General features: G+C 68.2%; 55 protein-coding genes (1 of these 55 cut by a window edge). 29 read left to right on the plus strand and 26 right to left on the minus strand.

The genetic code is table 11. The features are described 5' to 3' along the window. The 4 genes in view from ASD05_RS03925 to ASD05_RS03940 are tightly spaced (at most 20 nt apart) and all read left to right on the plus strand, a layout consistent with a single transcriptional unit that may run on beyond the window. On the plus strand, positions 1–211 hold the 3' portion of the coding sequence (locus ASD05_RS03925) for a (2Fe-2S)-binding protein (protein ID WP_056587971.1). 95 nt of this gene lie to the left of the window's left edge; 211 of the gene's 306 nt are visible here — the last part of the coding sequence; the start codon falls outside the window, past its left edge; it ends in the stop codon at positions 209–211. Beyond that, a complete protein-coding gene (locus ASD05_RS03930; RefSeq protein WP_056587974.1) occupies positions 208–1,611 on the plus strand; it encodes an FAD-dependent oxidoreductase in 1,404 nt (467 codons plus the stop codon). Before ASD05_RS03925 ends, ASD05_RS03930 begins: the two co-directional genes overlap by 4 nt. Beyond that, entirely contained in the window at positions 1,608–2,762 is a 1,155-nt protein-coding gene (locus tag ASD05_RS03935; RefSeq protein WP_056587979.1) for an NAD(P)/FAD-dependent oxidoreductase, read from the plus strand. The genes ASD05_RS03930 and ASD05_RS03935 overlap by 4 nt, the downstream gene beginning before the upstream one ends. Before the next feature lie 20 nt (positions 2,763–2,782). Next, the gene (locus tag ASD05_RS03940; RefSeq protein WP_007833498.1) at positions 2,783–3,826 is read left to right on the plus strand and encodes an ABC transporter substrate-binding protein; all 1,044 of its coding nucleotides are present in this window, start codon (positions 2,783–2,785) and stop codon (positions 3,824–3,826) included. A 42-nt stretch (positions 3,827–3,868) separates the two neighbouring features. Here the strand turns inward: ASD05_RS03940 and ASD05_RS03945 are convergent, their stop codons facing one another. After that, the gene (locus ASD05_RS03945) at positions 3,869–4,699 is read right to left on the minus strand and encodes an alpha/beta fold hydrolase (RefSeq protein WP_056587983.1); all 831 of its coding nucleotides are present in this window, start codon (positions 4,697–4,699) and stop codon (positions 3,869–3,871) included. Positions 4,700–5,137: 438 nt separating this feature from the next. Here ASD05_RS03945 and ASD05_RS03950 point away from each other — a divergent pair, with 438 nt between their 5' ends. Further along, positions 5,138–6,013, plus strand: a complete 876-nt coding sequence (locus tag ASD05_RS03950) for an AraC family transcriptional regulator (protein WP_082571947.1) — start codon at positions 5,138–5,140, stop codon at positions 6,011–6,013. Between the two features lie 21 nt (positions 6,014–6,034). Next, positions 6,035–6,436 carry a cupin domain-containing protein gene (locus ASD05_RS03955; protein ID WP_056587986.1) on the plus strand — a complete coding sequence of 134 codons (402 nt, stop codon included), beginning with the start codon at positions 6,035–6,037 and terminating at the stop codon, positions 6,434–6,436. A gap of 7 nt (positions 6,437–6,443) precedes the next feature. On the opposite strand, the gene ASD05_RS03960 is transcribed toward ASD05_RS03955, so the two are convergent. Continuing rightward, positions 6,444–8,075 carry a GMC family oxidoreductase gene (locus ASD05_RS03960; RefSeq protein ID WP_056587989.1) on the minus strand — a complete coding sequence of 544 codons (1,632 nt, stop codon included), beginning with the start codon at positions 8,073–8,075 and terminating at the stop codon, positions 6,444–6,446. A 65-nt stretch (positions 8,076–8,140) separates the two neighbouring features. Beyond that, positions 8,141–9,649: a CoA-acylating methylmalonate-semialdehyde dehydrogenase gene (locus ASD05_RS03965; protein ID WP_056587992.1), complete on the minus strand. Its 1,509-nt coding sequence runs from the start codon at positions 9,647–9,649 to the stop codon at positions 8,141–8,143. A gap of 117 nt (positions 9,650–9,766) precedes the next feature. On the opposite strand from ASD05_RS03965, the gene ASD05_RS03970 reads away from it, so the two are divergent. The 6 genes from ASD05_RS03970 to ASD05_RS03995 all read left to right on the plus strand — a co-directional run bounded on the left by ASD05_RS03970 (position 9,767) and on the right by ASD05_RS03995 (position 14,821). Next, positions 9,767–10,714, plus strand: a complete 948-nt coding sequence (locus ASD05_RS03970) for a LysR family transcriptional regulator (protein ID WP_056588409.1) — start codon at positions 9,767–9,769, stop codon at positions 10,712–10,714. 169 nt (positions 10,715–10,883) lie between these two features. After that, positions 10,884–12,050: an MlaE family ABC transporter permease gene (locus ASD05_RS03975; RefSeq protein ID WP_056587995.1), complete on the plus strand. Its 1,167-nt coding sequence runs from the start codon at positions 10,884–10,886 to the stop codon at positions 12,048–12,050. A 4-nt stretch (positions 12,051–12,054) separates the two neighbouring features. Further along, entirely contained in the window at positions 12,055–12,894 is an 840-nt protein-coding gene (locus ASD05_RS03980) for an ABC transporter ATP-binding protein (protein WP_007833475.1), read from the plus strand. A 14-nt stretch (positions 12,895–12,908) separates the two neighbouring features. Next, positions 12,909–13,868: an MlaD family protein gene (locus ASD05_RS03985; protein WP_056587997.1), complete on the plus strand. Its 960-nt coding sequence runs from the start codon at positions 12,909–12,911 to the stop codon at positions 13,866–13,868. A gap of 20 nt (positions 13,869–13,888) precedes the next feature. Continuing rightward, positions 13,889–14,572, plus strand: coding sequence for an ABC-type transport auxiliary lipoprotein family protein (locus tag ASD05_RS03990; RefSeq protein ID WP_056588000.1), 684 nt, complete (start codon positions 13,889–13,891; stop codon positions 14,570–14,572). Positions 14,573–14,599: 27 nt separating this feature from the next. Next, positions 14,600–14,821: a hypothetical protein gene (locus tag ASD05_RS03995; RefSeq protein ID WP_007833468.1), complete on the plus strand. Its 222-nt coding sequence runs from the start codon at positions 14,600–14,602 to the stop codon at positions 14,819–14,821. Between the two features lie 4 nt (positions 14,822–14,825). On the opposite strand, the gene ASD05_RS04000 is transcribed toward ASD05_RS03995, so the two are convergent. Further along, positions 14,826–15,671: an IclR family transcriptional regulator gene (locus tag ASD05_RS04000; RefSeq protein ID WP_056588003.1), complete on the minus strand. Its 846-nt coding sequence runs from the start codon at positions 15,669–15,671 to the stop codon at positions 14,826–14,828. Between the two features lie 144 nt (positions 15,672–15,815). On the opposite strand from ASD05_RS04000, the gene ASD05_RS04005 reads away from it, so the two are divergent. From ASD05_RS04005 to fahA, 6 genes are all read left to right on the plus strand, one after another. After that, positions 15,816–16,775: an MBL fold metallo-hydrolase gene (locus ASD05_RS04005; RefSeq protein WP_056588007.1), complete on the plus strand. Its 960-nt coding sequence runs from the start codon at positions 15,816–15,818 to the stop codon at positions 16,773–16,775. A gap of 141 nt (positions 16,776–16,916) precedes the next feature. Continuing rightward, positions 16,917–18,554, plus strand: a complete 1,638-nt coding sequence (locus ASD05_RS04010; protein WP_056588010.1) for an FAD-dependent oxidoreductase — start codon at positions 16,917–16,919, stop codon at positions 18,552–18,554. A gap of 8 nt (positions 18,555–18,562) precedes the next feature. Continuing rightward, positions 18,563–18,760: a DUF2783 domain-containing protein gene (locus ASD05_RS04015; RefSeq protein WP_056588412.1), complete on the plus strand. Its 198-nt coding sequence runs from the start codon at positions 18,563–18,565 to the stop codon at positions 18,758–18,760. 47 nt (positions 18,761–18,807) lie between these two features. Beyond that, positions 18,808–20,118, plus strand: coding sequence for a homogentisate 1,2-dioxygenase (hmgA, locus tag ASD05_RS04020; RefSeq protein ID WP_056588014.1), 1,311 nt, complete (start codon positions 18,808–18,810; stop codon positions 20,116–20,118). Further along, a complete protein-coding gene (locus ASD05_RS04025) occupies positions 20,115–21,089 on the plus strand; it encodes a Bug family tripartite tricarboxylate transporter substrate binding protein (protein WP_056588017.1) in 975 nt (324 codons plus the stop codon). The genes hmgA and ASD05_RS04025 overlap by 4 nt, the downstream gene beginning before the upstream one ends. A 37-nt stretch (positions 21,090–21,126) precedes the next feature. Beyond that, positions 21,127–22,392 carry a fumarylacetoacetase gene (fahA, locus tag ASD05_RS04030; protein WP_056588021.1) on the plus strand — a complete coding sequence of 422 codons (1,266 nt, stop codon included), beginning with the start codon at positions 21,127–21,129 and terminating at the stop codon, positions 22,390–22,392. Between the two features lie 138 nt (positions 22,393–22,530). Here fahA and mrdA read toward each other — a convergent pair whose 3' ends face one another. The 4 genes from mrdA to ASD05_RS04050 all read right to left on the minus strand — a co-directional run bounded on the left by mrdA (position 22,531) and on the right by ASD05_RS04050 (position 27,285). Next, positions 22,531–24,501 (minus strand): penicillin-binding protein 2, encoded by a 1,971-nt coding sequence (gene mrdA, locus ASD05_RS04035; protein WP_056588025.1) that lies wholly within the window; start codon positions 24,499–24,501, stop codon positions 22,531–22,533. 176 nt (positions 24,502–24,677) lie between these two features. After that, positions 24,678–25,199 carry a rod shape-determining protein MreD gene (gene mreD, locus ASD05_RS04040; protein WP_056588027.1) on the minus strand — a complete coding sequence of 174 codons (522 nt, stop codon included), beginning with the start codon at positions 25,197–25,199 and terminating at the stop codon, positions 24,678–24,680. Then, positions 25,196–26,155, minus strand: coding sequence for a rod shape-determining protein MreC (gene mreC / locus ASD05_RS04045; protein ID WP_056588030.1), 960 nt, complete (start codon positions 26,153–26,155; stop codon positions 25,196–25,198). Before mreC ends, mreD begins: the two co-directional genes overlap by 4 nt. An 86-nt stretch (positions 26,156–26,241) precedes the next feature. Continuing rightward, a complete protein-coding gene (locus ASD05_RS04050; protein ID WP_007833435.1) occupies positions 26,242–27,285 on the minus strand; it encodes a rod shape-determining protein in 1,044 nt (347 codons plus the stop codon). Positions 27,286–27,500: 215 nt separating this feature from the next. Here ASD05_RS04050 and gatC point away from each other — a divergent pair, with 215 nt between their 5' ends. From gatC to gatB, 3 genes are read left to right on the plus strand one after another with little or no spacing between them, the layout of a single operon-like run. After that, a complete protein-coding gene (gene gatC / locus ASD05_RS04055; protein WP_056588033.1) occupies positions 27,501–27,800 on the plus strand; it encodes an Asp-tRNA(Asn)/Glu-tRNA(Gln) amidotransferase subunit GatC in 300 nt (99 codons plus the stop codon). After that, entirely contained in the window at positions 27,800–29,311 is a 1,512-nt protein-coding gene (gatA, locus tag ASD05_RS04060) for an Asp-tRNA(Asn)/Glu-tRNA(Gln) amidotransferase subunit GatA (protein WP_056588036.1), read from the plus strand. The genes gatC and gatA overlap by 1 nt, the downstream gene beginning before the upstream one ends. Before the next feature lies 1 nt (position 29,312). Continuing rightward, on the plus strand, positions 29,313–30,803 hold the full coding sequence (gene gatB / locus ASD05_RS04065; protein WP_056588039.1) for an Asp-tRNA(Asn)/Glu-tRNA(Gln) amidotransferase subunit GatB: 1,491 nt from the start codon (positions 29,313–29,315) through the stop codon (positions 30,801–30,803). A 40-nt stretch (positions 30,804–30,843) separates the two neighbouring features. Here gatB and ASD05_RS04070 read toward each other — a convergent pair whose 3' ends face one another. Then, on the minus strand, positions 30,844–31,536 hold the full coding sequence (locus ASD05_RS04070) for a DUF4124 domain-containing protein (protein ID WP_056588042.1): 693 nt from the start codon (positions 31,534–31,536) through the stop codon (positions 30,844–30,846). Between the two features lie 14 nt (positions 31,537–31,550). Then, positions 31,551–32,234, minus strand: coding sequence for an orotate phosphoribosyltransferase (gene pyrE / locus ASD05_RS04075; protein WP_007838033.1), 684 nt, complete (start codon positions 32,232–32,234; stop codon positions 31,551–31,553). A gap of 12 nt (positions 32,235–32,246) precedes the next feature. Here pyrE and ASD05_RS04080 point away from each other — a divergent pair, with 12 nt between their 5' ends. Further along, the gene (locus ASD05_RS04080; protein WP_056588046.1) at positions 32,247–33,050 is read left to right on the plus strand and encodes an exodeoxyribonuclease III; all 804 of its coding nucleotides are present in this window, start codon (positions 32,247–32,249) and stop codon (positions 33,048–33,050) included. On the opposite strand, the gene ASD05_RS04085 is transcribed toward ASD05_RS04080, so the two are convergent. From ASD05_RS04085 to ASD05_RS04145, 13 genes are all read right to left on the minus strand, one after another. Further along, positions 33,051–33,794, minus strand: coding sequence for a GntR family transcriptional regulator (locus tag ASD05_RS04085; protein WP_200955383.1), 744 nt, complete (start codon positions 33,792–33,794; stop codon positions 33,051–33,053). It abuts the gene before it with no gap. Between the two features lie 29 nt (positions 33,795–33,823). After that, positions 33,824–34,498: a cysteine hydrolase family protein gene (locus ASD05_RS04090; protein ID WP_056588049.1), complete on the minus strand. Its 675-nt coding sequence runs from the start codon at positions 34,496–34,498 to the stop codon at positions 33,824–33,826. Between the two features lie 20 nt (positions 34,499–34,518). Continuing rightward, entirely contained in the window at positions 34,519–36,090 is a 1,572-nt protein-coding gene (locus ASD05_RS04095; RefSeq protein WP_056588051.1) for an ABC transporter ATP-binding protein, read from the minus strand. Positions 36,091–36,190: 100 nt separating this feature from the next. Next, positions 36,191–36,877, minus strand: a complete 687-nt coding sequence (locus ASD05_RS04100) for a cysteine hydrolase family protein (RefSeq protein ID WP_056588055.1) — start codon at positions 36,875–36,877, stop codon at positions 36,191–36,193. A gap of 5 nt (positions 36,878–36,882) precedes the next feature. After that, the gene (locus tag ASD05_RS04105) at positions 36,883–37,806 is read right to left on the minus strand and encodes an ABC transporter permease (protein ID WP_056588058.1); all 924 of its coding nucleotides are present in this window, start codon (positions 37,804–37,806) and stop codon (positions 36,883–36,885) included. Beyond that, positions 37,803–38,864, minus strand: a complete 1,062-nt coding sequence (locus ASD05_RS04110; protein ID WP_056588062.1) for an ABC transporter permease — start codon at positions 38,862–38,864, stop codon at positions 37,803–37,805. The genes ASD05_RS04105 and ASD05_RS04110 overlap by 4 nt, the downstream gene beginning before the upstream one ends. Positions 38,865–38,882: 18 nt before the next feature. Beyond that, the gene (locus ASD05_RS04115; protein ID WP_056588065.1) at positions 38,883–40,007 is read right to left on the minus strand and encodes a BMP family ABC transporter substrate-binding protein; all 1,125 of its coding nucleotides are present in this window, start codon (positions 40,005–40,007) and stop codon (positions 38,883–38,885) included. Positions 40,008–40,060: 53 nt separating this feature from the next. Beyond that, positions 40,061–40,441, minus strand: a complete 381-nt coding sequence (gene hpxZ / locus ASD05_RS04120) for an oxalurate catabolism protein HpxZ (protein ID WP_056588067.1) — start codon at positions 40,439–40,441, stop codon at positions 40,061–40,063. After that, entirely contained in the window at positions 40,438–41,271 is an 834-nt protein-coding gene (locus ASD05_RS04125) for an ABC transporter ATP-binding protein (protein WP_056588069.1), read from the minus strand. Before ASD05_RS04125 ends, hpxZ begins: the two co-directional genes overlap by 4 nt. Continuing rightward, positions 41,268–42,095: an ABC transporter permease gene (locus ASD05_RS04130; RefSeq protein ID WP_056588073.1), complete on the minus strand. Its 828-nt coding sequence runs from the start codon at positions 42,093–42,095 to the stop codon at positions 41,268–41,270. Before ASD05_RS04130 ends, ASD05_RS04125 begins: the two co-directional genes overlap by 4 nt. A 5-nt stretch (positions 42,096–42,100) precedes the next feature. Further along, positions 42,101–43,102 (minus strand): ABC transporter substrate-binding protein, encoded by a 1,002-nt coding sequence (locus ASD05_RS04135; protein WP_056588076.1) that lies wholly within the window; start codon positions 43,100–43,102, stop codon positions 42,101–42,103. 22 nt (positions 43,103–43,124) lie between these two features. Beyond that, a complete protein-coding gene (gene atzF, locus ASD05_RS04140) occupies positions 43,125–44,849 on the minus strand; it encodes an allophanate hydrolase (RefSeq protein ID WP_056588079.1) in 1,725 nt (574 codons plus the stop codon). Between the two features lie 209 nt (positions 44,850–45,058). Further along, entirely contained in the window at positions 45,059–45,922 is an 864-nt protein-coding gene (locus ASD05_RS04145; protein WP_056588082.1) for a M48 family metallopeptidase, read from the minus strand. A gap of 77 nt (positions 45,923–45,999) precedes the next feature. On the opposite strand from ASD05_RS04145, the gene ASD05_RS04150 reads away from it, so the two are divergent. The 6 genes from ASD05_RS04150 to ASD05_RS04175 all read left to right on the plus strand — a co-directional run bounded on the left by ASD05_RS04150 (position 46,000) and on the right by ASD05_RS04175 (position 53,038). Beyond that, positions 46,000–47,361: an AmpG family muropeptide MFS transporter gene (locus ASD05_RS04150; protein WP_235507844.1), complete on the plus strand. Its 1,362-nt coding sequence runs from the start codon at positions 46,000–46,002 to the stop codon at positions 47,359–47,361. A gap of 136 nt (positions 47,362–47,497) precedes the next feature. Beyond that, a complete protein-coding gene (locus ASD05_RS04155) occupies positions 47,498–48,706 on the plus strand; it encodes a beta-ketoacyl-[acyl-carrier-protein] synthase family protein (RefSeq protein WP_200955384.1) in 1,209 nt (402 codons plus the stop codon). Beyond that, positions 48,703–49,560: a beta-ketoacyl synthase chain length factor gene (locus ASD05_RS04160; protein ID WP_056588087.1), complete on the plus strand. Its 858-nt coding sequence runs from the start codon at positions 48,703–48,705 to the stop codon at positions 49,558–49,560. The genes ASD05_RS04155 and ASD05_RS04160 overlap by 4 nt, the downstream gene beginning before the upstream one ends. Positions 49,561–49,677: 117 nt before the next feature. Next, positions 49,678–50,400 carry a response regulator transcription factor gene (locus ASD05_RS04165; protein WP_007838761.1) on the plus strand — a complete coding sequence of 241 codons (723 nt, stop codon included), beginning with the start codon at positions 49,678–49,680 and terminating at the stop codon, positions 50,398–50,400. A gap of 15 nt (positions 50,401–50,415) precedes the next feature. Beyond that, complete coding sequence (locus ASD05_RS04170; RefSeq protein ID WP_056588090.1) at positions 50,416–51,615, plus strand: ATP-binding protein; 1,200 nt, start codon at positions 50,416–50,418, stop codon at positions 51,613–51,615. Positions 51,616–51,766: 151 nt separating this feature from the next. Further along, positions 51,767–53,038 carry an O-antigen ligase family protein gene (locus tag ASD05_RS04175; RefSeq protein WP_056588093.1) on the plus strand — a complete coding sequence of 424 codons (1,272 nt, stop codon included), beginning with the start codon at positions 51,767–51,769 and terminating at the stop codon, positions 53,036–53,038. Positions 53,039–53,083: 45 nt separating this feature from the next. Here ASD05_RS04175 and ASD05_RS04180 read toward each other — a convergent pair whose 3' ends face one another. Together ASD05_RS04180 and ASD05_RS04185 are read right to left on the minus strand one after the other, a co-directional pair. Beyond that, positions 53,084–53,293, minus strand: a complete 210-nt coding sequence (locus ASD05_RS04180) for a zinc-finger domain-containing protein (protein ID WP_056588095.1) — start codon at positions 53,291–53,293, stop codon at positions 53,084–53,086. Between the two features lie 8 nt (positions 53,294–53,301). Beyond that, on the minus strand, positions 53,302–54,252 hold the full coding sequence (locus tag ASD05_RS04185; RefSeq protein WP_056588099.1) for a branched-chain amino acid transaminase: 951 nt from the start codon (positions 54,250–54,252) through the stop codon (positions 53,302–53,304). Positions 54,253–54,382: 130 nt separating this feature from the next. Here ASD05_RS04185 and ASD05_RS04190 point away from each other — a divergent pair, with 130 nt between their 5' ends. Continuing rightward, the gene (locus ASD05_RS04190; RefSeq protein WP_056588102.1) at positions 54,383–55,387 is read left to right on the plus strand and encodes a recombination-associated protein RdgC; all 1,005 of its coding nucleotides are present in this window, start codon (positions 54,383–54,385) and stop codon (positions 55,385–55,387) included. 22 nt (positions 55,388–55,409) lie between these two features. Here the strand turns inward: ASD05_RS04190 and ASD05_RS04195 are convergent, their stop codons facing one another. Beyond that, positions 55,410–55,838, minus strand: coding sequence for a hypothetical protein (locus tag ASD05_RS04195; protein WP_056588105.1), 429 nt, complete (start codon positions 55,836–55,838; stop codon positions 55,410–55,412). Positions 55,839–55,876 lie beyond the last annotated feature (38 nt).

Here is a 55,876-nt window from a genome sequence, read left to right on the forward strand (position 1 = left end):
GCTGGCCGGCGACACCGTGCTGACCGCCGTGCTCACGCAATCCGACCAGCTGCGGCGCAACGAATTCAGCGGCCTGCCGCGTGCGGGCTTCTGCATGATGGGCGCCTGCCAGGACTGTTGGATTGCCACGGACGAAGGCGAGCGGCTGCGCGCCTGCTCGACCTTCATCGCGCCGGGCATGGCGCTGGTCACCGGGAAGAACGGCGCATGACGAAGGCAGACGCAATCCGCCCCGCGATCGTCGGCGCCGGCCCGGCCGGTGTGCGCGCCGCGCAGACGCTGGTGGCGCATGGCCTGCGGCCCGTGGTGATCGACGAGGCGCCGCGCGCCGGCGGGCAGATCTACCGCCGCCCGCCCGCCGGCCTGGCGCAGCGCACGGCGCGAACGCTCTATGGTTTCGAATCGAAGCGCGCCGATGCCGTGCACGCGGCCTTCGACGCGTTGCAGGGCCGCATCGAGCATCTGGGCGACAGCCTGGTGTGGAACGCCCAGGACCATCGGCTCGACGTGATGCACAACCCCACGTGCAGCAACCGCCGCGTGCCGTACAGCCACCTGATCGCGGCGACGGGCGCCACCGACCGCGTGCTGCCGGTACCGGGCTGGACGCTGCCCGGTGTCTACACGCTGGGCGGCGCGCAAGTGGCGCTCAAGTTCCAGGGCTGCGCCATCGGGCAGCGCGTGGTGTTCATGGGCACGGGGCCGCTGCTGTACCTCGTGGCTTATCAATATGCGAAGGCCGGCGTGAAGGTGGCCGCGGTGCTCGACACCGCGCGCCTCGCCGACCAGCTCGCGGCCACACCCGCGATGCTGACCCAGCCCGCGGTGTTCGCGAAGGGCGTGTACTACGTCGGCTGGCTGCGCGCACACGGCGTGGCCTTGCACAGCGGCGTGCGTCCGTTGCGCGTGCTCGGCGACGAACAGCAAAGCCGCGTGACCGGCGTGGCATGGCAGGACGGTGCTGAAGAACGCACGCTGGCCTGCGATGCCATCGGCTTCGGCTACGCGCTGCGCTCCGAAACACAGCTGGCCGACCTGCTCGGCTGCCGCTTCGACTACGCGCCGCTGCACCGCGCGCACCTGCCGGTGCGCGATGCGGCGGGGCGCTCCAGCGTCGAGGGCGTGTACCTCGCGGGCGACGGCGCCGGCATCATGGGCGCGGACGCGGCCGAGTGGGCGGGCGAACGGGCGGCGCTGGCGCTGCTGGCGGACAACGGCGTGGCGGTCAATACGGCACGCGCAGCCGAACTCGAACGCAGGCTGCACAAGCTCGCTGGGTTCCGCCAGGGCCTCGAACGCGCCTTCCCGGTACCGCAGGACTGGGCCGCGCATGCGTCCGACGAGCTCGTGATCTGCCGCTGCGAGAACGTCACGGCCGGCACCTTGCGCCAGACCGTCGCCACGGCCGGTGCCGACGAGCTGAACCGGCTCAAGGCCTTGTCGCGCGTCGGCATGGGCCGCTGCCAGGGCCGCATGTGCGGCGTGGCCGCGGCCGAGATCCTCGCGCATGCGACGCAGCAGCCGCTGCAGCAGGTCGGCCGCCTGCGCGGGCAGGCGCCGATCAAGCCGATTCCGATCCGGCTCGTGCCAGCGGAAGGGAGCGGCGCATGAGCTCGATCAAGAAGTTGCAGACCGACGTCGCCATCATCGGTGGCGGCATCGTTGGCTCCTCCGCCGCGCTGGCCTTGCGCCGCATGGGCGCCAGCGTGGTGCTTCTCGAGCGCGACCTTTGCGGCTCGCGCTCCAGCGGCGTGAACTTCGGCGGCGTGCGCCGGCAGGGCCGCTCACTGGGCCAGTTGCCGCTGACACAGCGCGCGCACCGCATCTGGGGGCGGCTGCCCGAACTGCTGGGCACCGACGGCGAATACGTCCGCTCGGGTCATTTCAAGATCGCGCGCAGCGAAGCCGACATGGCCTCGCTGGAGCGCTACCGCGCAATGAGCAGCGACTTCGACCTGGGCCTGGAACTGATCTCCGCCACACGCCTGCGAGAGCAATGCCCCTGGCTCGGTACCCGCGCCGTGGGCGGCTCGCTGTGCGCGGAAGACGGGCAGGCCAATCCGCGCCTCGTCTCGCCGGCCTTCGCGCTGGCGGCGCAGCGCGCGGGTGCGCTGGTCTTCGAGCGGCACAAGGTCGACGAGGTCGCGCACGACGGCGCCATGTTCATGGTGCGCAGCGGCAATGCACTCGAAGTGCAGGCGCCGGTGCTGCTCAACTGCGCGGGCGCGTGGGCTGGCGCCATCGCCAGCCAGTTCGGCGAGACGCCGCCGATGTATGCGCGCAGCCCCGTGATGGCGGTGACAGAGCCGGTGCCGCACTTCATGCGATGGAGCCTTGGCGTGGAAGGCGGCGGCATCTACTGCAGGCAGGTGGAGCGCGGCAATCTCGTCATGGGTGGCGGCACGGGAATCACGCTGGACGACGAGCGCGCGCGCGCCGAGAGCGACGCCATCGCCACGCTCGCAATGCAGGCCGTGGAACTGCTGCCCATGCTGCGCCACGCACACATCATCCGCACCTGGGGCGGCACCGAGGGCTACCTGCCCGACCGCGAACCGGTGCTCGGCCCCAGCCTCACCACGCCTGGCCTGTTCCACGGCTTCGGCTTCGCGGGTGCGGGCTTCCAGATCGGCCCGGCCGCAGGCGAAGTGCTGGCCGACCTCGCACGCGACGGGCGCACCGACACGCCCATCGACGCCTTCGCCATCGAGCGCTTCGACGAAGAACCCGTTTCCCCATCCCTCGCCGCTTCCCCCACCTGAACTGATTGGAGAGCATCACCATGTCCCGCACCGCCAAGTCCCCCCTCCTCCTCGCCGCGCTGCTCGCAGCCGCGGGCATCGCCAGCGCGCAGACCAAGACCATCTACATCGGCATGAACGGCGGCACCATGGAGAAGGCGTACACGCAGTACGTGTTCCCCGCCTTCGAGAAGGCCTACGGCGCGAAGGTGGTGGTGGTGCCCGGTACCTCCTCCGACATCCTCGCGAAGGCGCAGGCCAACAAGGACAAGCCGCAGATGCACGTGATGTTCCTCGACGACGGCATCATGGTGCGCGCCATCGGCATGGGCCTGTGCCAGAAGCAGAAGCCCAGCCAGTCGCTCAGCGAGATCTACCCGGCCGCGCGCTTCAAGGACGACATGGCCAGCGGCGTGAGCCTGGGCATGACCGGCCTGGCCTACAACGCCAAGATGTTCAAGGAAAAGGGCTGGGCGCCGCCCACCTCGTGGATGGACCTGGCCGACCCGAAGTACAAGGGCAAGGTGGTGTTCCAGTCGATGTCGTCCTCGTCCTTCGGGCTGCACGGCTTCCTGATGTTCAACCGCATCCAGGGCGGCAACGACAAGAACGTGGAGCCCGGCTTCAAGGCCTGGCCCACCACCATCGGGCCGAACGTGCTGGAGTACATCCCCAGCTCGGCCAAGCTCTCGGAGATGGTGCAGACCGGCGAAGCGGCGATCTTCCCGCTCACGCCCACGGCCGTGGCCGCGCTCAAGACCAAGGGCATTCCGGTCGAGTACGCACCGCCCAAGGAAGGCGCCGTGGTGCTCATGGTCGGCCAGTGCGTGATCGCCAACAACAGCGAGCCTGAGCTGTCGCAGAAGCTCGCCGAGTTTTTGCTGAGCCCCGTGGCTCAGGCCAACGTGCTGCAGTACGGCGCGCAGATCCCGACCAACCCCAAGGCCCCGGCCGTGGGCGAAGGCGCGGCGCAGGTGGCGGACATCAACAAGTGGATGAAGACCGCCGTCACCATCGACTGGGAAAGCATCAACGCCAACCGGCCGGCGTGGAACGCGCGCTGGAACAAGACCATCGAGCGTTGATGCGACACGCCGCGGTGTTCACACACCGCGGCGCGCCCGGCCTCAGCTCTTCACGAACGCCAGCAGGTCGGGGTTGATCACGTCCGCATGCGTGGACAGCATGCCGTGGGGGTAGCCCTCGTAGCTCTTCAGCGTGCCACGCTTGAGCAGCTTGGCCGCCAGCGGCCCCGAATTCGCATAGGGCACGACCTGGTCGTCGGTGCCGTGCATCACGAGCACCGGCACGTCGATCTTCTTCAGGTCTTCGGTGAAGTCGGTCTCGGAGAAGGCCTTGATGCACTCGTAGTGCGCATTGGCCGCGCCCATCATGCCCTGCAGCCACCAGCGATCGATGAGGCCCTGCGAAACCTTCGCGCCCGGCCGGTTGAAACCGTAGAACGGGCCGGTGGGCAGGTCGATGAAAAACTGCGTGCGGTTGGCCACGAGCGCGGCCCTGATGCCGTCGAACACCTCCATCGGCAAGCCGCCGGGGTTGGCCGCTGTCTTGAGCATGATGGGCGGCACGGCGCTCACCAGCACGGCCTTGGCCACGCGGCCCGGTTTGGCGCGCGCCACATAGCGCGCCACCTCACCACCGCCCGTCGAATGGCCGATGTGCACGGCGTCCTTCAGGTCCAGCGCGTCGGTCAGTGCCGCCACGTCCGATGCGTAGGTGTCCATCTCGTGCCCGCCCGCGGTTTGCGAGGAGCGGCCGTGGCCGCGGCGGTCGTGCGCGATCACGCGGTAGCCCTTGCCGAGGAAGAACAGCATCTGCGTGTCCCAGTCGTCGGCGCTCAGGGGCCAGCCGTGATGAAAGACGATGGGCTGCGCGTTGCGCGGTCCCCAGTCCTTGTAGAAGATGTTCGTACCGTCCTTGGTGGTGAAAAAGCTCATGGAAGATCCTTTCGAGTGAGCGGAAACCGGAGGCGCCGCGTGTTTTTGCGCGGCGGCCGCTGTTGAAGTACCGAAGGCGGACGCGGATACGATGCCGGCCGCGCCCGCCAGAATACGTCGCCGCGAGGCGCCTGTCGTGCCTGTTGTGTCTGTCGCAGGGGTCGTGTTGATGTCGGGCATGCTTCTTTCCTGGCTGGGTTGTTCTCCGGCGAACGCGGAAATGCTTCGCCGGGCAGCAGACTGTCGGGGAAACGGCGCGGCACATCTTGAACAAAATGCCGGTGCCTTTCACGTTTTCACCTGCGCTCGACGCGCGATGCGGGCTGGTCTAGAGTTGCCGCTCTTCCACCCCGCAGCCGCAACCCCCATGACGCGCCATCCCGCTGCCCCGTTCCGCCGGACGGGCTCGCCCGCCTACCGTGGCGGCCGGTTCGCGCCATGAGCCTGTCGCCGGCGGACTGGTTGCTGCGCGGCGCCGGCAACGGCGGCCTAGAGCGCATAGAGGCGTTCTTCCAGGGCAATGCGTACGCCCCGCATCGCCACGACACGTACGCCATCGGCTGCACCATGGCCGGCGTGCAGTCGTTCACCTACCGCGCTTCGCTGCGTCACAGTCTGGCCGGCAACACGGTCGTGTTGCATCCCGACGAAGTGCACGACGGCCACGCCGGTACGGCCGAAGGCTTCCGGTACCGGGCGCTGTATGTGGAGCCGGCACGGCTGCAGGAGGCGCTGGGCGGCGTGGCGTTGCCCTTCGTCGCGGGCGGCGTGTCCACCGACCCTCGCCTCGCCCACGCGGCCCGGGCGCTGCTGGACCACCTGGATTCCCCGCTGGAAGCGCTCGAGGAAGACGATGCGGTGCTTTCGCTGGCCCTCGCCTTGCAGGCCGCCTCCGGATCGCCGGCACGCGAGGCGGCAGGCGACTTTCGCGCAGCGCGGATCGCGCGCGAATTCATCCACGACGAACCCGATCGCGTCGTCACGCTGGACGCGCTCGCCGCGGCGGCGGGGCGCGACCGCTGGAGCCTCTCGCGCGACTTTCGCGCCTTCTTCGGCACGAGCCCCTACCGCTACGTCACGCTGCGCCGGCTCGACCGCGCTCGCCGCCACATGCTGGCGGGCCGGCCGCTGGCCGAATGCGCCGCCCTGGCGGGGTTTGCCGATCAGAGCCACATGACGCGCCAGTTCGCGGACGCCTTCGGCGTGACACCGTCCCGGTGGCTGCGCATCTTCAGGGCTGGGCACGCGCTTTCGAACGACGCACGATCGTTCAAGACGCCCGGTGGAGGGCCTCCTAGAGTGCGGTTCGATTGAATCTTCCGGACCACCAGCGCCATGACACCGCCCCCCACTCTTGCGACCGCTCCTACCCGCACCTACCCCTGCGTCAACCTCGCCGACAAGCTGTCGCTGCTGCACGAACACTGGTCGCAGCGCGTCGTCGCCGAGATGAACGACTACCAGTTCAAGATCGCCAAGCTGCTGGGCGACTTCGTGTGGCACAGCCATGCCGACACCGACGAGTGCTTCCTCGTCGTGGCGGGGGAACTGCGAATCGATTTCCGCGACGGCGCCGTCACGCTGCGCGCCGGCGAGATGTTCGTGGTGCCCAAGGGCGTCGAACACAAACCGTTCGCCCGGAGCGAAACGCACGTTCTGCTGGTGGAGCCGCGCGGCGTGGTCAACACCGGCGGCGAAGAAAGCGACCGCACCCGCCCGAACGACGTCTGGATCTGACGCGAACTCAGCGGTTGTTGTCTTCGACGATCCAGCCCGCCGCCTTCTCGGCCATCATCAATGTCGGGCTGTTGGTGTTGCCGCTGGTGATGGTCGGCATCGCGCCGGCATCGACCACGCGCAGGCCCTGCACGCCGCGCACGCGCAACCGCGAATCGAGCACGGCCATCGGGTCGCCCTCGGCGCCCATCTTCGTGGTGCCCACCGGATGGAAGATGGTGGTGGCGATGTCGCCGGCCAGCCGTGCGAGGTCTTCGTCGCTCTGGTACTGCACGCCGGGCTTCCATTCCTTCGGGTTGTACTTGGCCAGTGCGGGCTGCTCGGCGATGCGGCGCGTCACGCGCAGCGAGTCGGCAGCCACCTTGCGGTCTTCGTCGGTGCTCAGGTAGTTGGGCGCGATGGCCGGCGCATCCTCGAAGCGCTTGCTCTTGATGCGCACCGAGCCCCGGCTCGTGGGGTTGAGGTTGCACACGCTCGCGGTGAAGGCCGGAAAGCTGTGCAGCGGATCGCCGAAGGCGTCGAGCGACAGCGGCTGCACGTGGTACTGCAGGTTGGGCCATTCGTGCTCGGGCGAACTGCGCGTGAAGGCGCCCAGCTGCGACGGCGCCATGCTCATCGGGCCGCTGCGCTTGAGCAGGTATTCGAGGCCGATCTTCGCCTTGCCGACCATCGAGGAGGCCATCACGTTGAGCGTCGGCGCGCCATCGATCTTGTAGACCGCGCGGATCTGCAGGTGGTCCTGCAAGTTGGCGCCGACGCCGGGCGCGTCGAGCACCACGTCGATGCCATGCTGGCGCAGCAGCTCGGCCGGGCCGACGCCCGAGAGCTGCAGGATCTGCGGCGAGCCGATGGAGCCTGCGCTCAACACGACCTCGCGCGATGCGGTCGCGGTGGTCATCTCGCTGCCGTTCCACACTTCCGCACCCGTGCAGCGGCGCGTGCCGTCGGGCAGGGTTTCGAACAGCAGGCGCGAGACCTGCGCGCCGGTCCACAGTTCGAAGTTGGGCCGGCCGTAGCAGGTGGGCCGCAAGAAGGCCTTGGCGGTGTTCCAGCGCCAGCCGTTCTTCTGGTTGACCTGGAAGTAGCCCACGCCCTCGTTGCTGCCGCGGTTGAAATCGGTGGAGTGCGGCACGCCGGCCTGCACCGCGGCCTCGGCGAAGGCATCGAGGATGTCCCAGCGCAGGCGCTGCTTCTCCACCCGCCATTCGCCGCCCGCGCCGTGCATCTCGTCGGCGCCGAGGTAGAAGTCCTCGTGCTTCTTGAAGGCCGGCAGCACGTTTTGCCAGCGCCAGCCGTCGTCGCCGGTGAGGTCGGCCCAATGCTCGTAGTCGCGCGACTGGCCGCGCATGTAGATCATGCCGTTGATGCTGGAGCAGCCGCCCAGCGTCTTGCCGCGCGGGTAGCGCAGCACGCGGCCGTTGAGGCCGGCGTCGGGCTCGGTGCTGTAGAGCCAGTCGGTGCGCGGGTTGCCGATGCAGTAGAGGTAGCCGACCGGAATGTGGATCCAGTGGTAGTCGTCCTTGCGGCCGGCCTCGATGAGCAGCACGCGCTTGCTCTTGTCGGCACTGAGCCGGTTTGCCATGAGCGAGCCGGCGGTGCCGGCGCCGATGATGATGTAGTCGAATTGGGTCTCGCTCATGGCGCTTTGCTTGTCTCTCTTTTTTGTTCGACGAAATCGCGGCGCGCCTCGCGCCGCGCCTCATGCTACTTCGCCGTCGGCATCACGAACTCGGCGCCCTTGCCGATGCTCTCGGGCCAGCGCTGCATGATCGACTTCTGCTTGGTGTAGAAGCGCACGCCCTCCTCGCCGTAGGCATGCATGTCGCCGAACAGCGAGCGCTTCCAGCCGCCGAAGCCGTGCCAGGCCATGGGCACCGGGATCGGCACGTTGATGCCGACCATGCCCACCTGGATGCGGCGGCCGAACTCGCGCGCCACATTGCCGTCGCGGGTGAAGCAGCTCACGCCGTTGCCGAACTCGTGCGCGTTGATCAGGTCGACCGCGTCCTTGAAGTTGGCCACGCGCACGCAGCCGAGCACCGGGCCGAAGATCTCTTCCTTGTAGATGCGCATCTCGGGGGTGACGTGGTCGAACAGCGTGCCGCCCATCCAGAAGCCGTCGCCGCAGCCTGCGCCGGCCTTGTTGCCGTCGAACTCGCGGCCGTCGACCAGCAGCTTCGCGCCTTCCTTCTCGCCCAGGGCGATGTAGCCCGTGATGCGCTCGTGTGCGGCGCGCGTGACGATCGGGCCCATCTCGGCCGCGAGGTTCTCGCCATCGAGCACCTTCAGCGTCTTCGTGCGCTCGATCAGCTTGGGCAGCAGCTTGTCGGCCACGTCGCCCACCAGCACCGCCACCGAGATCGCCATGCAGCGCTCGCCGGCCGAGCCGTAGCCTGCGCCGATCAGCGCGTCGACGGCCTGGTCGATATCTGCGTCGGGCATGACCACCATGTGGTTCTTCGCGCCGCCCAGGGCCTGCACGCGCTTGCCGTGGCGGGCGCCGGTTTCGTAGATGTAGTTGGCGATGGGTGTGGAGCCGACGAAGCTGATGGCCTTGACGTCGGGGTGCTCGAGCAGCGCGTCGACGGCCGCCTTGTCGCCCTGCACCACGTTGAACACGCCGTCGGGCAGGCCGGCTTCCTTCAGCAACTCGGCCATGCGCAGCGATGCGCTCGGGTCGGTCGGGCTGGGCTTGAGCACGAAGGTATTGCCCGCGGCAATGGCCACCGGGAACATCCACATCGGCACCATCACCGGGAAGTTGAAGGGCGTGATGCCGGCGACCACGCCCAGCGGCTGGCGCAGCGTCCAGTTGTCGATGCCGGTGCTCACCTGGTCGGTGAAGTCGCCCTTGAGCAGCTGCGGGATGCCGCAGGCGAACTCGACGATGTCGATGCCGCGCGAGACCTCGCCCTGCGCGTCGGTGAAGACCTTGCCGTGCTCGGCGGTGATGAGGTGGGCCAGCTCGTCCTTGTGCTCGTTGAGCAGTTGCAGGAACTTGAACATGACGCGCGCGCGGCGGATCGGCGGCGTGTCGGCCCAGGCCGGAAAGGCGGCCTGCGCGGCGGCCACGGCGGCCGAGACCTGTGCCGTGTCGGCCAGGCCGACCTTGCCGGTGACGGCGCCGGTGGCGGGGTTGGTCACGTCCTGGGTGCGGCCGGAGGTGTTGGCGGCGGGCTTGCCGCCGATGAAATGATCGATGGAGGTGGGCATGGAGAGGGCTTTCGCTGGCGCAGAAGGAAGAGGAGTGCGGCCAGTTTAGGCAGCACCTCGGCGCGCGCCTAGACGCGAAGCTTGAACTTATTGTTCATCCTGCTGAACAATGGATACATGAAACCCCAAAATATCGAAGCGCTCTGGACGCACCTGCACTGGCTGACGGTGCTCGCGCAGCAGGGCAGCTTCACGGCGGCGGCGCTTCGCCTGGGCGTGAGCAAGGCCGCCATGAGCCAGCGCATCGCCGAGCTGGAGCGGGCCGCCGGTGCGCCATTGGTGCAGCGCACCACGCGCAGCGTGCGGCTCACCGAGGCCGGCCAGCGGCTGGTGGAAGACATGCGCGGCCCGTTCGAGCAGATCGCCCACAGCTTCGCGGGCGTGCGCGACCTCGCGGGCGTGCCGCGCGGGCTGGTGCGGGTGACGGCGCCGGTGGCCTTCGCGCGCCAGCAACTGGTGCCGCGGCTGGCCGACTTCCTGCGCGCGCAGCCCGAGGTGCGCATCGAGCTCGACCTGTCGGACCGGCTCAGCTCGCTCGCGATGGAAGGCTTCGATCTCGCCATCCGCCACACGGCCGCGCCGCCGGACACGCACGTGGCCTGGACGCTGTGCGAAACCCGCTCGGTGCTGGTGGCCAGCCGCGCCTACCTGCGCCGCCGCGGCACCCCGCGCGAGCCCCAGGCGCTGGCCGGCCACGACTGCCTGCACTACCCGCGCGCGCAGGAAACGCCGACCTGGCATTTCGAGGCCCGCACGCCGCAGAAGGGCAAGGCCGCGGCGCCGCGCATCACGGTGCCGGTCTCGGGCCCGCTGGTCGCCAACAACAGCGAGGCGCTGCGCGACGCGGCTCTCGGCGGCCTGGGCATCGCGCTGGTGCCGGACTTCAGCGCCCAATCGGCGCTGCAGTCCGGCAAGCTGCAGGAGGTGCTGCCGCAATGGCGTTCGGTGGGCGCGTTCGGCGAGCGGCTGTATGCCATCCGGCCCTATGCCACGCACGTGCCGCAGGCGGTGACGGCCTTCGTGGCGTGGCTGCGCGAGGCGCTGGCGGCGGGCTTCGCGGCATGAGCGGGCCGCAACCGGGCCGCAGGGCGGCGCGAATCGTGAAAAAGGAAACCGAAAAACGGCGTCGCGCCCTACGCAAACGAGGGGTCTGCGACACATGGCGCACGGATGCACCCGGTTACGATGCGCGCATCCGGCCCTGCACCTGTTAACTTTCCCGCTCATCCGCCTTATGTCCCCTGCCACATCGCCTGCCGACGCTCCCGCCGCCGACAGCGCGCGGCCCCGCGTCGGGCAGCGGGAGCAGGACGGCCGCCAATGGACGGTGGCCAGCGGCTGCTGGACCACGCTGGCAATGTCGTCCAAGCCGGCTTGGCAGGCGCTGGCGAAAAACCTGGCAGCCGCCCCGCCCGCCGACGACCGCGCCTGGGACCTGCGCCCCATCGAACAGCTCGACCACATCGGCGCGCAGCTGCTGTGGGAGCACTGGCGCCACCAATGGCCCGCGACGCTCGAAATGTCGCCGCAGCACAAGGCGGTGCTCGACCAGGTGGCGCAGTACACCGTGCCAACCCCGGCCGAACCCGGGCCTTCGCTGAACGACCGCGTCCGCGCGTTCACGCACCTCGGGCCGCGCGCGATGTTCGTCATGCGCGACCTGACGGTACTCATCGGCCAGCTCGCGCTCGACATCGGCAAGCTGATCCGCGCGCCGCACCGCGGGCCGTGGCGCGATTTCTCGGGGCACCTCTATCAGTTCGGCGCCACGGCGCTGCACATCACGGCGCTGGTCGGGCTGCTGATCGGCGTGGTGCTGGCCTACCTGATCTCGCAGCAGCTGCGCCAGTACGGCGCAGAGACGTTCGTGGTGAACATCCTCGGGCTGTCGCTGGTGCGCGAGCTCGGGCCGGTGCTGGCGGCCGTGCTGATCGCCGGGCGCTCGGGTTCGGCCATCACGGCGCAGATCGGCGTGATGCGCGTGACGGAAGAGCTCGACGCGATGCGCGTGATGGGCATTCCGCACGGCTTTCGCCTCGTGATGCCGCGCGTGCTGGCGCTGGCCATCGCCATGCCGCTGATCAGCCTGTGGACCTCGATGGCCGCGCTGGCAGGCGGCATGCTGGCGGCCGACGCGGCGCTGGACATTTCACCGGCCTACTTTCTCTCGGCGCTGCCGCGCGCGGTGCCGATCTCGAACCTCTGGCTGGCCACGGCCAAGTCGGCGGTGTTCGGCATCCTGATCGCGCTGATCGGCTGCTACTTCGGCATGAAGGTGAAGCCCAACACCGAAAGCCTCGGGCGCGGCACCACTTCGTCGGTGGTCACCTCGATCACCGCGGTGATCCTGGTCGATGCATTGTTCGCCGTGCTCTTCAAGGGCATCGGCTTCAGGGCATGACGCCATGAGCATGCCCGTGCGCCCCGACACCGACACCACCGTGGTGGACATCCGCGGCCTGTGGACGGCGTTCCAGAGCGCCGATGGCGAGCAGGTGGTGCACCGCGACCTGCAGCTGCACATCGACCGCGGCGAGGTGCTCTCGCTGGTCGGCGGCTCGGGCACGGGCAAGACGGTGCTGCTGCGCCAGATCCTCGGGCTCGAAAAACCCACGCGCGGCCACGTCGAGGTACTGGGCCAGGAGCCCGGCGAGCTCAGCGCCTCGGGCGCGGCCAACGTGGGCATGCTGTTCCAGCACGGCGCGCTGTTCTCGGCCTTCAGCGTGCTGGAGAACATCGCCTTTCCGCTGCGCGAGCTGAAGCTGCTGCCTGACGAGCTGATCCGCCACGCGGCGCTGGTGAAGCTGCAGATGGTGGGCCTGGGTCCGCAGCATGCGAACAAGAGCCCGGCCGACCTGTCGGGCGGCATGATCAAGCGCGTGGCGCTGGCGCGCGCGCTCATCATGGACCCGCCGCTGCTGCTGCTCGACGAGCCCACGGCCGGCCTCGACCCCGAGGCGTCGGACAGCTTCTGCGACCTGCTGCGCGGCCTGCACCGCGAACTGGGCCTCACGGTGGTGATGGTCACGCACGACCTGGACACGCTGTTCGACCTGAGCACCCGCATCGCGGTGCTGGCCGACCAGAAGGTGATCGTCACCGGCACGGCGCGCGAGGTCATCGCGTATCCGCACCCCTTCATCCACGAATACTTTCTCGGCGGGCGCGGCCAGCGCGCCCTGGAAGCGCTGCACGACAAGCCCGCCGACGCACCATCGCAGCCCGCCAGCGCGGGCGAACGCTGAAAGGCAGACACACCATGGAAAACAAGGCCCACGCCCTCGCCGCCGGCGCCTTCGTGCTCGGCCTGATCGCCGCGCTCGTCGCGCTGGTGATCTGGTTCACGCGCGACAACACCGTGCGCAACATCTACGAACTCTCCACGCGCGACGCCGTGAGCGGCCTGCAGCCGCAGGCGACGGTGCGCTACCGCGGCATCGCCGTGGGCAAGGTGGTGTCGATCGACTTCGACCCCAAGGTCAAGGGCAATGTGCGCGTGCGCATCTCGGTCGACGAGCGGGTGCCGCTCACCACCTCCAGCTTCGCCACGCTGAGCTACCAGGGCGTGACCGGCCTGGCCTTCATCGCGCTGGACGACAAGGGCGAGTCGAACGTGGCGCTGAAGCCGGACGACGACAACCCGCCGCGCATTCCGCTCAAGCCTTCGATACTGGCGCAGCTGCAGGACCGCGGCGAAGCCATCATCAACCAGGTCGAGGAAGTGACGAAGCGCGCCAACACGCTGCTGAGCGACCCCAACCAGAAGCGTGCGGCCGACGCGCTGGAGAGCATCGCGGCCGCCTCGGCCAGCGCCAACACGCTGCTCAAGACGCTGGACAACACGGTGAAAACCGGCCTGAACCCTGCGCTGACCAAACTGCCGGACACGATGGCCTCGGTGAAGAAGGCGGCCGGGGACGTCTCGCGCGTGGCCAACAACTTCAACACCACCGTAGGCCGGCTGAACGCACCCGAAGGCCCCGTCGAACGGCTGAGCGAGGGCACCAAGGCGCTGGCGCAGGCGGTCGATTCGTTCAACGCGGCCACGCTGCCGCGCGTGAACCGCGTAGCCGACGACACCTCGCACGCCGTGCGCCGGCTGGGCCGCGCGGCGGACAACATCAACGACAACCCGCAATCGCTGCTGTTCGGCAACGGCGGCGCGGCCGCGGGTCCGGGCGAACCGGGCTTCAGCGCGCCGGCCGCGACGCGGCCCTGATTGAGGGAGGACCATCGACCATGAACGCCATTCGCTCCTTGATGAACCCGGCTGCCGCCGTCCTGGGCTGCGTGCTGCTGGCCGCCGGCTGCGGCGCGCTGCCCGACAAGCCCACGCGCGCCACGCTCTACGACTTCGGCCCCGGCCTGGCGGCGCCTGCCGCGGCCGCGCCCTCTGCCGCCGCCCCCCTCCCCACGCTGGCGCTGGCCGAGTTCGACAGCAACACGCGCCTGGATGGCACGCAAATCCTCTACCGGCTGGGCTACGCCGACGCCAACGAGCTGCGCCCCTACGGCCAGTCGCGCTGGAGCCTGCCGCCGGCGCAACTGCTGCGCCAGCGGCTGAGCGACACGCTGGCCGAACGCCGCACCGTGCTCGGCCCGGCAGAAAGCGCAACCATCTCGCGCAGCAAGGGCGAGGTGCCCGACATGCTGCGCATCTCGCTCGACGAATTCAGCCAGTACTTCGACTCGGCGAGCGCCAGCGTGGGCCTGGTGCGCCTGCGCGCCACGCTGGTCCGCAGCACCGCCGGCGGCGATCGCGTGCTGGGCCAGCGCGTGTTCACCGTGCGCCGCCCCGCGCCCAGCGCCGACGCGCCCGGCGGCGTGAAGGCACTGATTGCAGCCAGCGATGCCGCGGTGGCCGAGGTGGTGCAGTGGGTGGGGCAGCTGCAGCAGCAATCGCCGCAGACGCCCCGGCAATGACAACCTGATGGACGAAGGATCGATCCCATGAACGCGACACGCATCGTCGGCATCCTGCTGATCGTGGGCGGCATTGCCGTCCTGGGCCTCGGCAGCTTCAGCTTCACCAAGGAAACCCATCAGGCCAAGCTGGGCCCGCTGGAGCTCTCGATGAAGGAGAAGCAGACCGTCAACCTCCCGGCCTGGGCCGGCGTGGCCGCCATCGTGGTGGGCGGCGCGCTGGTGCTGCTGGGCGGCAGGAAGGGCTGAACCTTCAGCCCGGGGCGGCCGGCGCGGGGGTGGCGCCCAGCCGCTGCGACACCGTGCCCGCGCAAGCCTTGAGCGCACGGGCAATCTCGCCGTCCCACGCGGTATCGAAGATGCCCGCCGGGCCGATGGCGGTCAGGGCCAGCACGATGGCACCGGTGTGGTCGAAGACGGGCGCGGCCATGGCGCTGACACCCTGGATGACCTCGCCGTCGGAGCGGCTGATGCCATGCGTGCGCACTTCCTGCAGCTGGCGCTCGAAGTCGCTCCACGAAGGCAGGGGCTGCACCGGTGGCATGCCGGCGGGCGGGTTCGGCTCTGCCCCCTTGCGCTGGCCCCGGCGCTGGCGCTCTTCCTCGAGCAGCTGGCGCACCGCGTCGGCGGCGAGGTAGGCGGCGAACACCCGGCCCGAAGCCGTGTTGGTCAGCGAGAACACCGTGCCGTGCCGCATGTTCACGTGCACCGGCGACGGCGACTCGGCCGTGCGCACGATGGTCGCGCCGCGCGCGCCCCACACGGCCAGCGCCACGGTGTGGCCGGTCTGCTGCGCGAGTTGGCCGATCAGCGGGGTGGCGATGTGCACCGGGTCGGCCTGCTGCAGGCTGATGAGCCCCAGTTGCAAGGCGAGCGGGCCAAGCAGATAGTGGCCGCTGGCGCGGTCCTGCTCGATCAGGCCCAGGCGCCCGAAGCTGACCATGTACGGATGCGCCTTGGCGGCCGTCATGTCGGCCTCGCGCGCAAGGTCCTTCAGCGCCATGGGCCGGCCGTGATGCACCAGCGCGCGCAGCAGCTGGCCGCCGACCTCGATGCTCTGGATGCCGCGCTGGGCGCGGTCGTTGTCACTGGCTGCCATGGCCGGCCTCGCCTTCTGGTCGTTCGTTCATGAAGAAGGGATTAGACATTAACTGATCGCCGGCTTACACTGCGGAAATTCGTTAACCGCGAATTCGTTCGACTTAAACGAATTCAAGATCCACCCCACCGACGGAGACAACCGATGAGCCAAGCCAAGAAATTCGCCAGCCAGGCCGACATGGAAGAGAAGAAGGTCACCTTCAGCCAGATCTCGGAACATGCCTGGGCCTACACAGCCGAGGGCGACCCCAACACCGGCATCGTCATCGGCGACGACTGCGTGTTGGTGGCCGACACCCAGGCCACGCCCGCCATGGCCGCCGACGTGGTGCGCCGCATCCGCGAAGTGACCGACAAGCCCATCAAGTACGTGGTGCTCACGCACTATCACGCAGTGCGCGTGCTGGGCGCGGCGGGCTACGGTGCCGAACACATCCTGGCCAGCCAGGACACGCGCGACCTGATCGTGGAGCGCGGCGAGGAAGACAAGGCCAGCGAGATCGGCCGCTTCCCGCGCCTGTTCCAGAACGTCGAGACGGTGCCACCGGGCCTGACCTGGCCCACCATGACCTTCACCGGCAAGATGACGCTGTGGCTCGGCAAGCTCGAAGTGCAGCTGATCCAGCTGGGCCGCGGCCACACCAAGGGCGACACGGTCGTCTGGCTGCCGCAGGAGCGCACGCTGCTGTCGGGCGACCTGGTCGAGTTCGGCGCCACGCCGTACGCGGGCGACGCCTATTTCAAGGACTGGCCGCAAACGCTGGACAACATCGCCGCACTCAAGCCCGCCGCGCTGGTGCCGGGCCGCGGCGCCGCGCTGACCACGCCGGCCGAAGTGGCCGAGGGCCTGACGGGCACGCGCAACTTCATCTCCGACGTGTACGCCAGCGTGCAAGAGGGCGTGAAGGCCGGGCGCGACCTGAACACGGTCTACAAGGACACGTACGCAAAGCTCAAGCCCAAGTACAGCCAGTGGGTGATCTTCGACCACTGCATGCCGTTCGACGTGAGCCGGGCGTACGACGAAGCCTCGGGCCATGCGGACCCGCGCGTGTGGACGGCACAGCGCGACATCGACATGTGGAAGGCCCTCGAAGGCTGATCGGTCTTGCTCCCTCCCCCGCTGGGGGAGGGCTGGGGTGGGGGCAGGCAGAGCGCCCAAAGTGAACGCCGTTTGCCCCCATCCCGACCTTCCACCAAAGGGGGAAGGAGCAAGACAAGACCAAGGACACGGAGACAACACGTGATCGACTATCAAAGTCTGCGCTTCGACTACCGCCGCCACGCCGACCAGGACGCTGCCACGCCCGCCCATCACCCCGTGGTGATCGTCGGCGCCGGCCCCGTCGGCCTCACGCTCGCCATCGACCTCGCGCTGCGGCAAGTGCCCGTGGTGCTGCTGGACAACGACAACACCCTGTCCAGCGGCTCGCGCGCCATCTGCTTCGCCAAGCGCACGCTCGAAGTGTTCGATCGCCTCGGCTGCGGCGACCGCATGGTCGACAAGGGCGTGTCGTGGAATGTCGGCAAGGTGTTCTTCCACGACGAGCAGGTCTACCGCTTCGACCTGCTGCCCGAGCCCGGCCACGAGCGCCCGGCCTTCATCAACCTGCAGCAGTACTACGTCGAGGGCTACCTCGTCGAACGCGCAGCCACGCTGCCGCTGATCGACCTGCGCTGGAACAACAAGGTCACCGGCATCGCGCAGCGCGGCGACGGCGCGGTGCTCACCGTGGAAACGCCCGAAGGCAGCTACCAACTGCAGGCCGGCTATGTCGCCGCCTGCGACGGCTCGCGCTCCAACCTGCGCCAGATGCTGGGCCTGGAGGCCAAGGGCCGCGTCTTCCGCGACCGCTTCCTGATCGCCGACATCACGATGGATGCGCACCTCCCGACCGAGCGCCGCTTCTGGTTCGACCCGTCGTTCCATCCGGGCCAGAGCGTGCTGCTGCACAAGCAGGCCGACGGCATGTGGCGCATCGACTTTCAGCTCGGCTGGGACGCCGACCCGGTGGAAGAACGCAAGCCCGAGAACATCACCCCGCGCGTGCGCGCGCTGCTCGACAGCATCGGCTTCGAGGGCGTGCAGTTCCAGATCGGCTGGGCCAGCGTCTACACCTTCGCCTGCCAGCGCATGGAGCGCTTCCGCCACGGCCGCGTGCTGTTCGCGGGCGACTCGGCGCACGGCGTGTCGCCCTTCGGCGCGCGCGGCGCCAACTCGGGCGTGCAGGATGCGGACAACCTTGGCTGGAAGCTCGCGGCCGTGGTGCAGGGCCAGGCGCCCGACGCGCTGCTCGACAGCTACGCCAGCGAGCGCGAGTTCGCGGCCGACGAGAACATCCGCAACTCCACCCGCGCCACCGACTTCATCACGCCCAAGAGCGAGGTGAGCCGCCTGTTCCGCGACGCGGTGCTGGAGCTGACGAAGCGCCACGCTTTCGCGCGCACGCTGGTCAACAGCGGCCGGCTGTCGGTGGCCACAGTGCTGCGCGATTCGCCGCTCAACACGCCGGACGCCGACGCCTTCTCGGGCGCGATGGTGCCGGGCGCCGCCGCGGCTGACGCACCCGTGGTGCACTCGGACGGCAGCACCGGCTGGCTGCTGCGCGAATGCCACGTCTCGCAGTTCACCGCGCTGGTTTTCGGCGAGGGCGAGGCGGCCGAGCGCAGTCTCGCCGAGCTGAAGGCCAGCGATTTGCCACTGCACGTGGTGCGCGTCGAGGACGGCGCCAAGGGCAGCGAGCTCGCCATGCAGCGTTACGACGCCCGGCCCGGCACCGTGTACCTGCTGCGGCCCGACCAGCATGTGTGCGCGCGCTGGCGCCAGCCCGCGGCGGCGGACATCCGCGCGGCCATCGACCGCGCACTCGCGAAGGCGTGAAGAACACCATGCAGCAACAACACCTGATCACCGCGCCGAACCTCGACGCCCCCGACGACTTCTACGAAGCGCTCATCGAGGCGCACCAGGGACTCTCCACCGAGGAGAGCCACGCCTTCAACGCGCGCCTCGTGCTCGTGCTGGCCAACCACGTCGGCTCGCTAGCCGTGCTGCGCGAAGCCTTCGAGGCGGCCCGCGCGGGCTGAGCACCACCGCATTCCAACCTCATCGCGACTCCCGAAAGAGCAAGCACATGACCCAAGCAACCCCGTCCTCCGAACGGCGCTACCAGAGCGGCTTCGGCAACGAATACGCCTCCGAGGCCGTACCCGGCGCGCTGCCGCAGGGCCGCAACAACCCGCAGCGGGGCCCCTTCGACCTCTACACCGAACTGATCTCCGGCACCGCCTTCACCGCGCCGCGCCATGAGAACCGCCGCAGCTGGCTGTACCGCCGCCAGCCCTCGGTGGTGTCGGGCCGCTACCAGCCGTATGCGCAGGCGCACTGGACCACCGGCGCCGACCGCGGGATCGCGCTGCCGCCCGAACCGCTGCGCTGGCACCCGCAGCCGCTGGACGGCGCGGCCGAAGCCGACTTCATCGACGGCATGCACACCATCGCGGCCAATGGCGATGCGGAGTCGCAGGTCGGCATCGGCTCGCTGATGTACCTCGCGGGCCGCTCGATGGAGCGCCGCGCCTTCGTCAACGCCGACGGCGAGATGCTGCTCGTGCCGCAGCAGGGCCGCCTCGTCATCACCACCGAACTCGGCGTGCTCGACGTGAAGCCCGGCGAAATCGCGCTGCTGCCGCGCGGCATGGCCTTCAAGGTGGCGCTGCCCGACGGTCTCTCGCGCGGCTACGTGTGCGAGAACTATGGCGCGCACTTCCGGCTGCCGGAGCTTGGGCCGATCGGCTCGAACGGCCTGGCCAACGCGCGTGACTTCCAGGCGCCGGTGGCCGCCTTCGAATCGGAAGAAGGCGCCTACGAGATCGTCAAGAAATTCGGCGGCCGCTTCTGGCAGGCGCCGATGAAGCAGTCGCCCTTCAACGTGGTGGCCTGGCACGGCAACCTGTCGCCGGTGAAGTACGACACGGCGCACTTCATGGTGATCGGCTCGATCAGCTTCGACCATCCCGATCCGTCGATCTTCACCGTGCTGACCTCGCCCAGCGACACGCCGGGCACGGCCAACTGCGACTTCGTGATCTTCCCGCCGCGCTGGATGGTCATGGAGAACACCTTCCGTCCGCCATGGTTCCACCGCAACCTGATGAGCGAGTTCATGGGCCTGGTGCTGGGCGAATACGACGCCAAGCCGGGCGGCTTCAAGCCCGGCGGCGCGAGCCTGCACAACTGCATGGTGCCGCACGGGCCGGACGAGGAAGCCTTCGACAAGGCCACGCACGCCGACCTGAAGCCGCACAAGCTGGACAACACGCTGGCCTTCATGTTCGAGAGCCGCTACCGCTTCATTCCGACGAACTTCGCGCTGAAGAGCCCGGCGCTCGATACCGACTACGCAGACTGCTGGGCAGGCCTGCAGGACCAGTTCAAGGCATGAAGACGATGTTCACCCTCACGCGCCGCGCTGCGGCCGTGGCATTGCTGGCCGCGCCCCTGTTCGCCCAGGCGGCCGACTATCCGTCGAAGCCCATCCGCTTCATCGTGCCCTACACCCCCGGCGGCACCACCGACCTGGTGGCACGCACCGTGGGCCAGAAGGTGTCGGAAAAACTGGGCCAGCCCGTGCTGATCGACAACCGCGGCGGCGCGGGCGGCAACATCGGCATGGACGCGGTGGCCAAGGCCGCGCCCGACGGCTACACCATCGGCTTCGGCGCGATCTCGACCAATGCGCTGAACCCGCACATCTACAAGTCGATGGCCTTCGATCCGCGCAAGGATTTCACCGCCATCAGCCTCTTGGGCACCTCGACCATCGTGCTCGAAGTGCCGGCGGCCTCGGCCGTGAAGTCGGTGCCCGAGCTGATCGCGGCCGCGAAGAAGACCCCCGGCCTGCCCTACGCCACCGCGGGCGCCGGCACCTCGATGAACCTGGCCGGCGTGATGTTCGCGCAGATGACCGGCACCGAACTCGTGCATGTGGCCTACAAGGGCAGCGGCCCGGCCATCACCGACATGCTGGGCAACAACATCGGCGTGATGTTCGACAACCTGCCGGCCTCGCTGCCGCACATCCAGGCCGGCAAGCTGCGCGCGCTGGCGGTGGCGGGGCCGACGCGCTCACCTTCGCTGCCCGACGTGCCGACGATGGCCGAGGCGGGCCTGAAGGGCTATGCGCTGGAGCCATGGTTCGGCGTGTACGGGCCGGCGAAGCTGCCGGCGCCCGTGGTGAAGGCGCTGAATGAAGCCTTTGTCGAAGCGCTCGCGATGCCGGATGTGAAGGCCAAGCTGGCACAGGCCGGCTTCTCGCCGCGCGGCTCGACGCCGCAGGAGCTGACGACGCTGACCGACACCGAATACAAGCGCCTGGGTGACGTGGCCAAGAAGGCCGGCATGACCGCAGACTGATCAGACAGACAAACAGACATCGAGCAGAAAGACATCCATGACCGCACTGAACGCCACCCATGACCCGAAGCTGCGCAGCTGGGTCGCATCGGCCAACGAGGCCGGCTGCGACTTCCCGATCCAGAACCTGCCCTTCGGGCGCTTCCGCGCCGCCGGCAGCAATGAAGCCTTCCGCATCGGCGTCGCCATCGGCGACCAGGTGCTGGACCTGCGCGCGGCAGGCCTCGTCGACACCGACGACATGAACACCCTGATGAACGCCGGCACCAAGGAGCGCCAGGCACTGCGCGCCGCCATCTCGGCCGGCCTCGCCGAAGGCAGCGACAGGCAGGCGGCCTGGTCGAAGGCGCTGCTGCCGCAGGCCAGGGCTGAGATGACCGTGCCCTGCCGCATCGGCGACTACACCGACTTCTACACGGGCATCCATCACGCGACCACCATCGGCAAGCTGTTCCGCCCCGACCAGCCGCTGATGCCCAACTACAAATGGGTGCCCATCGGGTATCACGGCCGCGCATCGTCCATCGGCGTGAGCGGCCAGGTCTTCAAGCGCCCGCAGGGCCAGACCAAGGCGCCCGATGCCGAGTCGCCGAGCTTCGGCCCGTCGAAGCGGCTGGACTACGAGCTGGAACTGGGTTTTTTCATCGGTCGCGGCAATGCGCAGGGCGAGCCCATCGCCATCGCCGATGCCGAGGAGCATCTGTTCGGCGTGACGCTGCTCAACGACTGGTCGGCGCGCGACCTGCAGGCCTGGGAATACCAGCCGCTCGGCCCCTTCCTCTCGAAGAACTTCGCGAGCACGCTGTCGCCCTGGATCGTGACGATGGAGGCGCTGGCACCATTCCGCGCGAAATTCGAGCGCCCCGCCGGAGACCCGCAGCCGCTGCCGTACCTCGACTCGGCGTCGAACCGCGAGAGCGGCGCGCTGGACATCACGCTCGAAGTGCTGCTGCAGACCGCGAAGATGCGCGCCGAGGGCGTGGCGCCCGTGCGCCTCACGCGCGGCAACACCACCGAAGCCGCCTACTGGACGGCCGCGCAGCTGGTTGCGCACCACACGGTGAACGGCTGCAACCTGCAGCCGGGCGACATGCTGGGATCGGGCACGCTGTCGGGCCCCAAGGCCGACGAGGCGGGCTCGCTGATCGAGCTGACGCTGGGCGGCAAGCAGCCGATCACGCTGCCGAACGGCGAGAAGCGCACGTTCCTGGAGGACGGGGATACGCTGGTGATGCGTGGCTGGTGCGAACGTGACGGTGCGGTGCGCATCGGCCTGGGTGAAGTCACTGGCACGATAGCCTGAGGCTCCCGCGTTGTCCCCTCTCCCTCTGGGAGAGGGCCAGGGTGAGGGCAGCCGGCCTTGCAACATCGCGCGGACTTCATTGCCGCTCACCCTCACCCCAACCCTCTCCCCTGGGGGAGGGGGAGAGGGAGCAAGAGATCAGGGCGCGGCTGCAGGAGCCGCCGCAGCGGCAGGCCACGCCACTTCGCTCGCCACGCGCGGCTTGCCCATCGGCGCGGCGGCCTTGCCGATCTTGATCGCGGCCATGTCGGCTTCGCTCGGGTATTGGTCCATCAACCAGTAGTCGAACACGCGGCGCGCAATGGGCGCCGCGGCGCCAGCGCCCCAGCCTGCGTTTTCCACGATCACCGCGACCGCGATCTTCGGATCGTTCACCGGCGCGAAGGCCATGAACAGCGCATGGTCGCGCTGATGCTCTTCGAGTGCGCGCGCGTTGTACTTGGTGTTCTGCGCCTGCGTCACCGCCTGCGCCGTACCTGTCTTGCCGGCTGCCTGGTAGCCCGCGCCCGCGAACACGCTGCGCGCAGTGCCGCTGGTGACCACGCTGGTCAGGCCCTCGCGGACCACCGTCACGTTGGCTGCGGCGAAGCCGAGGTTTTCCGCCGGCGGCTGCGGCAGCGGCACCACCTGTCCGCTCACCGTGTTGCGCGTGGCCAGCACGAGGTGCGGCTTGTGCTTCATGCCCCCGTCGGCCACGATGGACGTGGCCTGCGCGAGCTGCAGCATCGTGAAGGCGTTGTAACCCTGGCCGATGCCCAGCGAGATGGTCTCTCCCGCGTACCATTTTTTCTGCTCGGGCCGCTTGTAGGTATTGCGCTTCCACTCGGTGCTCGGCAGCACGCCGCGCACTTCGCCGCCCAGGTCGATGCCGGTGATCTGGCCGAAGCCCAGCGGCTTCATGAAGTCGTGGATCAGGTCCACGCCCATTTCGTTGGCCAGCGAGTAGTAATAGATGTTGCTCGACAGCTGGATCGAGCGGCGCATGTCGACGCCCCCGATGTTGCCTTCGGGGCTGCCGAAGCGGTGGCCGCCGAAGTTGAAATAGCCCGGGTCGTTGATCACCACGCTGGGCCCGCGCTTGCCGGTCTGCAGTGCGGCGAGCGCCATGAAGGGCTTGTAGGTCGAGCCGGGCGGGTAGGTGCCGCGCAGCGCGCGGTTCAGCAGCGGTTTGTCGATGGACTCGGTCAGCGCCGCCCAGCTTTCGTTGTCGATGCCTTCGACGAACAGGTTCGGATCGAAGGTGGGCTTGCTCACGAAGGCCAGCACCTCGCCGGTCTTGGGGTCGATGGCCACCAGCGCGCCACGGCGGTCGCCGAACATGTCTTCCACCAGCTTCTGCAGCTTGATGTCGAGCGACAGCATCACCGTGTTGCCCGGCGTGGCGGGGTGGCTCGCGAGCCGGCGCACGGCGCGGCCTCCGGCCGAAGTTTCCATCTGCTCGACGCCGGTCAGGCCATGCAGCGTCTTCTCGTAGCTCTGCTCGATGCCGAGCTTGCCGATGTAGTCGGTGCCCTTGTAGTTGGCCTGGTCTTCCTCGTCCCAGTCTTCCATCGCGGTCTTCTCGCGCTGGTTGATGCGGCCGATGTAGCCGAGCACGTGCGAGGCCAGCTCGCCCTGCGGGTAGTTGCGGAACAGGCGCGCCTTGATCTCCACGCCCGGAAAACGGTAGCGCTGCGCCGCGAAGCGCGCGACTTCTTCGTCGCTCAGGCGGGTGCGAATCGGAATGGAGTCGAAGCTGCGCGAATCCTCGCGCAGGCGCTTGAAGCGGCGGCGGTCGCGCGGCGAGACTTCGAGCACCTGGGTCAGGCTGTCGATGGTTTCCTCGACGTCGCCCACCTTCGAGGGCGTGATCTCCAGCGTGTAGGCCGAGTAGTTGGAGGCCAGCACGATGCCGTTGCGGTCGAGGATCAGGCCCCGGTTGGGCACCACCGGCACGATGGCCGTGCGATTGCTCTCGGCCTGCTCGGCCAGGTCTTCGTGGCGCACGACCTGCAGGTACACCAGCCGCGCGCACAGCAGGCCGAAGGCAAACAGCACAGCAAGACCGATGACGATCACGCGGCGCTTGAAGCGCGCAAGGTCGGCGGCTACGTTGCGGATTTCGGTCATGGCGGAGGGAGCTTAGGCGCGCGCAGGTGCGATGGCAAATGCGCCTCCCGAGCCGAACGGAAGCGGCGCGGACTCATCGCGAAACACGGCGGAACGGGCTTTGCCCGGCCGCTGGTGTTGCCCCCGGCGAGGGGGTTGGCGAAGCGACACGAAGTGCGCGAAGCCTGGGGGAGCGCTCATAGCGGACGGTTCTCGTCGGGTTCCGGGGTGCGGCGTTGCGGCGCCAGCAGCAAGGCGGTGACCAGTGGCCAGAGCGCAGCCTCGATGGCAGGCGAGATCAGCACCGTCCAGCCCGGGAACACGCCGCCGCCGACCATCCGCGTGATGACCTCGATCAGCTGCGACAGCGCGAACAGCGGCAGCACCTGCAGCGCCTGCGACGCCACCGGGTACCAGAGCAGGCGCCGGTGGATGGTGATCGCAAAGAAGCCCAGCGTCGTATAGGCCAGCGCGTGCTGGCCCAGCATCGAGGCCTGGTGCACATCCATGCACAGCCCGAACACGAAGGCCGCGCCGACGCCCACGCGTGCGGGCTGGTGCACGCCCCAGAACACGATCACCAGTGCCAGCAGGTCGGGCATCCAGACGGCGCGGCCGATGGGAATCATGTTGACGAGCAGCGCCACGATGAGGCTCGACCACATGAAGACGGGGCTGACGGGCAGCAGGAGCTGCTGCTGGCCGGGACGCTTGATCATTGGCGCGCTCCCGGCTTCTTCTCGTTCTTGCCCGCGCCGGGCTTGCCTTCAGGCCGCTTGCGCTGCGTGGCCGCCGCGGGCGCGGGCGGTGGCGCCATCGGGGCACCGGTGGGTTCGAGCACCAGCACATAGCGCGCAGCCGTCACGTGGGCCAGCGGCACGCAGTAGATGCGGGCGAAGGCGGAGTCGGCGCGGCGCTCGATGCGCTCGATCTTGGCCACCGGCAGGCCGGCGGGGTAGATGCCGTCGACGCCGCTGGTGGAGAGCAGGTCGCCCTCCTGCAGGTCGGCATTGGCGGCCATGAAGCGCAGCTCCAGCCCGCCGCCGTGGGCCGAGGCGTCGCCGAAGGCCACGCTGCGCACACCGGTGCGGGTGTTCTGCACGGGAATGGAGAGGTCGCGGTCGATCACCAGCGTGACCTCGCTCGTGAAGGGCAGCACCTGCGTGACCTGGCCGAGCACGCCGCGCGCGTCGATCACCGGCGAGCCGGGTGCCACGCCCTGGGTCATGCCCTGGTCGATGACGATCTTGCGGGTGTAGGGGTCGGCCGCGTCGTAGAGCACCTCCGCCGCGCGGCCCGGCGTCGTGGTTGTCTGGCGCAGTTCGAGCAGCTCGCGCAGGCGGGCGTTGTCCTGCGACAGCGTGTCGGCCTGGGCGGCGCGTTCGGCCTGCATCATCAGCGCCTTGCGCGCGTCTTCCTCGTTGCGCTGGGCGGTCTGCAAGTCTTCGAGATAGCGCCCGCCGCCGAGCACGGCCTGCACCGGCTTCATCGCCACCCATTGCACCGGGTAGAGCACCGCGCCGATGCCTGCACGGATCGGCTGCACGATGCGGAAGCGTGAATCGGCCACCATGAGGAACAGGGCGAGCGCGCCGAAGAAGATCAGCTTGCTGAGTGCCGACTGCCCCTGGTTGAACAGGGGTGGCGCTGTGCGATCGAGCGTGCCCAGAGGCATGAATTCAGACCCGGCGGTGGTGCGGAATCAAATAACAAAAAGCCGGCCTGCGCAAGCAGAGGCCGGCCGATGATGGCTTTCGCGTTTTACTCGCTCGTGAAGATGCTGCCGAGACGGTCCATGCGCTCGAGCGCGATGCCGCAGCCGCGCACCACGCAGGTCAGCGGGTCTTCGGCCACCAGCACCGGCAGGCCGGTTTCCTCGGCCAGCAGGCGGTCGAGGTCTCGCAGCAGCGCGCCGCCGCCGGTCAGCATCATGCCGCGCTCGGCGATGTCGGCGCCCAGCTCGGGCGGTGTCTGTTCCAGCGCGTTTTTCACGGCCGAGACGATGTTGTTGAGCGGATCGGTCAGGGCTTCCAGCACTTCGTTGCTGCTGATGGTGAAGCTGCGCGGCACGCCTTCGGACAGGTTGCGGCCCTTGACTTCCATCTCCTTGACTTCGGAGCCCGGGAAAGCCGAGCCGATGTTCTTCTTGATGACTTCGGCCGTCGGCTCGCCGATCAGCATGCCGTAGTTGCGGCGGATGTAGTTGATGATGGCTTCGTCGAAGCGGTCGCCGCCCACGCGCACGGAGCCCTTGTAGACCATGCCGCCCAGGCTGATGACGCCCACTTCGGTGGTGCCGCCGCCAATGTCCACCACCATCGAGCCCGAGGCTTCGCTGACGGGCAGGCCGGCGCCGATGGCCGCGGCCATGGGTTCCTCGATGAGGTAGACGGAGGTGGCGCCAGCGGCTTCGGCCGCGTCCTTGATGGCGCGGCGCTCGACCTGGGTCGAGCCGCAGGGCACGCAGATGATGATGCGCGGGCTCGGCGTGAGCAGCGTGCGCGGGTGCACCATCTTGATGAACTGCTTGATCATCTGCTCGGTGATCACGAAGTCGGCGATCACGCCGTCCTTCATCGGGCGGATCGCCTCGATGTTGCCGGGCACCTTGCCCAGCATGGCCTTGGCTTCGCGGCCGACGGCCTGGATCACCTTCTTGCCGTGGGGGCCGCCTTCGTGGCGGATAGCGACAACCGAGGGTTCGTCCAGCACGATGCCCTTGTTGCGGGCGAATATCAGGGTGTTGGCGGTGCCGAGGTCGATCGCAAGGTCGGTGGAAAAGTACCGACGGAAAGCTCCAAACATGTGCGGAATCCTCTGAGCACGGCCTGCGCATCGGCAGGTCGTCGCTCTATTTTTTGGGTCGTGTGACGGGGTGAATTGATCGTTTTTGGCGCAAAAGCCGGCGTGTTCGCGGGGGTTGCGGCAAAGGCGGGATAATAACCGAATCCCCTCTGATTCCTGTATTAGCACCCGTTTCGGCGTGCGATTACCCCCGCTTTTTTTGGCCGTCCCGACCTATGTCACTCTCCGCTTCAGATATTGCGCGCATTGCCTCGCTGGCGAGGCTGCAGCTTGCCTCCGATGAAAGCGAGCGCATGCTCAGCCAGATCAACGGCTTCTTCGATTTAGTCGAACGTATGCGTTCCGTGGACACCACCGGCGTCGAGCCGCTGGCCCATCCCGTGGCCGCGCTCGAAGACATCACGCTGCGCCTGCGCGACGACGTGGTGAGCGAACCAAACAACCGCGAAGCCAACCAGAAGAGCGCCCCGGCCGTCGAAGCCGGCCTGTTCCTCGTGCCGAAGGTGATCGAATAATGAGCGGCGAACAATTGCACCAAATGGGCGTGGTCGCCCTGGCCCGCGCCCTGGCCGAACGCAAGGTCTCGGCCGTCGAAGCCTCGCAGGCGTTCCTGGGCCGCATGAAGGCGCACGAATCGCTGGGTACTTTTGTCGACATCAATGAAGAAGTCACGCTGGCCCAGGCCCGCGCCGCCGACGCGCTGATCGCCAAGGGCAATGCCCCCGCGCTGGCCGGCGTGCCGATCGCGCACAAGGACATCTTCGTCACCACCGATTTCGCCACCACCGCCGGCTCGAAGATGCTCGCGGGCTACCGCTCGCCCTTCGACGCCACCGTGGTGCGCCGCCTGGCCGAAGCCGGCGCGGTCACGCTCGGCAAGCTGAGCTGCGACGAATTCGCGATGGGCTCGGCCAACGAGAACGTCGCCGTGCCCGCCGTGGGCCACGACAAGGTCGTGCCGGTGCAGAACCCGTGGAACCGCGAGCGCATTCCGGGCGGCTCGTCCGGCGCCAGCGCAGCGGCCGTCGCGGCACGCCTGGCCCCCGCGGCCACCGGCACCGACACCGGCGGCTCGATCCGCCAGCCCGCATCGTTCTGCGGCGTGACCGGCATCAAGCCCACCTACGGCCGCGCCTCGCGCTACGGCATGGTGGCCTTCGCATCGAGTCTCGACCAGGCCGGCCCGATGGCCCGCTCGGCCGAGGACTGCGCGCTGCTGCTGTCGGCCTTCTGCGGCCCCGACCTGGACCGCGATTCCACCTCGCTCGACAAGCCCGCCGAGAACTTCGGCCGCTCGCTGAACGACTCGCTCGAAGGCCTGCGCATCGGCGTGCCGAAGGAGTTCTTCGGCGAAGGCGTGGCGCCCGGCGTGCGCGCGGCCATCGACGCAGCGCTCTCGCAGTACGAGAAGCTCGGCGCAAAGCGCGTCGAGGTCACGCTGCCGCGCACCGAGCTGTCGATTCCCGTGTACTACATCATTGCCGCGGCCGAGGCCTCGAGCAACCTGAGCCGCTTCGACGGCGTGAAGTTCGGCCACCGCGCCAAGGACTTCATCGACCCCGCCAGCGACAAGAGCGCGCTCACGCAGATGTACGAACGCACACGCGCCGAAGGCTTCGGCGACGAAGTGAAGCGCCGCATCATGATCGGCACCTACGTGCTCTCGCACGGCTACTACGACGCCTACTACCTGCAGGCGCAGAAAGTGCGCCGCATGATCGCCGACGACTTCCAGCAGGCCTTCAAGCAGTGCGACGTGATCGCCGGCCCCGCCGCGCCCACCACCGCATGGAAGCTCGGCGAACACGGCGGCGACCCCGTGGCCGACTACCTGGCCGACATCTTCACGCTGCCCGCATCGCTCGCCGGTCTGCCCGGCATGAGCGTGCCTGCTGGCTTCGACGGCGGCATGCCCGTGGGCCTGCAGCTGATCGGCAACTACTTCGGCGAAGCGAAGCTGCTGAACGCAGCGCACCGCTTCCAGCAGGCCACCGACTGGCATGCACGCACGCCTGAAGGTTTTTGAGATGAGCGAGACAGTGAACACATTCGAAGCACAACAACAAGGCCGCCCGACCGGCCCGCTGGTGCGCGGCTATGAAGTCATCATCGGCTTCGAGACGCACGCCCAGCTGTCGACCGCGAGCAAGATCTTCAGCCGCGCCTCCACCGCCTTCGGCGCCGAGCCCAACACGCAGGCCTGCGCGGTCGACCTCGCGCTGCCCGGCACGCTGCCCGTGATGAACAAGGGCGCGGTCGAACGCGCCATCAAGCTCGGCCTGGCGCTGGGCTCGCACATCGCGCCGCGCAGCGTGTTCGCGCGCAAGAACTACTTCTACCCCGACCTGCCCAAGGGCTACCAGATCAGCCAGTTCGAGATTCCCGTGGTGCAGGGCGGCTCGGTGTCGTTCTTCGTGCGCGAGGAGCAGAAGACGGTGCGCCTCGTGCGCGCCCACCTCGAGGAAGACGCGGGCAAGTCGCTGCACGAGGACTTCGTCGGCCAGAGCGGCATCGACCTGAACCGCGCCGGCACGCCGCTGCTGGAGATCGTGACCGAGCCCGACATGCGCTCCACCGCCGAGGCCGTGGCCTATGCGAAGGAGCTGCACAAGATCGTCACCTGGATCGGCATCTGCGACGGCAACATGCAGGAAGGCAGCTTCCGCTGCGACGCCAACGTGTCGGTGCGCCGCCCCGGCGAGAAACTCGGCACGCGCCGCGAGATCAAGAACCTGAACAGCTTCAAGTTCATGCAGCAGGCGATCGACTACGAGATCCGCTGGCAGATCGACGAGATCGAGGACGGCCGCGCCATCGAGCAGGCCACGGTGCTGTTCGACCCCGACACCGGCGAGACGCGCGCCATGCGCGCCAAGGAAGACTCGGCCGATTACCGCTACTTTCCCGACCCGGACCTGCCTCCGCTGGTGATCGCGGCCGACTGGATCGAGCGCGTGAAGGCCACCATGCCCGAGCTGCCGCGCGCGATGGCCGAGCGCTATGTGCGCGACCACGGCCTGTCGGAATACGACGCCGCGCAGCTCACGCAGAGCGCCGCGCTCGCCGGCTACTTCGACGAAGCCGTGAACGCGGGCGCCACGCCCAAGCTCGCGAGCAACTGGATCACCGGCGAGATGGCGCGCCGCCTGAACGCCGCCGAGATCGGCATCGAGGCCGCGCCGGTGAAGGCTCGGCAACTGGCCCAGCTGGTGAAGCGCATCGCCGACGGCACGCTGCCGAACAACGCCGCGCGCCAGGTGTTCGAAGCGCTGTGGACCGGCGAAGGCAGCGATGTCGATGCGATCATCGAGGCCAAGGACCTGAAGCCGATGGCTGACACCGGCGCGCTCGACAAGATCCTGGACGAGGTGATTGCGAAGAACGCGAAGAACGTCGAGGAATACCGCGGCGGCAAGGAAAAAGCGCTCAACGCGCTTGTGGGCCAGGTCATGAAGGCCAGCGGCGGCAAGGCGAACCCCGCGCAGGTCACCGAACTGCTCAAGGCCAAGCTGGCCTGATCAAAAGAAACCCGGGGCCTTGCGCAAGGCCCCGGCCGTTTCAGCGAGGATTTCCGCCGTTCTGCGGCGACCAGAGCATCTTCAAGCGCGTGCGCTCTTCATCGAAGCGCGCATTCACCCGCTTCTTCTCTTCTTCCTGCTCGCCGATGAAGCGATTCTGCACCGCCACGCTCTGCTTGTTGTCATCGAGCCTGCGGCGCACCGCGCCCGGCGCTTTGCTCGTGTCCTGCTTGTAGAACTCGAGCTCCTCGTCGATCTTCTTGCGGTCTTCGCCGAGTTCGGCGATGCGCTTCTTCGCGGCCTGCGTCACTGCGTCGATCTGTGATAGCGCCTCGGCGCGTTCGCGGTCGTGCGTGGCGGCATTGGGGTAGCGCACCAGCAGGGCCCGCTCGCGGCGGCGCTCGTCGGTCTGGCGCGCGGCCTGGATGGCGGCCTCGCGGGCGCGGTCTTCGCGCTCCTGCAGTTCGCGCGCGGTATAGGTCGGCTCGACCTTGCGGCGGGTGGAGCCGCTCGGGTTCAGTTCGCGCTGCTCGCGGTCGCTGCACTCGGCAATCGGCCTGTCGGCGGTCAGCGTGCGGCCGCGGGCGTCGGTGCAGGTATAGATGCCGGGGGAGGCGCCCTCCACTTTCGGGGATTGCGCCTGCAGCGCGCCGCAGAACGAAGCAACCACCAGGAAGAGCGAGGCCGACGCCAACCGGCGGATCGGCAGACCAGGGGCGCTTGCGTCGTGCATCGGGCGGCCTTGCCTCAGCTGGCGCCGTAGCGCGTGCGGTAGGCCAGCACGCGCTCGCGGTGCGCGCCCAGGTCGGCCGCGGCATTGCCCGAGAGGTAGCTCAGCAGGTCGTCCAGCGTGGCGATGGCGATCACCGACAGGCCGAGCTGGTTGCGCACGTACTGCACGGCGCTGTGGTCCACGTCGACGCCGTTCTCGGTCGCCTTCTCCTGCCGGTCGAGCGCGATGGCCACGGCATGTGGCGTGGCGCCGGCCGCCTGGATCGCCGCAATCGACTCGCGCACCGCGGTGCCGGCCGACATCACGTCGTCGACGATCAGCACGCGGCCCTTGAGCGGCGCGCCCACGAGGTTGCCGCCTTCGCCGTGCGCCTTGGCTTCCTTGCGGTTGTAGGCAAAGGGGTAGTTGCGTCCGCGCCGCGCGAGTTCCGCGGCTACCGTGGCGCCCAGCGGGATGCCCTTGTAGGCGGGGCCGAAGATCATGTCGAATTCGAGCCCGCTCTCGATCAGCCGGTCTGCATAGAATCCGGCGAGCCGGGCGATCTTGCCGCCGTCGTCGAAGAGCCCCGAATTGAAGAAATACGGGCTCATCCGGCCGGCCTTGGTCTTGAATTCGCCAAAGCGCAGCACGCCGGCATCCAGGGCGAACTGGACGAAGTCCTGTGCAACCGCGCTGCTTTTCTCACCATCTACAGCCATCGGGAATTCCTTGTGTTCAAACTGACCAGTCTCAATCTCAATGGCCTGCGTTCGGCCGCTACCAAAGGCGTGGCCGACTGGGTGGCCGAACTTGCGCCGGATTGTATTTGCATGCAGGAGATCCGCGTCCAGGCCAGCGACATCGAGGGCCGGTTCGAGGAAATGGCCGGCCTCAAGGGCCATTTCCACTTCGCCGAAAAGAAAGGCTACGCCGGCACCGCCGTCTACACCAAGCACGCTCCGAGCCAGGTCGTGGTGGGCTGGGGCGACGCCGAGTTCGACGCTGAGGGCCGGTATCTAGAACTGCGCTTCGACACGCCCAAGCGAAAGTTCTCCGTCATCAGCTGCTACTTCCCGAGCGGCAGTTCGGGCGAGGAGCGGCAGGAGGCCAAGTTCCGCTTCCTCAAGGGCTTCTTCCCGCACCTGGTGGCGCTGAAGAAGGAGCGCGAGTTCGTGCTGTGCGGCGACATCAACATCGCGCATAAAGAGATCGACCTGAAGAACTGGCGCGGCAACCAGAAGAACAGCGGCTTCCTGCCCGAGGAGCGCGCCTGGATGACGAAGCTGCTCGACGCCGGCGCCGACGGCGCGGGCCTGGTGGACGTGTACCGCATGCTCAAGCCCGACACCACCGCCGAGGCCTACACCTGGTGGAGCAACCGCGGCCAGGCCTACGCGAACAACGTGGGATGGCGGCTCGACTACCACCTGGCTACGCCAAAGACCGCCGCGCTCGCACGCACCGAACAGATCTTCAAGACCATCAAGTTCAGCGATCACGCGCCGATCACGGTCGAGTACGACTTCAAGCTCTGATCAGCGCGGCCCCGCGGCCTTGCCTGCGTGCCGCGCCAGATGCACCTGGTGCAGCGTGATCTTGCGCACCTCGGCCTGGCTGGTCTCGATGTGCGCCCGCAGCAGCATCGCCGCCTGGTCGCCGCGGTTCGCGCGGATGGCCTTCAGGATCTTCGCGTGCTCGTCGTAGGTAGCGTCGATGCGCGGCTGCTTGGTGAAGTCGAGCCGGCGGATGATGCGGATGCGGTCGGTCACGTCGCGGTGCACGCGCGCCATCTCGGCATTGCCGGCGGCCGCCACGAGCGCGCAGTGGAAGGCTTCGTCCCACTGCGCCACTTGCGCCATGTCGGCGCTGCGCTGCGCCGCAGGCACCAGCCAGATGCTGGCCAGCGCGTCGAGCAGGCTGCGGTCGATGTGGCGGTCGGTTTCGCACAGCCGGTGCACTGCGGTGGTCTCCAGCACCATGCGAAGGTCGTAGAGCTGCTCGAACTGGTCGAAGTCGAAGGGCAGCACGCGCCAGCCGCTGCGAAACAGCACTTCGACGAAACCCTCCTGCTGCAACCGGAACAGCGCCTGCCGGATCGGCGTGCGCGACACGCCCAGCCGCTCGCTGATTTCGTTCTCGGTGAAGCGGTCGCCGGGCACGAGGATGAAGTCGGCCACGTCGCGCTTGAGCTGCGCGTAGACCTCGTCGGCCCGCGTGCGGAAAACGGCCGGATCGGCGGCGGGGACGGGAGGCGCGGGGCGGGTTCGGACGGTAGACACGTGTGGAATGGTAGTCGCTGGCGCCAGCGTCACGAAGGGTTGCCATTCAGCGCCGCGAGCAGCGCGGCGCTCGGCGCGGTCCAGCCGACGATGGCGCCCTGGGCGCGCACCATGTCGAGCGTCGCCGCCTTGAATGCCGGGAAATAGCTTTCGGTGCAATCTTCGAGCAGCAGGCTGTCGTAGCCGCGGTCGTTGGCTTCGCGCATGCTGGTCTGCACGCAGACCTCGGTGGTGACGCCGCCGAACAGCAGGTGGGTGATGCCGCGCTGCTGCAGCACTTCGTGCAGGCCGGTGGCATAGAACGCGCCCTTGCCGGGCTTGTCGATGACGAGCTCGCCGTCGATCGGCGCAAGCGCATCGATGATCTGGTTGCCGGGCTCGCCGGCCACGAGGATGCGGCCCATCGGGCCTTCGTCGCCGATGCGCAATGTAGGCTTGCCGCGGTTGCGCTTGGCGGGTGGGCAGTCCGAGAGGTCCGCCTTGTGCGCTTCGCGGGTGTGCACCACCAGGCCGCCGGCTTTGCGCCACGCCGCAAGAGCGGCATTCGTCGCGGGAACGATCGCTTCGAGCAGCGACACGTCGTTGCCCAGCGTTTCACCGAAGCCGCCGGGCTCGATGAAGTCGCGCTGCATGTCGATGAGGACCAGCGCCGTGCTGGCCACGTCGAATTCGTAGGAAAAGGGGTTGGCTTCTTCTATTCGCATGTCGGTTCTCGCTTCAAAGGCTAGTGATGCCCGCCACCCATGTGGGCTCCGATCACGTGTCTTTCCGCACCGGCAGCCGAGGTCTCGAACACGATCTGCCCTTCGCTCATCACGACGATGCGGTCTGCAAGCTCCAGCAACTCGTCGAGGTCTTCGCTGATCAGCAGCACCGCCCCGCCCTTCTCCCGCACCTGCACGATGCGCGAATGGATTTCCGCGACGGCTGCGAAGTCCAGCCCGAACACGGGGTTGGCCGCAATCAGCACATTGATGTCGCCCGCCAGTTCCCGCGCCAGCACGGCGCGCTGCACGTTGCCGCCGGACAGGCTGCGTATCGGCGCGCCCTCGCCCTGCGTCTTGACGCCGTACTCGGCAATCCACTCGCGCGCACGGCTGCGCCAGCAAGGAAAGCTCAGCACGCCGCCTCGCGACAATGGCGGTTGATCGAAATCCCGCAGTGCCATGTTCTCCGCAACGCTGAGGTCGCCGACGCACGCATTGCGCAACGGCTCTTCGGGGAGACTCCGGACCTTGAGCTCGCGGTTCTCCGCGCGGTGTGCATCGTAGGGTTGCCCCATCACGCTGACCCTGCCGGCCATGCGCGGACGCTGGCCGACCAGCGCCTCGACAAGCTCGCGCTGTCCGTTGCCGGAGACGCCGGCCACGCCGAGGATTTCTCCCGCGCGCACCGACAGGCTCAGGTCATGCAGCGCCAGCGTGCCGCGGTCGCCCTGCGCCTTGAGGCCTTCGACATTCAATGCGACCGATGCATTGGCAGGCACGGGCTTCCTCGCAGCGGGGGCTTGCGCCGACGACGCGGCCTGCTCGCCGCCCATCATGGCCTGCGCCAACTGCGCGGGGCTGGTGTCCGTCACGCGGCAGTGATGCACCGCCTTGCCCCTTCGCAGCACCGTCACGCTGTCCGCATAGGCCATCACCTCGCGGAACTTGTGCGTGATGATGAGCACGGTGCACTGGCCGCTGCGCGCGAACTCGCGCACGTGGCCCAGCACCTCGTCGGCCTCCTGCGGCGTGAGCACCGAGGTGGGCTCGTCGAGGATCAGCAGGCGCGGCTTCAGGTACAGCTGCTTGAGCAATTCGAGCTTCTGCTTCTCGCCCGCCGCAAGCTCGGACGGACGCACGTCGAGGTCGAGGCTGAAAGGTGTGGTCGCAAGAAATGCCTTCAGCTCCGCGCGCTTCGTTTTCCAGTCGATCAGCGCCGGTGTCTTGCCGCCCGCGAGCAGCAGGTTCTCCGCCACCGTCATGCCCGGTGCCAGCGTGAAGTGCTGGTAGACCATGCCGATGCCCAGCGCGCGCGCGACGATGGGGTTGGCGATGTCTTGCTCGCGGCCGTCGATGAGGATGCTGCCCTCCTCCGCGCGCTGGAAACCGGCCACGCACTTCACCAGCGTGCTCTTGCCCGCGCCGTTCTCGCCGAGCAGCGCATGCACCGTGCCGGGCTCGACGCGCATCGTCACGCGGTCCATCGCGGTGAAGGCGCCGAAGCGCTTGGTGAGCTCGTAGGTGTCGAGCGCGAGTGCGCCGCTGCCTGCAGGGAGTCCGCCGATGGCGTGGGACGGGGTGGCGCTCATATCAGGGTCCGTTCAGGGCGCGTGCACAGGCCACCGGGTACTCCCCTCCGCGAATGTCCCCCGTCGGCGGGATCGCGCCCCGAAAGAGACACAACAGATCTCATACCGCCGCCAGCAATGCCTGCGAAGTGGCATGCGCACCAAACACGCCGCCCTGCATCGTGATCATCTTCAACGCCGCCAGATGGTTGCCATGGTCGGTGGCCGCAGTGCAGTCCGACAGCAGCAGGCATTCGAACCCGCGGTCGTTCGCATCGCGCATCGTGGTGTGCACGCACACGTCGGTGGTGATGCCCGCGAGGATGAGGTTCTCGATGCCGCGCGTGCGCAGGATGAGCTCGAGATCCGTCGCATAGAACGAGCCCTTGCCGGGCTTGTCGATCACGACCTCGCCCGGCAACGGCGCCAGTTCGGGAATGATCTCCCAGCCGGGCTCACCGCGAATCAGGATGCGGCCGCACGGCCCGTCGTCGCCGATTCCCACGCCATTCGCGCCAATCTGCCGCGAGCGCCAGCGCTTGTTGGCCGGCAGGTCCGCGAGGTCGGGCCGATGGCCTTCACGCGTGTGGATGATGTGAAAGCCCAATGGCCGCAGCGCCGCCAGCGTGCGCGCGATCGGCTGGATGGGCGCCTGCACCAGCGACAGGTCGTAGCCCATCACGTCGACATACCCGCCCTTGCCGCAGAAGTCGGTCTGCATGTCGATGACGATGAGCGCTGTGTTGTCGGGCCGCAGGTTTGCGTTGTAGGGCCAGGCGTAGGGCTCGGCGGCGATGGTTGTCGTCATGGCATTCAGCTCCTTGTCGATGAAAGCTCGCCGGGACTACCGGCGGCCACGGCGCCCGGCTTGCAGGTGAACACCAGGATCACCAGCGTGAGCACATACGGAACGGTGTTGAAGAGGTGGTAGCCCCAGCCGATGCCGATGGACTGCAGCGCCGGCCCGATGGCGCCTGCGCCACCGAACAACAGCGCCGCACCCACACAGCGCAGCGGGCTCCAGCGCGCGAAGATCACGAGCGCGACGGCGATCAGGCCCTGGCCGCTGGAGATGCCTTCGTTCCAGCTGCCCGGATAGAACAGCGTGAGCGATGCGCCGCCGAGCCCGGCGATGAAACCACCCGCCGTGGTCGCCGCGATGCGCAGGCCCGACACCGAGTAGCCCAGCGCGCGCGTCGCCTGCGCCGAGTCGCCCGCCATGCGCACCAGCAGACCGGCGCGCGTGCGCGCAAAGCCCCACCACAGCAGCACCGCGAGCGCCACGCCGATGGGCACCAGCGCATTGAGCTGCAGCGCAGAGCGCACCACGTTGTTGTCGCTCCAGAAGCCCAGCGCAATGGCGGGGAGCTGCGGCGCCTGCGGCTGAATCAGCGGCTTGCCCAGGTAGAAGGCGAGCCCGGTGCCCAGCAGCATCAATGCGATACCGGTCGCCACATCGTTCACGCGGTCGAGCGAGCACAGCAGGCCGTGCAGCAGCGCGAGCAATGCGCCCGCCATCGCGCCGATCAGCACGCCGAGCCAGGCCGAATCGGTGAGGTACGCGCCGCCGAACGCCGCCATCGCCGAGAGCACCAGAACGCCTTCGAGCCCGAGATTGATGCGACCCGATTTCTCGGTGAGGCACTCGCCCAGGCTCACGAACAGGAATGGCGCGCCCACGCGCAACGCGCCGCCGACGAGGCCGGCGACCAGTGCGATCCATTGGTCGGCGGTCATGCGTAGCTCCTGGCCTCGGGCAACATGCGGTCGCCGAACTTCTTCCAGTCGACCATGCGCAGCCCTTCGCTCGCGAGGATCAGCACGAAGGCGATGCCCTGCAGCACCAGCACCGACGCATCGGGCAGGCCGAGCCGGCGCTGCAGCAGGCTGCCTGCCGCGCCGAAGCCACCGAACAAAATGGCCACCGGCACGATGGCCACCGGGTTGTGCCGCGCGATGAACGACACCAGGATGCCCGCATAGCCGTAGCCCGCGATCAGCGAGGCATTGGCGCTGGTGTGCACCGCCGCCACCTCGACCGCACCCGCGAGCCCCGCGCAGGCACCGCCGAGTCCACAGGCCGAGAGAATGAGCCGCGTGGCCGGCAGCCCGACGAGTTGCGCAGTGCGCGGATTGCCGCCCACCACGCGTACCGAGAAGCCCGAGGCCGTGGCACGCAGCCACCACCCGAGCCCCAGGCAGGCCACGACGCCGATCACCAGCCCCCAGTGCACGTCGGACCCGGCAATGCCGCCGATCAGCAGTCCGTCGTTCAATGCGTAGGTGGAGGGCTTGTTCAGGCTCGCCGGATCGCGCAGCGGCCCTTCGACCAGGTGCTTGAAGATGCCGATGGCGATGTAGGCCAGCAGCAGGCTGCTGATGGTCTCGTTGATGCCCCGGTACTGACGCAGCCAGCCCGCGAGCACGATCCAGAGCGCGCCGGCCACGGCGCCCGCGATGCAGACGAACACCGTGCCGACGGCGTTGGCGGGCAGCGGCACCGCATGCGCGAGCGCGGCGCAGGCCAGTCCACCCAGCACCAGCGCGCCCTCGCCGCCGATGACGATGAGCCCGGCGCGCGCGGGCAGCGCCACGCACAGCGCGGTGAGCATCAATGGTGCGGCGCGCTGCAGCGTGTTCTGCCAGGAGAACCAGTCGCCGAATGCGCCCTTGAACAGCGTGACCCAGACCTCCACCGGATCGACGCCCGCGAACGCCACCAGCAGGCCGAACAGCAGCAGCGCCGCCGCAATGGCGAAGACCGGCAGCGCGAATTCCCTCAGTGCGTGGCGCATGACGCGGTGCGTTGTCGATCAGACCGAACCGACGACGCCTTCGACCAGGAAGTTCATCTTCTCGAGCTCCAGGTCGGTCTGCTTCAGCACCTTGCCGGCCGGCACCACGACCGCACCCTTGTTGTCCTTGATGCCGTCCTTGAAGATGTCGAAAGTACCCGCGATCATCTTCGCCTTGATGTCGTCGGCCTGCTTCTTCGCGGCGTCCGGCACCATGGGGCCGTAGGCGGACATCTTCACGTAGCCTTCCTTCAGGCCGCCGCGCAGGAAGTTGGGATGCGGCTTGCCGGCTTGCGCGGCATCGATGATGGTCTTGTAGGCGGTGAGCCAGTTCCACTCGGCACCCGTGAGGTACGCATTGGGCGCGAGCTTGGCCTGGCTCGCGTGGTAGCCGCAGACCATCTTGCCGCGCTTGGCGGCCGTTTCGACCACCACCTTGGGGCCGTCGACGTGCATGGTGAACACGTCGCAGCCCTGGTCGGCGAGGCTGTTGGTGGCCTCGGCCTCCTTCACCGCCATCGACCAGTCGCCCGTGAAGATCACGCTGCAGGTGATGTTCGGCTTGACCGAGCGCGCGCCGAGCGTGAAGGCGTTGATGTTGCGCAGCACCTGCGGAATGGGCTTGGCCGCGACGAAGGCGATCTTGCTGCTCTTCGTCATGTGCGCGGCGATCACGCCGTTCAGGAACTGGCATTCGTCGATGTAGCCGAAGAAGCTGCCGACGTTCTTCGGATGCTTGCCTTCGGTCCAGAGGCCGCCGCAGTGCGAGAAGCGCACGTCGGGGTTCTTGGGCGCGACCGCGAGGATGTGTGGATCGAAGTAGCCGAACGAGGTGGGAAACAGCAGCTTGGCGCCGTCCTGCGAGATCATGCCGGCCATGGTCTTCTGCACGGCGGCGGTCTCGGGCACGTTCTCTTCCTCGACCACCTTGATGCCGGGCAGCTTCTTGATCTCGGCCGCGGCCATGGCGTGCGCCTGGTTGTAGCCGTAGTCGTCGCGCGCGCCGACGTAGATCACGCCGACGGTGAGCGGCTTGGGCTTGGCCTGAGCGCCGGCAAGGGCGCTCCAGCTTCCGAGGCTGCCGGCAGCGCCAAGCGCGGCCAGGGTCTTGAGGGAATCGCGGCGATTGAATTGGCTGGTCATGGCGTTCTTCTCCGTTACAGGTTGAGGTGCAAAAAACGTGCCCTTCCCAGGGCTCAGTCGAGCAGGCTCACGTGGGCGGCGACCACGCGCCACCCTTCGGCCGTGCGCATCCAGGTCTGGCTCTGGCGGCCGGTCTGGCTGCTGCCCTCGCGGCGGAACTCGACGTTCGCGGTCGCGAAGTCGCGGCCGTAGGTGGTGATGACGGTGCGCAGCAGTTCGCGCGGCGGGCTCTGCACGGGCAGCGAGGCGCGGAAGGTGGCGATGTCGGCGTGGCCATAGTGGTTCTCGGAGAAGCCGTAGCGCAGCGTGTGCGGGCTGTTCCAGAACAGCTCGTCGAGCGTCGCGCGGTCGTTGCCGACCAGCGCGGCCTCGTAGCGAGCGAACACGGCCTGTACTTCGGCAATTACGTCGGGAATGTTGATCTCGGGCATCACCGGCGGACCTCTCGCTGGAAGATGTCGAGGCTGAGCTTCTTGGTCGCGACGAAACTTTCAGTGCTCAGCGTCTCGACGGTGCGCGGGCGCGCATCGCCATAGCGCAGGATCTCGGCGACCTTGGTGGGTCGCTTGGTCAGCAGCAGCACTTCGTCGGCGAGGTACACCGCCTCCTCGAGGTCGTGCGACACCAGCAGCATGGTGGTGCCGGTGTGCATGAACACCTCCTGCAGCTTCTCGCGGATGAACAGCGTCATCTCGAAATCGAGTGCCGAGAAGGGCTCGTCGAGGAACAGAACCTCGGGATTGGGTGCGAGCGCGCGCATGATCGACGCGGTCTGCTGCTGGCCGCCCGAGAGCTCGTACGGAAAGCGCTTCAGGTCGAACTTCACGTCGAACGAAGCGACGAGTTCTTCCATGCGCCGGTCGACCTCGGCCTTGCTGCGCCCTTCGAGCTTCAGCGGATAGGCAATGTTGTCGATGGTGCGCATCCACGGGAACATCGCCTCGCGGTAGTTCTGGAACACGTAGCCGATCTTGGTGTCCTTGCGCTGCTTGCCGTCGAACAGGATCTCGCCCGCGTCGATGGGAATGAGCCCCGCGATCATGTTGATGAGCGTGGACTTGCCGCAGCCGTTGGGGCCAAACACCGAAACGATGGCCTGCTTGGGAATGTCGAGGTCGAAGTTCTCGTACAGCGGCCAGCCCACGAAGTACTTGGTGAGGCCGCGGATGGTGATGTGCGTGCCCGCGGGGCCGGGCTTGAAGACCGGCTTGGGCACGTCGGCGTATACCGGGCCGTTGACGACGATGTCGGGTGTCACTTTCATCTCCCGCTCCAGTGCACGATGCGGCGTTCTGCAATGAGGAAGAGGATGTTCAGGGCATAGCCCAACGCACCCGCCGCAAGAATCGCCGCGTACATGCTCTTCACGTTGAGCACCTGCTGCGCATCGATGATCCGGTGGCCCAGGCCCGTGTCGGAGCCGATGAACATCTCGGCCACGATGACGATCACCAGCGCCATCGACACCGCCGAGCGCAGGCCGACGAAGCTGGGCTGCAGACTTTCCCAGATCAGCACGTCCTTGAAGACCTGCCGGCGCGAGGCGCCCATGACCTTGGCCGCCATCACGCGCTGCTTGCGTGCGTTGATGACGCCGTACGCGCTGTTGAACACCACGATGAGCAGCGCGCCGAAGGCCGCGATGGCCACCTTGTTGACGTCGCTCACGCCGAAGATCAGCAGGAACAGCGGAATGAGCGCGGACGACGGCGTGGAGCGGAAGAAGTCGATCAGGAACTCCACGCTGCGGTAGGCCTTCTCGTTGCTGCCGAGCAGCACGCCCAGTGGCACGCCGACGGCCGCCGCAATGACGAAGGCCTGCACGGTGCGCCACACGGTCATGGCGAAGTCGGTGAGCAGCGGGCCGCCGGCCAGGCCGGTGATGAGCGCCGCGATGGTGTCGGCGGGCGTGGGCAGCAAGATCGGCTTGATGAAACCCAACCGCACCACCAGGTCCCACACGACGAACAGCACCACCGGGCCGATGAAGGGCAGCAGGCGATCGCGCAGCGGCGGCCTGGGCGCCGATATGGCGGCGCTGGCCGGCGGGGTCCACGGCGCGGCCGTGGTCGAGCTTGCGTCGGCCATGGTCGTCAGGCCTTGTAGAGCAGGCCGTCCACCGCGACCTTCTTCTCGAAGATGCCTTTTTCGGTGAACAGGTCGTAGAACTTCTGGAAGTACGCGACGTCGCTGGCCTTGAACTCGTTGTAGAGCATGTACGACGCGAGCGGCACTTCGGCCGTGAGCTTGCCTTCGATGGCGGTGTAGCCCTTCATGAACTGGCGCGCCTCGTCGGGCTTGCTGCGCACCAGCTCCACGCCGCGCGCATAGGCGGCGATGTACTTCTTCGCGACCTCGGGGTTCTTCTTGATGAACTCGGTGGTGAGGCTGGCCGCGCCGCCGTGCCACGGCGCCATCGGGTCGCCGAGGATGTATCTGGCGACCACGCCGGCCTCGATGACGCGCGTGGTGCCGTTCATGCGGCCCACGGTGCCGGTGGGTTCCAGCGTGTAGCAGGCATCGACCTGACCCGCGACCAGCGCGGCCACGTGCTGGCCGATGGGCAGCTCGCTCACGACCGCGCCCTTGGCGCCGGCGCGCTCCAGCATGGTCTTGCACAGCGTCACGTTCTGGATGCCCGGGCCCGAGGCGACCTTCTTGCCGGCCAGCTCGGCCATGGTCTTGACGGGGCTGCCTTGCGCGACGATGAACTCGTCGAGCACGAACTTCGCGTTGCTCGGGTTGGTGCAGAAGATCTTGAACAGGCCGGGCTGCGCGATCTCGCCGATGGCGAGGTTGGCCGAGCCGGTGCCGTTGGCGCTGCCGTCGCAGCGGCCCGCGAGCATGCCTTCCATCACCTGCTGCGCGCCGGCGAACTTGAGCGGCTCGACGTCGAGGCCGGCCTCCTTGAAGTAGCCCTTGTCGATCGCCGCGAAGAACGGCAGGCCGGCCGCCACCGGCCAGAAGCCGATGCGCAGCTTGGGTGCGGCGGCCTGCGCGCGCACGATGGCAGGCGCAGCCAGCACAGCCAGGCCGGAAGCAGCGGCCTGCAGCAACTGCCGACGCGACGCGGAAGATTTCTCTGGGGTGTTCATCGGAACTCCTGATCAGTTGGAATCAGTTGGAACTCGGGGTGGCGCGGCTCGCGACGTATGCGCGCCAGCCGCCGTGATGGGTCACGTCCTGCGCGCCGGCCAGTGCATGGCCCTCGCAGATGAAGCCTTTCACCCAGCTGCCGTCGGCCAGCTCGACGCTGCCAAGGCCAAGGGGCGGCGGGATGAGGGCGAGAAAGCTGCCGACCTGCGTCAGGGGCACGGCCCACACTTCGAGCGCGATGGCGGTGCCTTCCTCGCCTTCAGCCACGCGCCGCAGGCCGGGTTTGGGCGGCACGGTGCCCGGCAATGCGTGCAGCCTGTAGGCCGGCGACGTGATGGTGGCTTGCATCAACGTGGCGCCGCGCTCGGTGAGCTGGCTGTTGAGCGGCATGCCGGACAGATGCGCGCCGACCACGGCGATGGGCAGGGTGCCGGCATCCGGCGCGGCGAGGCCGGGAATGGCGCGCGGCGCGGGCAGCGGCAGGCCGAGGGCGCCCTGCGCGAGCCCTGTGGCGTGGTGGTAGCGCTGGCCCAGGTCGGCCAGCGCAAGGTCGCTGCCGCAGGGGCCGATCAGCGTGATGCCGAACGGCAGGCCGTCCGCGCGCAGGCTGCTGGGCACGGAGAGCGCGGCGTAGTCGAGCAGGTTGACGAAGTTGGTGTACGCGCCAAGGTTGCGGTTGAGCACCACCGGATCGGCACGCATCTGCTCACGGGTGTAGTGCGTGGGCGCGGTGGGCACGAGCAGCACGTCGATGTCGCGCCACATCGGCTCGACCTGCTGCGCAATGGCGCGCAGCCGCGTCTGGGCTTCGAACACGTCGGCGGCGGTGTAGCTGCGGCCGCTCGCGAAGATGCCGCGCACGGGCTCGATCACTTCGTCGCCATGCGCGTCGAAGAACTCGCGCACCGCGGCGTAGCGTTCGGCGACGAGCGCACTTTCATAGAGCAGCGCGGCAGCCTCCGCAAGCGGGGCGTAGGGAATGGTGACGGGCGAGCCACCCATTGCCAGCAGCCGCGCAGTCGCGTCGTTGAACGCCTGCTCGGCGGCGGCGTCGCCGAAGAAGCTCAGCCTGTCGGGCACGCCGAAGCGGAAGTGCGCTGGCAGCGGCTCGCGGCGCAAAGCCAGGTCGCGCGAATAGGGGTCGCGCGCGTCGTGGCCGGCGCAAGCGAGCAGCACGTCGACCGCGGTGGCGACGGTGCGCGCAAAGATGGAGACGCAGTCCGCGCTCTGCGCAGCGGGCACCACGCCGAAGGTGCTCAGCAGGCCGCGCGAGGGCTTCAGGCCGACGATGTTGTTGAGCCCGGCCGGCACGCGGCCCGAGCCCGCGGTGTCGGTGCCCAGCGCAAAGTCGACCTCGCCGGCCGCCACCACGTAGGCCGAGCCCGAGCTGGAGCCGCCCGAGACATAGCGCGCGTCGAAGGCATTGGGCACCTCGCCGTAAGGCGAGCGCGTGCCGTTCAGGCCGCAGGCGAACTGGTCGAGGTTGGTCTTGCCAGCCAGCGATGCACCGGCTTCGAGCAGGCGCTGCACCACGGCCGCGTGGACCGGGGGCAGGCGGTCAAAGGCCGGACAGGCGGCGGTGGTGGGCACGCCGGCCACGTCGATGTTGTCCTTGACCGCGAAGCGCAGCCCGGCGAGCGGCAGGACGGAGCCGGGGGCTTCGCCAGCCCGGGCGTGCGCCATGGGCTGCGCGAACCTGGCGATCCAGGCGGCGGCGGGCGATCCATCTTCTTCATGCACCATCATCAGGCATCCAAACATGTGTACAAGTTGAGATGCAAGCGGCGTGCCAGCGGCGACGCGAGGTCGCGCGGATCAATTCAGGGGATGGGGGCGTTGCTCCCTCTCCCCTGGGGGAGAGGGTTGGGGTGAGGGCAGGTGCGGGCGAAGAAGCGCGGCCCTCGTATGAAGGCCGCCACCCTCACCTCTGCCCAGGGGAGAGGGAGTCAGGCAAGTCAGCTCTTCTTCGCGTCCCGGTAGAGCGTCTCCACCTTCGGCAGGGTCGCCTCCAGCTTCGCGATGCGGTCCGGCCCGCTCGGGTGCGTCGAGAGGAAGCTCAGCCCGCCCTGGTTCTTCGACGCCGTGGCCATCTTCTGCCACAGCGACACCGATGCCTTCGGGTCATAGCCCGCACGTGCCGCGAGTTCGAGCCCCACGAGGTCGGCCTCCGACTCATCGCTGCGGCTGAACTTGAGCGTGAGGAGCTGCGTGCCGGCGCGCGCCGCCAGGTCGCCCATCTGCCCCAGTCCGAGCAGCTGCGCACCGATGGAGAGCGCCGCGCCCGTGCCCGCGCTCTTGGCGAGGCGGGCACGCGCATGCTCGCGCAGCGCGTGGGCCATCTCGTGGCCCATGACCATCGCGACCTCGTCGTCCGTGAGCTTGAGCTGTTCGAGGATGCCGGTGAAGAAGGCGATCTTGCCGCCGGGCATGCAGAAGGCGTTGATCTGCTTGCTGCCGATCAGGTTGACCTCCCACTTCCAGTCGCGGGCGCGCGAATTCCAGGGCGTGGCGAAGGGAATGAGGCGCTTCGCGATGGCGCGCAGGCGCTGCAGCTGCGGGTTGTCGTCGCCCGCGAGCGCGTTCTTGGCGCGCGCCTGTTCGAGCAGCTGGCCGTACTGCTGCACGCCGGCTGCCTCGATCCTGTCGGCCGGCACGAGGTTGCGCGCGACCGAGGCATTGCCGACATTGACCTGCGCCAGCGCCGTGCCGCTGAAGGCGGCGCCGGCGGCCGCCAGCAGGAAGGCCCGCCGGGGATTCCATGCGGAAGCGGCGGTAGCGGTGGAGATGGCGGAAACAGGGAGATCGCATCGTGTGCACATAGGAGCCGGATCATAGGAACAAATGAAGACAAAGGCCGGGCCGACGCCCCCCTGCACTCATGGACAATCCGAGGCTCATGTCCGTACCTTCCGCAGAAACCCCCACCGCCTCTTCCCCGCCCTGGCGCGACGCGCTGAAGGTCTACCTGGAGCCCGCCACCCTGCGCATGCTGGCGTTGGGTTTCTCGGCCGGGCTGCCGCTGCTGCTGGTGCTGGGCACCCTGAGTTTTCGCCTGCGCGAAGCGGGCATCGACCGCACAACCATCGGCTACCTGAGCTGGGTCGGGCTGGCCTACGGCTTCAAGTGGGTCTGGGCACCGCTGGTCGACCGGCTGCCGCTGCCGCCGCTGACCACGCTGCTCGGACGCCGGCGCGGCTGGCTGCTGCTGGCGCAGTGCGTGGTGATCGCCGGCCTGATCGGCATGGCGCTGAACGACCCGCGCCAGGGCCTCGCGCCGCTGATCTGGTGCGCGCTGCTGGTGGCCTTCGGCTCGGCCACGCAGGACATCGCGCTGGACGCCTTCCGCATCGAGTCGGCCGAAACCCGCAAGCAGGCCGCGCTCGCCGCCGCCTACCAGACGGGCTACCGGCTCGCGATGATCTGGGCCGGCGCCGGGGTGCTGTGGGTGGCGGCCTGGGCCGAGATGTCGGTGGCCGAAGCCGCCACCGCCGGCTACCAGAACGGCGCCTGGAAGACGGCGTACCTGGTGATGGCCGCTTCGATGGCGGTGGGGGTGCTAACGGTGCTGCTGTCGCCCGAACCGGTGCGCCGCGTGCTGCCCAAGGCGAAGAACGCGGCCGAATGGCTGCGCAGCGTGCTCATCGAGCCCTTCGCCGACTTCATCCGCCGCTACCGGTGGCAGGCCGCGCTGATCCTCTCGCTGATCGCCATCTACCGCATCAGCGACGTGGTGATGGGCATCATGGCCAACCCTTTTTACGTGGACATGGGCTTCACCAAGGATCAGGTGGCCACAGTCAGCAAGATCTACGGCGTGATCATGACGCTGGTGGGCGCCTTCGTCGGCGGCGTGCTGTCGATGCGCCTGGGCGTGATGCGGGTGCTGATGCTGGGCGCGGTGCTGAGCGCGGCCAGCAACCTGCTGTTCGCGTGGCTGGCCTCGCGCGGGCACGATCTGACGGCGCTGATCGCGGTGGTCTCGGCCGACAACCTGGCCGGCGGCATCGCCTCGGCGGCCTTCATCGCCTACCTGTCGAGCCTGACCAACATCAGCTACTCGGCCACGCAGTACGCCCTGTTCAGCTCGCTGATGCTGCTGCTGCCGAAGTTCATCGCCGGCTATTCGGGCGCCTTCGTCGATGCCTTTGGCTACAGCACCTTCTTCATCTCCACCGCGATGCTCGGCCTGCCGGTGCTGGTGCTGGTGGCTTTGGCCTCGCGGCTTACGGCGACCACAAGGCCCGCGGACCGTCAATAGGGCCTGGGCCTTATAGGAAACAGCCGACATTGCGCGCACCGCGCAACTGGTAGGCTGCGGGCGCTATACATTCGTTTTCTTTTCCCTTCCCGCGCCCCTTTCCGCGCACCCGTCTGCCAGCAAGCCCTACAAGATCGTGCCGTCCCGAATTTCTCCTCTCCAAATCAGCGCCTACACGGCGACTTCCGCCGTCGGCGTCGGCAAGGAAGTGCTGGCCGACGCGCTTGCGCATTCGCGCAGCGGGCTGCGCGCCAACGACTTCGGCGATGCGCCGCTGCCCACCTGGATCGGCCGCGTCGATGGCCTCGAAGAAATCCGCCTGCCCGAATCGCTTGCCCACTGGGACTGCCGCAACAACCGGCTCGCGTGGCTGGGCCTGCAGGCCGATGGCTTCCTCGAGGCGGTGGCTGCGGCACGCGAGAAGTACGGCGCATCGCGCGTCGCGCTGATCCTGGGCACCTCGACCGCCAGCATCGGCGAAACCGAACTGGCCTACACGCAGCTCGACGAACAGGGCATGTTCCCGCCCGACCAGCGCCGCGCCAGGGTGCACACGCCGCATTCGCTGGCCATGTTCACGCAGCAGCTGCTGGGCATCAGCGGCCCGAGCGAAACCATTTCCACCGCCTGCTCGTCGAGCGCCAAGGTGTTCGCCTCGGCCGAGCGGCTGATCCGGCTGGGCCTGGCCGATGCGGCCGTGGTCGGCGGTGCCGACACGCTGTGCGGCAGCGTGCTGTTCGGCTTCAACTCGCTCGAACTGGTGTCGAGCGAGCCGTGCCGGCCTTTCGACGCCTCCCGCAAGGGCATCAGCCTCGGCGAGGCCGCGGGCTTCGCGCTGGTCGAGCGCGTGCAGGCCGGCGCCGATGCCGCGCCGCTGCACCTGCTGGGCTATGGCGAGGCCAGCGACGCGCACCACATGTCGACGCCGCACCCCGAGGGCCTGGGCGCCGAACGCGCGCTCGACGAAGCGCTGGCGCGCGCCGGCCTGCCGCCCGAGGCGATCGACTACATCAACATGCACGGCACCGCGAGCCAGAAGAACGACGAAGTCGAGGGCGCGCTGGTGGCGCGCCGCTTCCCGGCGCGCACGCACGCCAGCTCGACCAAGGGCTTCATGGGCCACACGCTGGGCGCGGCGGGCATCGTCGAGGCCGTCATCAGCCTGCTGGCCATCGAGCGCGGCCTGATGCCGGGCACGGTCAACACCCGCACGCTGGACGAAGGCTTCGGCCCGCAGATCAGGCTCGAACCAGCGCACGGCGAGGTGCGCTATGCACTGTCCAATTCGTTCGGTTTCGGTGGCAACAACTGCTCCCTCGTTTTCGGCAAGGCGGAGGCAGCATGAGCACGAACCACGCACCCAAGCCCCCGACCCTCTACATCGAAGGCCCCGCCTTCTGGACGCCCACCCTCCCCGGCTGGGACGCCGCGCGCGCCGCCTTCCGCGGCGAAGGCGCACTGGCCGACCCGCCCGCGAAGCGCCCGTCGCCGCAGGTGCTGGCCCCGGCCGAGCGCCGCCGCGCGCCCGACACGGTGGCGCTGGCGCTCGAAGTGGCCGCCGCCGCCATGGCCGCTTCGGGCCGCAACGCAGCCGACGTGCCCTGCGTGTTCACGTCGGCGCACGGCGACCTGTCGATCAACGACTACATGTGCGGCACGCTGGCGAGCGATCCGAAGATGCTGTCGCCCACCAAGTTCCACAACTCGGTGCACAACGCGGCCGTGGGCTACTGGACCATCGGCACCGGCTGCATGGCGGCCAGCAACGCGATTTCGGCCTACGAGCACAGCTTTGCCTTGGGCCTGCTCGAAGCAGCGGTGCAGTGCGCCTGCGACCAGGAGCCGGTGCTGCTGGTGGGCTGCGACACGCCCACGGTGGGCGCACTGGCTTCGGTCACCGACAGCCGCGGCCTGCTCGCGGTGGCGCTGGTGATCGCCCACGAGCCGACGCAGCGCACCGTGGCGGCGCTCGACTGGTCGCTGGCCGGCGAGGGCGGCACGGCGCCCGCGGCCACGCCACCGAGCTCGGAGGCAGCGAAGTCGCTGGCCGAGATCAACCCCATGGCCCAGGCGCTGGCGCTGTTCGAATCGCTGGCGCACCTGGCGCATTCGGAAAACGGCGCGGGCACACCGGTTGACCTGCCGCTGTCCTCGTCCCTTTCGCTGCGGCTGCAGTTGCGGCCGCTCGAGCGGGGCTGAGCCCACGCCCGCTGGAGTCGGCGCTATGCTTTTCGCAGCATCGCCGGTTGACAGGGGTGTTCGAGGTTTACCCAACTTTACGGAGCGTTCAAGCCCGCTTGCTCCCTTTGGACGACCATGAAGCGCATGAGCACCCCCCAACTCCTGATGATCGAAGACGACGCCCGCCTGGCGCAGATGGTGGGCGAGTACCTGACGCAGTCGGGCTTCGCGTTCAACCATGCCGGCGACGGCGCGAGCGGACTCGAGCAGCTGCAGCAGCACGCGCCCGACCTCGTGATCCTCGACCTGATGCTGCCCGACACCGACGGGCTCGAAGTGTGCCGCCGCATCCGCGCGCTGCCCGCGCCGCTGTCGAAGGTGTCGGTGCTGATGCTGACGGCCAAGGGCGACCCGATGGACCGCATCATCGGCCTGGAGATCGGCGCCGACGACTACCTGCCCAAGCCCTTCGAGCCGCGCGAACTGCTCGCGCGCATCCGCGCCGTGCTGCGCCGCCGCAGCGAGAACGCCACCGAGGCCGAAGCCTCCACCGTGATGCGCTTCGGCACGCTGGAGATCGACCGCAACGCGCGCACCGTGTCGGTGGCCGGCGCGCTGGCCGACCTCACCTCCTACCAGTTCGACCTGCTGGTGGCGATGGCCGAACGCGCGGGCCGCGTGCTGACGCGCGACCAGATCATGGAAGCCGTGCGCGGCCGCGAACTCGAGGCCTTCGACCGCTCCATCGACGTGCACATGGGCCGCATCCGCGCAGCCATCGAGGTCGACGCGAAGAACCCGAAGCGCATCCTCACGGTGCGCGGCGTGGGCTACGTCTTTGCCAAGCAGCAAGACTGACCGGACCCCGGCCCGATGCTGCGCAACCTCTATTCCCGCCACCTCTACGTCCGCATCTGGCTCGCGGTGGTGGGTGGCGTCGTCATCCTCACGCTGATGGCCAACTGGATCGTGCGCGAAGCGGCGGAGGCCGAGCGCGAGCGCCTGGCGCCGGTGCCGCGCCACGTGGTGGTGCTCGACGCGCAGGACAAGCCCATCGGCGAAGGCACCGCGCTGCGCGTGCCGGGCCAGGGCCTGGAGTTCGACGTGACGCTGAGCGACGGCAAGGCGATCACGCTGCGCGTGGCGCCGCGCGAACGGTCCCCGGGCTCGGCCGCCTTCGCGCCATGGCGCACGCCGTTCGGGCTGGGATGGATGATCGCGCTGGTGGGCGTGGCGGTGGCACTGGGCGTGTATCCGATCGTGCGGCGCATCACGCAGCGGCTGGAATCGCTGCAGCGCGGCGTGCAGCGATGGGGCGAAGGCGATCTCTCGGTGCGCGTGACCGAAGAAGGGCAGGACGAAGTGACCGATCTCTCCAAACGATTCAACGCGTCGGCCGAACGCATCGAGCAGCTGGTGCGTTCGCACAAGTCGCTGCTGGCCAACGCCTCGCACGAGCTGCGTTCGCCGCTCACCCGCATCCGCATGGGGCTGGAGCTGATGGGCGACCACCCGAGCCCGAAGGCGCGCGAAGAGATCTCGCGCAACATCGGCGAGCTCGACCAGCTCATCGACGAAATCCTGCTGGCCAGTCGCCTCGACGCCAGCGAAGCCGACATGGGCACCATCGAGGCCGTGGACCTGACCGGCCTCGCGGCCGAGGAATGCTCGCAGGTGAACGCCGAACTCGATCTGGCCGCAGGCACCGACAACGCCACGCTGACCGTGCCGGGTGTGTCGCGCCTGCTGCGCCGCGCGATCCGCAACCTGCTGGAGAACGCCCGCCGCTACGGCGCCGGCGAAATCGCAGTGGAGCTGGGCAGCGCCAACGGCTACGCCACCGTGCGCGTCAACGACCGCGGCCCGGGCGTGCCCACGGCCCTGCGCGAACGCATCTTCGAGCCCTTCTACCGGCTGCCCGGCGCCAGCGAGCGCAACGGCGGCGTCGGCCTGGGGCTGGCGCTGGTCAAGTCGATCGCCGAACGGCACGGCGGCACCGTGCGCTGCGAAGACCGCCCGGGCGGCGGCGCGAGCTTCGTGATCCGCCTGCCGGTTGCCGCGCGCAGTCACTGACACATCCCCGTCCCGGCCCCGTTCGCGGGACGCCGCGGAACCGGCTTCGCCGGGCCGCAGGCGTCGCCCCCGGCGAGGGGGAAGGAGAAGCGACACGAAGTGCGCGAAGCCTGGGGGAGTACCAATCCTGTCCACCTAAAATCCCGGCCCTATGCAGAGATCGCACATCGTTCGGCCCGCGGCCATGTTCTGGGGGCTGGTGGTGTTCATGCCGGTCGGCGTCACCTACCTTTCGGCCCTCCTGCTGCTGCTCACCATGCTGGTGGCCGGCGGCCTGGACGAGCGCTATGCGCGGCTGCGCGCCAACCCGCTGTGGTGGCCGGTGATAGCCTACCTGGCCTGGACCCTCATCGTGCTGGCCATCGGGCAGCACTATCCCGAGACCGGTTCCAACCTGTTCCACGGCATACGCATCGGCCTCACCATGCTCATGGCGATGGCGCTCACGCGCGAAGAGGCCATCTGGGCGCTGCGCGGCTTTTTGCTGGTCGCCGCGCTGAACATCCTGCTGGTCGTCTTCTTCTACGCGGTCGGCGGCTTCAACATCTGGTCGCCGCTGCGCGCGGTGGTGATGGAAGTGGGCAACAAGTCGATCAGCAACGCACTGCTGTTCAGCGTGGTGGCGTCCACGGCCGCCGTGTGGGGCATCGCGCAGATCGCCGCGCACAGGCCGCTGCGTTCCATTCCCGCCTTCGTGCTGATGCTCGGACTGGGCCTGGTGGTGGCGCTGCCGCTGACCTCGCGCACCTCGGTGCTCGCGCTGCTGCTGGTGATTCCGGTGGTCTGCGTCCATCAGTGGCGCAACCATCTGAAGATGCTGGTGGGCGCGCTGGTGCTGGGGGCTGTGGTGCTCGGGGCGGCGCTCTATCAGGTGCCGCAGCTGCAGCACAAGGTCGAGACCGGCGTGCAGGAACTCGAGGAGGCGCAGGCCGGCGCGGTCTTCAAGGGCAGCTGGGTCATCCGCTACTACATGTACCGCGACACCGGCCTCATGATCGCCGATCGCCCGTTCACCGGCTGGGGCATCGGTGGCTGGACCGACCAGTGGCACAAGCGCGGCCCGGCGCTGCTCGCCGACTCGAACATGCCGCACAACGACTTCCTGTGGGCCGGCGCGCAAGGCGGCCTGCCTGCCCTGCTGAGCCTGCTCATCATCATGGTCGCCGCCGTCTGGCAGGCATGGAAGCGGCCCGACATCGCGGGCCGCTATGCGCTGGCCGCGACGCTGATCGCGCTGATCGCATCGAGCGTGAATTCGGCCATGCGCGACGCGCAGATCGGCCTGGCGCTGCTGTTCGTCTCGATGGTCTACCTGCGGCTCGCGCAGGAGAAGAACGACCCGGATCCGTGGCGCGGACTGCTGTCCTCGCGCTTGAAGAGCCTGGAAAACCTGGAAAAAGACCCCGCCCGCCCGGCTGCCTGAAGAGGCATCGGACAGCCGGGGCCGGATGGCTCAGCGGCCAGCGGCTCAGTGCCGCGACGACACCGTCTCGCCGGCCTTCAGCCGGTACACCGTGCCGCAATACGGGCACTTGGCCTCGCCGGTGCGCGCCACGTCGAGGTAGGCCTTCGGGTGGCTGTTCCAGAGCTTCATGTCGGCCTTGGGGCTGGGGCAGAACACGCCGCCTTGATGATTGAGCTCCTTGGCCAGGAGTTCGACGACTGCATTGGTGGACATGGGTTTTCTCAGACTTTCGTGAGCCAGTGGGCGTACTTGGGATTCTTGCCGTTCACGATGTCGAAGAAGGCAGACTGGATTTTCTCGGTGATCGGGCCACGGGCGCCGCCGTCGCCGCGGTTGCCGATCTCGACGCGGTCGAGTTCGCGGATAGGCGTGACTTCAGCGGCGGTGCCGGTGAAGAAGGCTTCGTCGGCGATGTAGACCTCGTCGCGCGTGATGCGCTTCTGCACCAACTCCAGGCCCAGGTCCTTGCACACGTGCAGGATGGTGTTGCGCGTGATGCCGTTGAGCGCGCCGGCCGACAGGTCGGGCGTGTAGATCACGCCGCCCTTGACCACGAAGATGTTCTCGCCCGCGCCTTCGGAGACGAAGCCGCTCGCGTCGAGCAGCAGCGCCTCGTCGTAGCCGTCGTCCAGCGCTTCCATGTTGGCGAGGATCGAGTTGGTGTAGTTGCTCACCGTCTTGGCCTGCGTCATCGTGATGTTGACGTGGTGGCGGGTGTAGCTCGAAGTCTTCACGCGGATGCCGCGCTTCATGCCTTCTTCACCGAGGTAGGCGCCCCACGACCAGGCCGCGACCATGGCGTGGATGCGATTGCCCTTGGGGCTCACGCCGAGCTTCTCGGAGCCGATCCAGATCAGCGGGCGCAGGTAGCAGCTTTCGAGCTTGTTCTCGCGCACCACCTGTTTCTGGGCCTCGTTCAGCTGTTCTTGCGTGAACGGGATCTTCATGCGCAGGATCTTGGCGCTGTTGAACAGGCGCTCGGTGTGCTCGGCCAGGCGGAAGATCGCGGTGCCCTCGGGCGTCTTGTAGGCGCGCACGCCCTCGAAGGCGCCGCAGCCGTAGTGCAGCGTGTGGCTCAGCACGTGGATCTTGGCGTCGCGCCAGTCCACGAGTTCGCCGTCCATCCAGATCTTGCCGTCACGGTCGTCCAGCGAGGGGGGGATCGAGCTCATTTCCTGATTCCTTTGGAAGCGGTGTTGGGAGCGAGGTGGGAAGTCGCAAAAGCTTTCGATTTTACGGCGGTGGGATTGGCGGGGTGCCCGACAATGCCCGGTTGTGCAAACCAGTGGAAAAAGGGTTTCCGTGTCCGTATTCAAGAACGTCATCGTCTATCGCATCGAACCTGCCTGGTCCCAAACGCTGGCCGAGGCAGAAGAAGGGCTCGACAAGCAGCGCTTCGTGCCTTGCGGTCCCTCGCAGGAAAAGTCCGCCGGCTGGGTCGAGCCCCGCGGCGAAGCCAATGGCCCGCTGGTCGAATCCATCGACGGCCAGTGGCTGGTCGAATACATGATCGAGAGCAAGCAGGTCCCCGGCTCGGTGGTGCGCCGCAAGCTCGACGAACGCTGCGCGCAGATCGAAGCCACCACCGGCCGCAAGCCCGGCAAGAAGGAAAAGAAGGAGCTCAAGGAAGACATCACCCTGGAGCTGCTGCCGATGGCCTTCACCCGCAGCGCCCGCGTGACGGTGTGGATCGACAAGGCCGAGAACCGCCTCGTGATCAACAGCGGCAACGCATCGCGCGCCGACGAAGTGGTCACCAGCCTCGTGAAGTCGCTCGACGGTTTCGCGGTGACCCTCATCAACACGCAGATCGAGCCCGCCGCCGCCATGGCCAACTGGCTGCTGACGCAGGAGCCGCCGGCCGGCTTCACCATCGACCGCGAATGCGAGCTCAAGGCCTCGGACGACTCCAAGGCCGTGGTGCGCTACGCCAAGCATCCGCTGGACATCGAGGAAGTGCAGAAGCACATCACGAACGGCAAGCGCCCGACGCGCCTGGCGCTCACCTGGGACGACCGCGTGTCGTTCGAGCTGACGCACGGCCTGCTGATCCGCAAGATCACCTTCCTCGAAGGCACGGGCGACGGCGCCGCGGGCGGCAAGAAGGAAGACAACTTCGACGCCGACGTGGCCATTGCCACGGGCGAACTGGGCCAGTTGGTGCCCGCGCTGCTCGATGCGCTCGGCGGCGAAGCGGCGTTCTCGGCGGCCGTACCGAACGAAGCGGCGAAGCCCGCCGCAGCAGCGGCCGCTCCCACAATGACGACCCCGGCCGACGCGCCCGAGGAAGAAGACGCGCCGTTCTGACGCGTCTTCCAACAGGCGTGGCTCAGGCCGCCGGCGGGCCTTCTTCTTCCGGGGTTTCGGGCCGCGTCATCGTCCAGCTCTGCAACTTGCCGCCATTGAACACGGCGTCGACGTACGAGCCGCCGCCGTCGGTCCAGCGGTAGTGCTCGGGCTGCTCGTCCTTGGGCGAGCGCAGCTCGCCGAGGGCGCGCGTCATCGCGATCACGTGCATCAGCGTGACCCCTGGCTTGAGCTTGGCATTGAGCATCACGGCACTTGCCACATAGCCCACCGGCCGCTCGGCGGCTCGCTTGAGCACCTGCATCGCGCGGTTGAAGTGCAACAGCAGGAACATCACGATCGCGCCACCGGCCAGGGCCACGCCGCCCCATCCGCCGCTGCGCCACGCCAGCCCGAGGAGAAGGACGGCGCCGACGGGCACCAGAAATTTCTTGAAATTCATGGCGCGCATTGTCGCCGCCCGCAGTAGCGACCATGGCTACCGCCGGG

It is taken from the genome of Variovorax sp. Root434, assembly GCF_001426595.1.
GTDB lineage: Bacteria > Pseudomonadota > Gammaproteobacteria > Burkholderiales > Burkholderiaceae_C > Variovorax.

Coding starts and splice junctions, on each gene's coding strand:
- ASD05_RS03950 (WP_082571947.1), top strand. CDS start 5,138: ATGAGCCTGTCGCCGGCGGACTGGTTGCTGCGCGGCGCCGGCAACGGC.
- ASD05_RS04000 (WP_056588003.1), bottom strand. CDS start 15,671: ATGGCAGCCAGTGACAACGACCGCGCCCAGCGCGGCATCCAGAGCATC.
- gatA (WP_056588036.1), top strand. CDS start 27,800: ATGAGCGGCGAACAATTGCACCAAATGGGCGTGGTCGCCCTGGCCCGC.
- ASD05_RS04005 (WP_056588007.1), top strand. CDS start 15,816: ATGAGCCAAGCCAAGAAATTCGCCAGCCAGGCCGACATGGAAGAGAAG.
- ASD05_RS04160 (WP_056588087.1), top strand. CDS start 48,703: ATGAGCACGAACCACGCACCCAAGCCCCCGACCCTCTACATCGAAGGC.
- ASD05_RS04185 (WP_056588099.1), bottom strand. CDS start 54,252: ATGAGCTCGATCCCCCCCTCGCTGGACGACCGTGACGGCAAGATCTGG.
- ASD05_RS04070 (WP_056588042.1), bottom strand. CDS start 31,536: ATGCACGACGCAAGCGCCCCTGGTCTGCCGATCCGCCGGTTGGCGTCG.
- ASD05_RS04135 (WP_056588076.1), bottom strand. CDS start 43,102: ATGAACACCCCAGAGAAATCTTCCGCGTCGCGTCGGCAGTTGCTGCAG.
- ASD05_RS03940 (WP_007833498.1), top strand. CDS start 2,783: ATGTCCCGCACCGCCAAGTCCCCCCTCCTCCTCGCCGCGCTGCTCGCA.
- ASD05_RS04165 (WP_007838761.1), top strand. CDS start 49,678: ATGAAGCGCATGAGCACCCCCCAACTCCTGATGATCGAAGACGACGCC.
- ASD05_RS03965 (WP_056587992.1), bottom strand. CDS start 9,649: ATGCCCACCTCCATCGATCATTTCATCGGCGGCAAGCCCGCCGCCAAC.
- ASD05_RS04145 (WP_056588082.1), bottom strand. CDS start 45,922: ATGTGCACACGATGCGATCTCCCTGTTTCCGCCATCTCCACCGCTACC.
- ASD05_RS03945 (WP_056587983.1), bottom strand. CDS start 4,699: ATGAGCTTTTTCACCACCAAGGACGGTACGAACATCTTCTACAAGGAC.
- ASD05_RS03975 (WP_056587995.1), top strand. CDS start 10,884: ATGTCCCCTGCCACATCGCCTGCCGACGCTCCCGCCGCCGACAGCGCG.
- ASD05_RS03960 (WP_056587989.1), bottom strand. CDS start 8,075: ATGAGCGAGACCCAATTCGACTACATCATCATCGGCGCCGGCACCGCC.
- gatC (WP_056588033.1), top strand. CDS start 27,501: ATGTCACTCTCCGCTTCAGATATTGCGCGCATTGCCTCGCTGGCGAGG.
- fahA (WP_056588021.1), top strand. CDS start 21,127: ATGACCGCACTGAACGCCACCCATGACCCGAAGCTGCGCAGCTGGGTC.
- ASD05_RS04170 (WP_056588090.1), top strand. CDS start 50,416: ATGCTGCGCAACCTCTATTCCCGCCACCTCTACGTCCGCATCTGGCTC.
- ASD05_RS04115 (WP_056588065.1), bottom strand. CDS start 40,007: ATGACCAGCCAATTCAATCGCCGCGATTCCCTCAAGACCCTGGCCGCG.
- mrdA (WP_056588025.1), bottom strand. CDS start 24,501: ATGACCGAAATCCGCAACGTAGCCGCCGACCTTGCGCGCTTCAAGCGC.
- pyrE (WP_007838033.1), bottom strand. CDS start 32,234: ATGGCTGTAGATGGTGAGAAAAGCAGCGCGGTTGCACAGGACTTCGTC.
- ASD05_RS03990 (WP_056588000.1), top strand. CDS start 13,889: ATGAACGCCATTCGCTCCTTGATGAACCCGGCTGCCGCCGTCCTGGGC.
- ASD05_RS04095 (WP_056588051.1), bottom strand. CDS start 36,090: ATGAGCGCCACCCCGTCCCACGCCATCGGCGGACTCCCTGCAGGCAGC.
- ASD05_RS03955 (WP_056587986.1), top strand. CDS start 6,035: ATGACACCGCCCCCCACTCTTGCGACCGCTCCTACCCGCACCTACCCC.
- ASD05_RS04050 (WP_007833435.1), bottom strand. CDS start 27,285: ATGTTTGGAGCTTTCCGTCGGTACTTTTCCACCGACCTTGCGATCGAC.
- ASD05_RS04125 (WP_056588069.1), bottom strand. CDS start 41,271: ATGAAAGTGACACCCGACATCGTCGTCAACGGCCCGGTATACGCCGAC.
- ASD05_RS04180 (WP_056588095.1), bottom strand. CDS start 53,293: ATGTCCACCAATGCAGTCGTCGAACTCCTGGCCAAGGAGCTCAATCAT.
- ASD05_RS03935 (WP_056587979.1), top strand. CDS start 1,608: ATGAGCTCGATCAAGAAGTTGCAGACCGACGTCGCCATCATCGGTGGC.
- ASD05_RS04105 (WP_056588058.1), bottom strand. CDS start 37,806: ATGACCGCCGACCAATGGATCGCACTGGTCGCCGGCCTCGTCGGCGGC.
- ASD05_RS04175 (WP_056588093.1), top strand. CDS start 51,767: ATGCAGAGATCGCACATCGTTCGGCCCGCGGCCATGTTCTGGGGGCTG.
- atzF (WP_056588079.1), bottom strand. CDS start 44,849: ATGATGGTGCATGAAGAAGATGGATCGCCCGCCGCCGCCTGGATCGCC.
- ASD05_RS04195 (WP_056588105.1), bottom strand. CDS start 55,838: ATGCGCGCCATGAATTTCAAGAAATTTCTGGTGCCCGTCGGCGCCGTC.
- ASD05_RS03980 (WP_007833475.1), top strand. CDS start 12,055: ATGAGCATGCCCGTGCGCCCCGACACCGACACCACCGTGGTGGACATC.
- mreC (WP_056588030.1), bottom strand. CDS start 26,155: ATGCCTCTGGGCACGCTCGATCGCACAGCGCCACCCCTGTTCAACCAG.
- ASD05_RS03970 (WP_056588409.1), top strand. CDS start 9,767: ATGAAACCCCAAAATATCGAAGCGCTCTGGACGCACCTGCACTGGCTG.
- ASD05_RS04100 (WP_056588055.1), bottom strand. CDS start 36,877: ATGACGACAACCATCGCCGCCGAGCCCTACGCCTGGCCCTACAACGCA.
- ASD05_RS04130 (WP_056588073.1), bottom strand. CDS start 42,095: ATGGCCGACGCAAGCTCGACCACGGCCGCGCCGTGGACCCCGCCGGCC.
- ASD05_RS04150 (WP_235507844.1), top strand. CDS start 46,000: ATGTCCGTACCTTCCGCAGAAACCCCCACCGCCTCTTCCCCGCCCTGG.
- hmgA (WP_056588014.1), top strand. CDS start 18,808: ATGACCCAAGCAACCCCGTCCTCCGAACGGCGCTACCAGAGCGGCTTC.
- ASD05_RS03985 (WP_056587997.1), top strand. CDS start 12,909: ATGGAAAACAAGGCCCACGCCCTCGCCGCCGGCGCCTTCGTGCTCGGC.
- ASD05_RS04025 (WP_056588017.1), top strand. CDS start 20,115: ATGAAGACGATGTTCACCCTCACGCGCCGCGCTGCGGCCGTGGCATTG.
- ASD05_RS03930 (WP_056587974.1), top strand. CDS start 208: ATGACGAAGGCAGACGCAATCCGCCCCGCGATCGTCGGCGCCGGCCCG.
- ASD05_RS03995 (WP_007833468.1), top strand. CDS start 14,600: ATGAACGCGACACGCATCGTCGGCATCCTGCTGATCGTGGGCGGCATT.
- ASD05_RS04015 (WP_056588412.1), top strand. CDS start 18,563: ATGCAGCAACAACACCTGATCACCGCGCCGAACCTCGACGCCCCCGAC.
- gatB (WP_056588039.1), top strand. CDS start 29,313: ATGAGCGAGACAGTGAACACATTCGAAGCACAACAACAAGGCCGCCCG.
- mreD (WP_056588027.1), bottom strand. CDS start 25,199: ATGATCAAGCGTCCCGGCCAGCAGCAGCTCCTGCTGCCCGTCAGCCCC.
- ASD05_RS04110 (WP_056588062.1), bottom strand. CDS start 38,864: ATGCGCCACGCACTGAGGGAATTCGCGCTGCCGGTCTTCGCCATTGCG.
- ASD05_RS04090 (WP_056588049.1), bottom strand. CDS start 34,498: ATGCGAATAGAAGAAGCCAACCCCTTTTCCTACGAATTCGACGTGGCC.